The sequence below is a fragment of the Xanthomonas chitinilytica genome (genome assembly GCF_026107455.2).
In the GTDB taxonomy this organism is placed as follows: domain Bacteria; phylum Pseudomonadota; class Gammaproteobacteria; order Xanthomonadales; family Xanthomonadaceae; genus Stenotrophomonas; species Stenotrophomonas chitinilytica.
The window spans coordinates 1-54,333 of the sequence record NZ_JAPCHY010000002.1; the positions used below are offsets into that span (position 1 = coordinate 1).

56 protein-coding genes and 4 tRNA genes (1 of these 60 only partly in view) are annotated in these 54,333 nt (G+C 69.7%); 25 read left to right on the forward strand and 35 right to left on the reverse strand.

Annotated elements, in window-relative coordinates:
* The 13 genes from OK345_RS02095 to OK345_RS02155 all read right to left on the reverse strand — a co-directional run.
* Window positions 1–407, reverse strand: a 407-nt coding sequence (locus tag OK345_RS02095; protein WP_265126257.1) for a GTP-binding protein, incomplete at its 3' end; no start/stop codon positions are given.
* A 46-nt stretch (window positions 408–453) separates the two neighbouring features.
* Window positions 454–529: transfer RNA gene (locus tag OK345_RS02100), tRNA-Thr, on the reverse strand.
* Between the two features lie 33 nt (window positions 530–562).
* Window positions 563–636, reverse strand: a tRNA-Gly gene (locus OK345_RS02105).
* Window positions 637–665: 29 nt separating this feature from the next.
* A tRNA-Tyr gene (locus OK345_RS02110) sits at window positions 666–751 on the reverse strand.
* Between the two features lie 137 nt (window positions 752–888).
* Window positions 889–1,899: an isoaspartyl peptidase/L-asparaginase family protein gene (locus OK345_RS02115; protein WP_265126258.1), complete on the reverse strand. Its 1,011-nt coding sequence runs from the start codon at window positions 1,897–1,899 to the stop codon at window positions 889–891.
* Between the two features lie 301 nt (window positions 1,900–2,200).
* Window positions 2,201–3,292, reverse strand: coding sequence for a redox-regulated ATPase YchF (gene ychF / locus OK345_RS02120; protein ID WP_265126259.1), 1,092 nt, complete (start codon window positions 3,290–3,292; stop codon window positions 2,201–2,203).
* Window positions 3,293–3,359: 67 nt separating this feature from the next.
* Window positions 3,360–3,941, reverse strand: a complete 582-nt coding sequence (pth, locus tag OK345_RS02125) for an aminoacyl-tRNA hydrolase (protein ID WP_265126260.1) — start codon at window positions 3,939–3,941, stop codon at window positions 3,360–3,362.
* A 52-nt stretch (window positions 3,942–3,993) separates the two neighbouring features.
* Complete coding sequence (locus OK345_RS02130; RefSeq protein ID WP_265126261.1) at window positions 3,994–4,617, reverse strand: 50S ribosomal protein L25/general stress protein Ctc; 624 nt, start codon at window positions 4,615–4,617, stop codon at window positions 3,994–3,996.
* Window positions 4,618–4,720: 103 nt separating this feature from the next.
* The gene (locus OK345_RS02135) at window positions 4,721–5,680 is read right to left on the reverse strand and encodes a ribose-phosphate diphosphokinase (RefSeq protein WP_265126262.1); all 960 of its coding nucleotides are present in this window, start codon (window positions 5,678–5,680) and stop codon (window positions 4,721–4,723) included.
* A gap of 71 nt (window positions 5,681–5,751) precedes the next feature.
* Window positions 5,752–5,828 (reverse strand) — tRNA-Gln (locus OK345_RS02140).
* A 3-nt stretch (window positions 5,829–5,831) separates the two neighbouring features.
* Window positions 5,832–6,713, reverse strand: a complete 882-nt coding sequence (gene ispE / locus OK345_RS02145) for a 4-(cytidine 5'-diphospho)-2-C-methyl-D-erythritol kinase (protein WP_265126263.1) — start codon at window positions 6,711–6,713, stop codon at window positions 5,832–5,834.
* Window positions 6,710–7,369 (reverse strand): lipoprotein insertase outer membrane protein LolB, encoded by a 660-nt coding sequence (gene lolB / locus OK345_RS02150; protein WP_265126264.1) that lies wholly within the window; start codon window positions 7,367–7,369, stop codon window positions 6,710–6,712. Before lolB ends, ispE begins: the two co-directional genes overlap by 4 nt.
* Window positions 7,366–9,051 (reverse strand): tetratricopeptide repeat protein, encoded by a 1,686-nt coding sequence (locus tag OK345_RS02155; protein ID WP_265126265.1) that lies wholly within the window; start codon window positions 9,049–9,051, stop codon window positions 7,366–7,368. The genes lolB and OK345_RS02155 overlap by 4 nt, the downstream gene beginning before the upstream one ends.
* Before the next feature lie 67 nt (window positions 9,052–9,118).
* On the opposite strand from OK345_RS02155, the gene hemA reads away from it, so the two are divergent.
* Both hemA and prfA read left to right on the forward strand, forming a co-directional pair.
* Window positions 9,119–10,402: a glutamyl-tRNA reductase gene (gene hemA, locus OK345_RS02160; RefSeq protein ID WP_265126266.1), complete on the forward strand. Its 1,284-nt coding sequence runs from the start codon at window positions 9,119–9,121 to the stop codon at window positions 10,400–10,402.
* The gene (gene prfA, locus OK345_RS02165) at window positions 10,380–11,465 is read left to right on the forward strand and encodes a peptide chain release factor 1 (RefSeq protein WP_265126267.1); all 1,086 of its coding nucleotides are present in this window, start codon (window positions 10,380–10,382) and stop codon (window positions 11,463–11,465) included. Before hemA ends, prfA begins: the two co-directional genes overlap by 23 nt.
* Before the next feature lie 279 nt (window positions 11,466–11,744).
* Here prfA and OK345_RS02170 read toward each other — a convergent pair whose 3' ends face one another.
* Together OK345_RS02170 and OK345_RS02175 are read right to left on the reverse strand one after the other, a co-directional pair.
* Window positions 11,745–12,578 (reverse strand): pirin family protein, encoded by an 834-nt coding sequence (locus OK345_RS02170; protein WP_265126268.1) that lies wholly within the window; start codon window positions 12,576–12,578, stop codon window positions 11,745–11,747.
* A complete protein-coding gene (locus OK345_RS02175; protein ID WP_265126269.1) occupies window positions 12,575–13,168 on the reverse strand; it encodes an NADPH-dependent FMN reductase in 594 nt (197 codons plus the stop codon). The genes OK345_RS02170 and OK345_RS02175 overlap by 4 nt, the downstream gene beginning before the upstream one ends.
* A gap of 127 nt (window positions 13,169–13,295) precedes the next feature.
* Between OK345_RS02175 and OK345_RS02180 the strand changes: the two genes are divergently transcribed.
* The 3 genes from OK345_RS02180 (at window position 13,296) to OK345_RS02190 (ending at window position 16,622) form a co-directional block, all read left to right on the forward strand.
* Window positions 13,296–13,634 carry a winged helix-turn-helix transcriptional regulator gene (locus OK345_RS02180; protein WP_265126270.1) on the forward strand — a complete coding sequence of 113 codons (339 nt, stop codon included), beginning with the start codon at window positions 13,296–13,298 and terminating at the stop codon, window positions 13,632–13,634.
* A gap of 4 nt (window positions 13,635–13,638) precedes the next feature.
* Window positions 13,639–14,391, forward strand: coding sequence for an SDR family NAD(P)-dependent oxidoreductase (locus OK345_RS02185; protein ID WP_265126271.1), 753 nt, complete (start codon window positions 13,639–13,641; stop codon window positions 14,389–14,391).
* Between the two features lie 533 nt (window positions 14,392–14,924).
* Window positions 14,925–16,622, forward strand: a complete 1,698-nt coding sequence (locus tag OK345_RS02190; protein ID WP_265126272.1) for an O-linked N-acetylglucosamine transferase, SPINDLY family protein — start codon at window positions 14,925–14,927, stop codon at window positions 16,620–16,622.
* Window positions 16,623–16,697: 75 nt separating this feature from the next.
* Here OK345_RS02190 and OK345_RS02195 read toward each other — a convergent pair whose 3' ends face one another.
* Genes OK345_RS02195 through OK345_RS02205 form a run of 3 tightly spaced genes read right to left on the reverse strand, consistent with a single transcriptional unit; the run spans window position 16,698 to window position 19,435 of the window.
* Window positions 16,698–16,946: a hypothetical protein gene (locus tag OK345_RS02195; protein ID WP_265126273.1), complete on the reverse strand. Its 249-nt coding sequence runs from the start codon at window positions 16,944–16,946 to the stop codon at window positions 16,698–16,700.
* Window positions 16,943–18,262 carry a TFIIB-type zinc ribbon-containing protein gene (locus OK345_RS02200; protein WP_265126274.1) on the reverse strand — a complete coding sequence of 440 codons (1,320 nt, stop codon included), beginning with the start codon at window positions 18,260–18,262 and terminating at the stop codon, window positions 16,943–16,945. Before OK345_RS02200 ends, OK345_RS02195 begins: the two co-directional genes overlap by 4 nt.
* Window positions 18,263–18,283: 21 nt before the next feature.
* Window positions 18,284–19,435, reverse strand: a complete 1,152-nt coding sequence (locus OK345_RS02205; protein WP_265126275.1) for an SPFH domain-containing protein — start codon at window positions 19,433–19,435, stop codon at window positions 18,284–18,286.
* A 171-nt stretch (window positions 19,436–19,606) separates the two neighbouring features.
* On the opposite strand from OK345_RS02205, the gene ppk2 reads away from it, so the two are divergent.
* A complete protein-coding gene (ppk2, locus tag OK345_RS02210) occupies window positions 19,607–20,386 on the forward strand; it encodes a polyphosphate kinase 2 (RefSeq protein WP_265126276.1) in 780 nt (259 codons plus the stop codon).
* Between the two features lie 165 nt (window positions 20,387–20,551).
* On the opposite strand, the gene OK345_RS02215 is transcribed toward ppk2, so the two are convergent.
* From OK345_RS02215 to OK345_RS02230, 4 genes are all read right to left on the reverse strand, one after another.
* Window positions 20,552–22,699, reverse strand: a complete 2,148-nt coding sequence (locus OK345_RS02215) for a M48 family metallopeptidase (protein ID WP_265126277.1) — start codon at window positions 22,697–22,699, stop codon at window positions 20,552–20,554.
* A gap of 123 nt (window positions 22,700–22,822) precedes the next feature.
* The gene (locus OK345_RS02220; protein ID WP_265126278.1) at window positions 22,823–23,089 is read right to left on the reverse strand and encodes an acylphosphatase; all 267 of its coding nucleotides are present in this window, start codon (window positions 23,087–23,089) and stop codon (window positions 22,823–22,825) included.
* On the reverse strand, window positions 23,089–23,664 hold the full coding sequence (locus tag OK345_RS02225; protein WP_265126279.1) for a TlpA family protein disulfide reductase: 576 nt from the start codon (window positions 23,662–23,664) through the stop codon (window positions 23,089–23,091). Before OK345_RS02225 ends, OK345_RS02220 begins: the two co-directional genes overlap by 1 nt.
* Window positions 23,661–24,935, reverse strand: coding sequence for a YihY family inner membrane protein (locus OK345_RS02230; RefSeq protein WP_265126280.1), 1,275 nt, complete (start codon window positions 24,933–24,935; stop codon window positions 23,661–23,663). Before OK345_RS02230 ends, OK345_RS02225 begins: the two co-directional genes overlap by 4 nt.
* Before the next feature lie 79 nt (window positions 24,936–25,014).
* Between OK345_RS02230 and wrbA the strand changes: the two genes are divergently transcribed.
* The 4 genes from wrbA to OK345_RS02250 all read left to right on the forward strand — a co-directional run bounded on the left by wrbA (window position 25,015) and on the right by OK345_RS02250 (window position 26,888).
* The gene (gene wrbA, locus OK345_RS02235; RefSeq protein WP_265126281.1) at window positions 25,015–25,608 is read left to right on the forward strand and encodes an NAD(P)H:quinone oxidoreductase; all 594 of its coding nucleotides are present in this window, start codon (window positions 25,015–25,017) and stop codon (window positions 25,606–25,608) included.
* Window positions 25,605–25,949 carry a DUF2069 domain-containing protein gene (locus OK345_RS02240; RefSeq protein ID WP_265126282.1) on the forward strand — a complete coding sequence of 115 codons (345 nt, stop codon included), beginning with the start codon at window positions 25,605–25,607 and terminating at the stop codon, window positions 25,947–25,949. The genes wrbA and OK345_RS02240 overlap by 4 nt, the downstream gene beginning before the upstream one ends.
* Before the next feature lie 86 nt (window positions 25,950–26,035).
* Window positions 26,036–26,281 (forward strand): hypothetical protein, encoded by a 246-nt coding sequence (locus OK345_RS02245; protein WP_265126283.1) that lies wholly within the window; start codon window positions 26,036–26,038, stop codon window positions 26,279–26,281.
* A gap of 121 nt (window positions 26,282–26,402) precedes the next feature.
* Window positions 26,403–26,888, forward strand: coding sequence for an asparaginase domain-containing protein (locus OK345_RS02250; protein WP_265126284.1), 486 nt, complete (start codon window positions 26,403–26,405; stop codon window positions 26,886–26,888).
* 205 nt (window positions 26,889–27,093) lie between these two features.
* Here OK345_RS02250 and OK345_RS02255 read toward each other — a convergent pair whose 3' ends face one another.
* The 3 genes from OK345_RS02255 to sufT form a co-directional block, all read right to left on the reverse strand.
* The gene (locus OK345_RS02255; protein WP_265126285.1) at window positions 27,094–29,160 is read right to left on the reverse strand and encodes a S8 family peptidase; all 2,067 of its coding nucleotides are present in this window, start codon (window positions 29,158–29,160) and stop codon (window positions 27,094–27,096) included.
* Between the two features lie 332 nt (window positions 29,161–29,492).
* Entirely contained in the window at window positions 29,493–30,590 is a 1,098-nt protein-coding gene (locus OK345_RS02260; RefSeq protein WP_265126286.1) for a branched-chain amino acid aminotransferase, read from the reverse strand.
* 46 nt (window positions 30,591–30,636) lie between these two features.
* Complete coding sequence (sufT, locus tag OK345_RS02265) at window positions 30,637–31,188, reverse strand: putative Fe-S cluster assembly protein SufT (RefSeq protein WP_265126287.1); 552 nt, start codon at window positions 31,186–31,188, stop codon at window positions 30,637–30,639.
* Between the two features lie 108 nt (window positions 31,189–31,296).
* Between sufT and OK345_RS02270 the strand changes: the two genes are divergently transcribed.
* A complete protein-coding gene (locus OK345_RS02270; protein WP_265126288.1) occupies window positions 31,297–31,716 on the forward strand; it encodes a hypothetical protein in 420 nt (139 codons plus the stop codon).
* Window positions 31,717–31,761: 45 nt separating this feature from the next.
* Here the strand turns inward: OK345_RS02270 and OK345_RS02275 are convergent, their stop codons facing one another.
* A complete protein-coding gene (locus tag OK345_RS02275; protein ID WP_265126289.1) occupies window positions 31,762–33,216 on the reverse strand; it encodes an NAD(P)(+) transhydrogenase (Re/Si-specific) subunit beta in 1,455 nt (484 codons plus the stop codon).
* Window positions 33,213–33,521, reverse strand: a complete 309-nt coding sequence (locus tag OK345_RS02280; RefSeq protein ID WP_265126290.1) for an NAD(P) transhydrogenase subunit alpha part 2 — start codon at window positions 33,519–33,521, stop codon at window positions 33,213–33,215. Before OK345_RS02280 ends, OK345_RS02275 begins: the two co-directional genes overlap by 4 nt.
* 135 nt (window positions 33,522–33,656) lie before the next feature.
* On the opposite strand from OK345_RS02280, the gene OK345_RS02285 reads away from it, so the two are divergent.
* From OK345_RS02285 to OK345_RS02295, 3 genes are read left to right on the forward strand one after another with little or no spacing between them, the layout of a single operon-like run.
* Window positions 33,657–34,220, forward strand: a complete 564-nt coding sequence (locus OK345_RS02285) for an RNA polymerase sigma factor (RefSeq protein WP_265126291.1) — start codon at window positions 33,657–33,659, stop codon at window positions 34,218–34,220.
* The gene (locus tag OK345_RS02290; protein ID WP_265126292.1) at window positions 34,217–34,576 is read left to right on the forward strand and encodes a hypothetical protein; all 360 of its coding nucleotides are present in this window, start codon (window positions 34,217–34,219) and stop codon (window positions 34,574–34,576) included. The genes OK345_RS02285 and OK345_RS02290 overlap by 4 nt, the downstream gene beginning before the upstream one ends.
* Before the next feature lie 5 nt (window positions 34,577–34,581).
* Window positions 34,582–35,001, forward strand: coding sequence for a DUF3106 domain-containing protein (locus tag OK345_RS02295; RefSeq protein WP_265126293.1), 420 nt, complete (start codon window positions 34,582–34,584; stop codon window positions 34,999–35,001).
* A gap of 238 nt (window positions 35,002–35,239) precedes the next feature.
* Here the strand turns inward: OK345_RS02295 and OK345_RS02300 are convergent, their stop codons facing one another.
* Window positions 35,240–36,328: an NAD(P) transhydrogenase subunit alpha gene (locus tag OK345_RS02300; RefSeq protein WP_265126294.1), complete on the reverse strand. Its 1,089-nt coding sequence runs from the start codon at window positions 36,326–36,328 to the stop codon at window positions 35,240–35,242.
* A gap of 67 nt (window positions 36,329–36,395) precedes the next feature.
* Window positions 36,396–38,693 (reverse strand): PacR family protein, encoded by a 2,298-nt coding sequence (gene pacR, locus OK345_RS02305; RefSeq protein ID WP_265126295.1) that lies wholly within the window; start codon window positions 38,691–38,693, stop codon window positions 36,396–36,398.
* A 296-nt stretch (window positions 38,694–38,989) separates the two neighbouring features.
* Between pacR and OK345_RS02310 the strand changes: the two genes are divergently transcribed.
* From OK345_RS02310 to OK345_RS02325, 4 genes are all read left to right on the forward strand, one after another.
* Window positions 38,990–39,574, forward strand: coding sequence for a nitroreductase family protein (locus OK345_RS02310; protein ID WP_265126599.1), 585 nt, complete (start codon window positions 38,990–38,992; stop codon window positions 39,572–39,574).
* A 222-nt stretch (window positions 39,575–39,796) separates the two neighbouring features.
* Window positions 39,797–40,714 carry a 5'-3' exonuclease gene (locus tag OK345_RS02315; protein WP_265126296.1) on the forward strand — a complete coding sequence of 306 codons (918 nt, stop codon included), beginning with the start codon at window positions 39,797–39,799 and terminating at the stop codon, window positions 40,712–40,714.
* On the forward strand, window positions 40,711–41,262 hold the full coding sequence (locus OK345_RS02320; protein WP_265126297.1) for an NUDIX hydrolase: 552 nt from the start codon (window positions 40,711–40,713) through the stop codon (window positions 41,260–41,262). The genes OK345_RS02315 and OK345_RS02320 overlap by 4 nt, the downstream gene beginning before the upstream one ends.
* A complete protein-coding gene (locus OK345_RS02325; RefSeq protein WP_265126298.1) occupies window positions 41,255–42,052 on the forward strand; it encodes an N-formylglutamate amidohydrolase in 798 nt (265 codons plus the stop codon). The genes OK345_RS02320 and OK345_RS02325 overlap by 8 nt, the downstream gene beginning before the upstream one ends.
* Here OK345_RS02325 and OK345_RS02330 read toward each other — a convergent pair.
* The 3 genes from OK345_RS02330 to prmC all read right to left on the reverse strand — a co-directional run bounded on the left by OK345_RS02330 (window position 42,015) and on the right by prmC (window position 45,626).
* On the reverse strand, window positions 42,015–42,737 hold the full coding sequence (locus OK345_RS02330; RefSeq protein WP_265126299.1) for a DUF7716 domain-containing protein: 723 nt from the start codon (window positions 42,735–42,737) through the stop codon (window positions 42,015–42,017). The genes OK345_RS02325 and OK345_RS02330 overlap by 38 nt on opposite strands.
* Window positions 42,738–43,419: 682 nt before the next feature.
* On the reverse strand, window positions 43,420–44,364 hold the full coding sequence (gene pip / locus OK345_RS02335) for a prolyl aminopeptidase (protein ID WP_265126300.1): 945 nt from the start codon (window positions 44,362–44,364) through the stop codon (window positions 43,420–43,422).
* Between the two features lie 422 nt (window positions 44,365–44,786).
* A complete protein-coding gene (gene prmC, locus OK345_RS02340; RefSeq protein WP_265126301.1) occupies window positions 44,787–45,626 on the reverse strand; it encodes a peptide chain release factor N(5)-glutamine methyltransferase in 840 nt (279 codons plus the stop codon).
* Between the two features lie 438 nt (window positions 45,627–46,064).
* Between prmC and ahpC the strand changes: the two genes are divergently transcribed.
* The 6 genes from ahpC to OK345_RS02370 all read left to right on the forward strand — a co-directional run bounded on the left by ahpC (window position 46,065) and on the right by OK345_RS02370 (window position 52,109).
* Complete coding sequence (gene ahpC / locus OK345_RS02345; protein WP_265126302.1) at window positions 46,065–46,628, forward strand: alkyl hydroperoxide reductase subunit C; 564 nt, start codon at window positions 46,065–46,067, stop codon at window positions 46,626–46,628.
* Window positions 46,629–46,873: 245 nt separating this feature from the next.
* Window positions 46,874–48,469 carry an alkyl hydroperoxide reductase subunit F gene (ahpF, locus tag OK345_RS02350; RefSeq protein WP_265126303.1) on the forward strand — a complete coding sequence of 532 codons (1,596 nt, stop codon included), beginning with the start codon at window positions 46,874–46,876 and terminating at the stop codon, window positions 48,467–48,469.
* An 88-nt stretch (window positions 48,470–48,557) separates the two neighbouring features.
* Window positions 48,558–49,511, forward strand: a complete 954-nt coding sequence (locus tag OK345_RS02355; protein ID WP_265126304.1) for a LysR substrate-binding domain-containing protein — start codon at window positions 48,558–48,560, stop codon at window positions 49,509–49,511.
* 192 nt (window positions 49,512–49,703) lie between these two features.
* Entirely contained in the window at window positions 49,704–50,129 is a 426-nt protein-coding gene (rnk, locus tag OK345_RS02360) for a nucleoside diphosphate kinase regulator (RefSeq protein ID WP_265126305.1), read from the forward strand.
* Window positions 50,130–50,170: 41 nt separating this feature from the next.
* The gene (locus tag OK345_RS02365) at window positions 50,171–51,136 is read left to right on the forward strand and encodes a transaldolase (RefSeq protein WP_265126306.1); all 966 of its coding nucleotides are present in this window, start codon (window positions 50,171–50,173) and stop codon (window positions 51,134–51,136) included.
* A gap of 532 nt (window positions 51,137–51,668) precedes the next feature.
* Window positions 51,669–52,109 (forward strand): hypothetical protein, encoded by a 441-nt coding sequence (locus OK345_RS02370; protein ID WP_265126307.1) that lies wholly within the window; start codon window positions 51,669–51,671, stop codon window positions 52,107–52,109.
* Between the two features lie 16 nt (window positions 52,110–52,125).
* On the opposite strand, the gene msrA is transcribed toward OK345_RS02370, so the two are convergent.
* The 3 genes from msrA to OK345_RS02385 form a co-directional block, all read right to left on the reverse strand.
* On the reverse strand, window positions 52,126–52,791 hold the full coding sequence (gene msrA, locus OK345_RS02375) for a peptide-methionine (S)-S-oxide reductase MsrA (protein ID WP_265126308.1): 666 nt from the start codon (window positions 52,789–52,791) through the stop codon (window positions 52,126–52,128).
* A 137-nt stretch (window positions 52,792–52,928) separates the two neighbouring features.
* Window positions 52,929–53,195 (reverse strand): putative signal transducing protein, encoded by a 267-nt coding sequence (locus tag OK345_RS02380; RefSeq protein ID WP_265126309.1) that lies wholly within the window; start codon window positions 53,193–53,195, stop codon window positions 52,929–52,931.
* A gap of 36 nt (window positions 53,196–53,231) precedes the next feature.
* A complete protein-coding gene (locus OK345_RS02385) occupies window positions 53,232–53,900 on the reverse strand; it encodes a glutathione S-transferase (protein WP_265126310.1) in 669 nt (222 codons plus the stop codon).
* Window positions 53,901–54,002: 102 nt separating this feature from the next.
* On the opposite strand from OK345_RS02385, the gene OK345_RS02390 reads away from it, so the two are divergent.
* A protein-coding gene (locus OK345_RS02390) for a glutamine--tRNA ligase/YqeY domain fusion protein (RefSeq protein ID WP_265126311.1) crosses the window boundary here: on the forward strand, window positions 54,003–54,333 show its beginning. It continues 1,424 nt past the right edge of the window; 331 of the gene's 1,755 nt are visible here — the first part of the coding sequence; its start codon is at window positions 54,003–54,005; its stop codon lies off the right edge, out of view.

The window sequence follows — 54,333 nt, forward strand, 5'->3', positions numbered from 1 at the left end:
TTCAGGAACACGACGATGTACGGCACGCCGACCTGGCGCGACAGCAGGATGTGCTCGCGGGTCTGCGGCATCGGGCCGTCAGCGGCCGAGCACACCAGGATCGCGCCGTCCATCTGCGCGGCACCGGTAATCATGTTCTTGACGTAGTCGGCGTGACCCGGGCAGTCCACGTGGGCGTAGTGGCGGCTCTCGGATTCGTACTCGACGTGCGCGGTCGAGATCGTGATGCCACGGGCCTTTTCTTCCGGCGCGGCGTCGATCGAGGAGTAGTCCTTGAATTCGCCACCGAAACGCTCGGCGCCGATCTTGGTCAGCGCGGCGGTCAGCGTGGTCTTGCCATGGTCGACGTGGCCGATGGTGCCGACGTTGACGTGCGGCTTGGTACGCTCGAACTTACCCTTGGACATGGCTGCTTCTTCTCGGTAACAGGTTGGATGTAGTGCGTCTGAAAGATGGTGCTCACGAAAGGAATCGAACCTTCGACCTCCTCCTTACCAAGGAGGTGCTCTACCGACTGAGCTACGTGAGCGAGTTGTCTATTGTGACATGTATTGTCGTTCAATGGAGCGGGAGACGGGAATCGAACCCGCACCATCAGCTTGGAAGGCTGAGGTTCTACCGTTGAACTACTCCCGCACCGGGAACTTGTTGCCACAACGTGAAACTGGTGGAGGGAGGTGGATTCGAACCACCGAAGGCGTAAGCCAGCAGATTTACAGTCTGCCCCCGTTGGCCGCTTGGGTATCCCTCCTTTTTACCCTGCTCCGCGAGGCCGAAGCCAAATCGGTGCGGGGTGAAAGAGCCCGCAATTTTGGTGATGAATCCGGATCTTGTCAACAATCTTTTTCATCGAAAACACAAAAAGATCGCCATCCCCCGGAAACGGCCTCAGCCGCCGGGAAGCGGCAGGGTTTCGTCGGCGAAGATCGCCACGTGCGGGATGCCGTCGGCGCCGATCCAGCCGCGATACATGCCCTCGGTGTTGAACGGCAGCGCCGCCTGGCCGTCGGCGCCCAGCACGATCGCGCCACCGTCGCCGCCCAGCTGCGGAATGCGCCGGTTGATCACCTCCTCGCCGGCCTGCGCCGGGCTTTCGCCCAGGTAGGCCATGCGCGCGCAGATGTCGTGCGCGGCCCCGACGCGGATGTAGAACTCGCCCCAGCCGGTGCCGGACACCGCACAGCGGGCGTCGGCCCAGGTGCCGGCGCCGATCACCGGCGAATCCCCCACCCGGCCGTAGCGTTTATTGGTCATGCCGCCGGTGGAGGTGCCGGCCGCCAGCGCGCCCCGCGCATCCCGCGCCACGGCGCCGACGGTGCCGAAGTACCTGGCGGTTTCCAGATCCGCATGCGCCTGCCCGGCCCCCTCCTCCTTGAGCGCACGCTGCAACTGCTGCCAGCGCTTCTCGGTGCGGAACCAGGCCGGATCGACCAGCTCGATGCCCTGCTCGCGGGCGAAGGCCTCGGCGCCCTCGCCCACCATCATCACGTGCTTCGACTTCTCCATCACCGCCTGCGCCAGCAGGATCGGGTTGCGCACCCGGTGCACCCCGGCCACCGCGCCGGCGCCGAGGGTGGCGCCATCCATCAGCGAGGCGTCCAGTTCGTTGCGGCCGTCGTGGGTGAACACCGCGCCGCGGCCGGCGTTGAAGGCCGGATCGTCCTCGAGCACGGTGATCGCCGCGGTCACCGCCGCCAGCGCCGGCTTGCCCGCCGCCAGCTGCTGGTGGCCCTTGCGCAATGCGGCCTCCAGCGCCGCACGTGCGGCCGCCTCATCCTTGGCCGACAACCCCGAGCGCACGACACCCGCACCGCCGTGGATCACCAGCAACGGCTCCACGGCCATGGCGGCGGCCGGGAATACGGACAGGAACAGCAGCGCGACGGACTTCAGGTTCATGGGGTGGACTCCCGGCAAGGAGCCGCGATTCTATCCCCCGCCGCGCCGGCAACTGCCCGCTTCGGCCGCCCCGGAACGCGAAAACCCGCCTTGCGGCGGGTTTTCGTGCTGCCCGGGTCGCCGGGAGACCCCGACAGGACGGCGGCCCGGGGTTTCCGACAGAACCTGTCACCCCGCGAGACGCCCTGGCCGAAGCGCTTCATCAACGGCCGCAGGCGGGTGGGCCACCCCCTGCCCGGCGCGTTTGCCGGGAGAATCGCCGCCCCGCCCATGCGGGGTGCCGGCAAGGGCCCGGCCGGCGTCAGACGTTGAAGCGGAAGTGCAGGATGTCGCCTTCCTGGACCCGGTATTCCTTGCCCTCCAGGCGCAGGCGACCGGCTTCCTTGGCGCCGGCTTCGCCGCGGTACTTGATGAAGTCCTCGAACGAGATCGTCTCGGCGCGGATGAAGCCCTTCTCGAAATCGGTATGGATCACCGCCGCGGCCTGCGGCGCGGTGGCGCCGGCCTTGACCGTCCATGCGCGCACTTCCTTCACCCCGGCGGTGAAGTAAGTCTGCAGCCCCAGCAGGCTGTAGGCGGCGCGGATCACCCGGTTCAGGCCCGGCTCGTCCAGCCCCAGGTCGGCCAGGAACGCATCGCGGTCGGCGTCGTCCAGCTGCGACAGCTCTTCCTCGATCGCCGCCGACACCGGCACCACCTGGGCGCCTTCGGCCGCGGCGCGGGCGCGCACCGCATCCAGGTGCGGGTTGTTCTCGAAACCGTCCTCCAGCACGTTGGCGATGTACATCACCGGCTTGAGCGTGAGCAGGAACAGGTCGCGCACCAGCGCCTTCTCCTCCTCGTCCAGCCCGGCACTGCGGCCGGCCTTGCCGTCGGCCAGCGCGGCCTGCAGCTTGGCCAGCACCGGCTTGCGTGCCGCCGCGTCCTTGTCGCCGCCCTTGGCCGCGCGCTCGGCACGGTTGAGCGCCTTCTCGACGCTGTCCAGGTCGGCCAGCGCCAGCTCGGTGTCGATGGTGTCGATGTCCGACAGCGGGTCGACCTTGTTGTTGACGTGGATGACGTCGTCGTTCTCGAAGCAGCGCACCACGTGGGTGATCGCGTCGACCTCGCGGATGTGCGCCAGGAACTTGTTGCCCAGGCCTTCGCCGCTGGCGGCGCCGGCCACCAGCCCGGCGATGTCGACGAACTCGACCGCGGTCGGGACCACCTTCTGCGGGTTGATGATCTCGGCCAGCTGGTTCAGCCGCGGATCGGGCACCGGCACGATGCCGACGTTGGGCTCGATCGTGCAGAACGGGAAGTTGGCCGCGGCGATGCCCGCCTTGGTCAGCGCATTGAACAGGGTCGACTTGCCGACGTTGGGCAGGCCGACGATGCCGCATTTGATACCCATGGGAACTCCACGATTCGAGATTCGGGGCTGCGGTTTCGCGGCGGCGCCGGAAAACCGCAAGCCCGAATCAGGGCTTGGGGGTGTGCAGGCGCTTCATCGCCTCGTTGAAATCGCCGGCCACCGCCAAGGGCAGTACCGACACCGCATCGTCGACGGCGCGGCCGATCAGCGCATCGTCGTCCTTGCCGGGGCGCCCGAGCACCCACGACACCACGCGGTCCTTGTGACCCGGATGGCCGATGCCGATGCGCAGGCGATGGAAACGACCGTGCCCGAGCAGGCGGATGGTGTCGCGCAGGCCGTTCTGGCCGCCATGGCCGCCATCGAACTTGAGCCGCGCCACGCCCGGCGCCAGGTCGAGCTCGTCGTGCGCCAGCAGCGCCTCCTCCGGCTCGATCTTCCAGTAACGCAGGGCCGCGGTGACCGACTTGCCGCTGAGGTTCATGAACGTGGCCGGCTTGAGCAGCCATACCGGCTGCCCGGCGACGTCGATCTTGGCGATCTCGCCAAAGAGTTTGGAGTCCAGGCCCCAGCGCGCGCCGGCCTGTTCGACCAGGGCGTCAACGAAACGAAACCCGGCGTTGTGCCGGGTCTGGGCATGTTCGGGTCCGGGGTTGCCCAGACCGACGATCAGTCGCAAGCCAGTCATGCGTCAGCACGTCCGCTGCGCCCGCCCCGGAGGGCGGACGCAACGATGACGATTACTCGGCAGCCGCTGCTTCGTCGGCGGCGTCGGCATCGTCGCCCTTGCCGGCCTTGGCCGCGACGACGGCATCGTCGTGGTCCTTGCCCAGCTTCAGGCCCGGAATCTCGACGCCCTTCGGCAGCTTCAGGTTGGACAGGTAGATGATGTCGCCGGCCTTCAGCTCGGCCAGGTCGACTTCGATCGACTCCGGCAGGTCGCCCGGCAGGCAGGCGATGTTCACTTCCTTCAGCTCGTGGGTGACCACGACGTCGGCGGACTTGCCGGCCGGCGAGATCTCCTCGTTGATGAAGTGCAGCGGCACGGTGGCGTGCAGCACTTCGTTCGCGTTCACGCGCTGGAAGTCCAGGTGCATGATCAGCTGCTTGAACGGGTGGCGCTGGATATCGCGCAGCAGCACCTTGTAGACCTGGCCGTCCAGGTTCAGGTCCAGGATCGACGAGTAGAACCAGTCGTTCTGCTGGGCCAGCCACACTTCGTTGTGGTTCAGCTGGATGTTGGCCGGGGCACGGTCGCCGCCGTACACCACTGCCGGGACCTGGCCTTCGCGACGCAGGCGGCGGCTCGCACCCTGCCCTTGACCTTCGCGACGCTGGACCTTGATTTCATGACTCTTAGCCATTTTTCACTACCTAGGTTGATGACCGCCGAAGCGGCATTTTGATGGCCCACCCGCGACCAGGCGGGCCAGGATTCCGCCAGCCGTCGCCGGCCGGCGGGGAAACTCAATCGACGTACAGCGAGCTGACCGACTCGCCGAAGGCGATGCGGCGCATCGTCTCGGCCAGCATCTCGGCCACGCTGATCTGGCGGATCTTGCTGCACACCCGCGCCGCATCGGACAGCGGGATGGTGTCGGTCACCACCAGCTCGTCGAGCTGGGAATTGTTGAGGTTGTCCACCGCCGGGCCGGACAGCACGGCGTGGGTGCAGTACGCGGCCACCTTCAGCGCGCCGCGCGCCTTCAGCGCGGCGGCGGCGGCGCACAGGGTGCCGGCGGTGTCGACGATGTCGTCGACCATCACGCAGGTCTTGCCCTCGACGTCGCCGATGATGTTCATCACCGTGGAGACGTTGGCGCGCGGGCGGCGCTTGTCGATGATCGCCAGGTCGGCGTCGTCCAGGCGCTTGGCCACGGCGCGCGCGCGCACCACGCCGCCCACGTCCGGGCTGACCACGATCAGGTTGTCGGTGCCGTAGGCGCGCCAGATGTCGGCCAGCAGCAGCGGCGAGGCATAGACGTTGTCCACCGGCATGTCGAAGAAGCCCTGGATCTGGTCGGCATGCAGGTCCACGGTCAGCAGCTGGTCGGTGTTGACCGCGCTGAACATCTTGGCCGCCACCTTGGCGGTGATCGGCACGCGCGAGGAACGCATGCGGCGATCCTGGCGGGCGTAGCCGAAGTACGGCACCACCGCGGTGACGCTGGCCGCCGAGGCGCGCTTGAGCGCGTCGATGATGACCAGCAGCTCCATCAGGTTCTCGGCGCTGGGCGCGCAGGTCGGCTGGATCACGAACACGTCCTGCTTGCGCACGTTCTCCTGGATCTCCACCTGCACTTCGCCGTCGGAGAAGGTGGACACCAGCGCCTTGCCCGGGCGGATGCCCAGCTCCTTGCAGATGCTCTGCGCCAGGTGCTTGTTGGCATTGCCGGAGAACACCAGCAGATTGGGGGCGTTTTGCATGAAGGTTCTCTCGGGTGGGCGCGTAGCGGAGGAACGTGATCGGGTGCAGCGGGAACGCGGATGTTCCGGAGTGGCAGGGGCGGTAGGATTCGAACCTACGAATGCCAGGATCAAAACCTGGTGCCTTGGGCCTCTTGGCGACGCCCCTGCATCAAACTTGCTTCATCGCCGCCAGCGCATCGAGCAACGGCGAGCGCTCCGCGCCTGCCACCACCCATGCCCGCAACCGCTCCGGCAATCGCACCAGGGCCTGCTCTGCGGCAGCGCGCGTGGCGAACTCGACGAAGCAGCCGCTGCCCGACCCGGTCAAGCGTGCCCGGCCGATGCTGGACAACGCCTGGAACGCGCTTTCGATGGCGGGTTCACGGCGGCGCAGCACCGGCTCGAACGCATTGCCGAGCAGAGCCCCGGAAGCGAAGTCCGCTATTTTCGCGGGCGCGGCATCCCGCGTCAAATCCGGGGACTGGAACAGGGCGGCGGTGGGCACGTGCACCTGCGGATCGACCAGCACGTACCAGGCCGGCGCCAGCGCCAGCGGTACCAGCTCCTCGCCCACGCCTTCGGCCCAGGCGTTGCGGCCGCGCACGAACACCGGCACGTCGGCGCCCAGCGCCAGCCCCAGCGCGGCCAGCGCATCTTCATCCAGCCCGGCGCCCCACAGCGCGTTCAGCGCCACCAGCACGGTCGCCGCATCGGACGAGCCGCCACCGAAGCCGCCACCGGCAGGAATGCGCTTTTCGATGCGGATATCCACACCTTCGGCGATATTCGCCGAATTTTTCAGCAGGGTCGCCGCCCGTACCGCCAGGTCGTCGGCCTCGGCGACACCGGCCACCGAGGCGCCGTGGCGGCAGATCCGGCCGTCGCCACGCGGGCGCAGGGCGATGCTGTCGCCCCAATCCAGCAGCCGGAAAACCGTCTGCAGCCGGTGGTAGCCGTCGGCGCGACGGCCGGTGATCTGCAGGAACAGGTTCAGCTTGGCCGGGGCCGGCCAGTGCGACCAGCCATCGTCCGGCAGCGCGGGAACGCTCATGGAACCTCGAAACTCCACTGGTCGACGATCAAGCGCACCTTGGCATCGCCGCGGGTGGCCTCGATGCGGCGCGGCAGCGCCGGACGCCCATCCTCGGCCGGGTACCAGTCGAGGAAGCCGATGTCCCAGCCCAGCTGGTGCAGGGTCCGCGGCCGGCCTTCGGCATCGCTGCCCAGCCGCTCCGGCGCCGGCGCATCGGCCGCCACCAGTCCGCGTACCCAGTCCGGCAGCTGGTTGACCGGGATATCCCAGCCGGTGGCCTCCAGCAACAGCCACTGCGCGTCGTCGCCGGCGCGCGGGCCGCCGTCCAGCCCTTCCAGGCGCGCGCCCGGCTGGCGGCTGTCGCCGGAAAGCCGCCAGCTCTGCCGGGTCACCGGTGCCGCCAGCTGGATGTGGTATTGCCGGTCCTGCTGCTGCCAGTCGATGCGGCCGTTGCCGCCGTCGCGGCCCTTGCTGACCGCCACCCGGCCCTGGAACGTCCAGTCCGGCTGCGCGCGCAGCTGCGCCTGGCGCTCGGCCTCGGCCTGCCGCGCCTGTTCGGACACCTCGACCACTTCCTCCGGCGCCGGCGCCTTGCGCGACCCCAGCGAGCCGCAGGCGGCCAGCGACAGCACCGCCAGCGCCAGCAACGGCGCCCTGAAAATCGAATGCGTCATACGCCCAGTTTCTCGATGGCGCGTTGCAGCGCGCGGTTGTCCGGATCCAGCTTGCGGGCCTCGTCGAAGAAGCGCCGGGCCTCGTCCTGCTGCCCCAGCACCCACAGCACCTCGCCGACGTGGGCGGCGATCTCCGGGTCCTTGGCCAGCGACCAGGCCCGGCGCAGCTGCACCAGCGCTTCCTCGTTGCGGCCCAGGCGGTACAGCACCCAGCCGTAGCTGTCGACGATGGCGGCGTTGTCCGGCTCGGCGACGCGGGCGCGGTCGATCAGCTCCAGCGCCTCCTGGTAGCGGGTGGTGCGGTCGGCCAGGGTGTAGCCCAGTGCGTTGAGCGCGGCCACGCTCTCCGGCTCGGTGACCAGGATCTTGCGCAGGTCGGCTTCGGCCCGCTCGATGTCGTCGCCCCGCTCCCAGGCCAGCGCGCGGGCATACAGCAGCGCGTTCTCGTCCGGATAGGCGGCCAGGCCGCGGCCGAGCACCTCCAGCTCGCCGGCGGCATCGTCGCTGCGCTGGTACAGCTCGGCCTCGAGCAGGTAGGCGTCGCGGCGCGCTTCGTCCTCCACCGCGGCATCGGCCTGGATCGCGCGCGCGGCCTGCAGCGCCCCTGCCCTGTCGCCCAGCTCGTAACGGGCGTTGGCGGCGCGCAGCCGCGCCTCGCTGCGCTGCGGGCCGTCCGGCACGCGCTGGTACCAGTCCACGGCCTCCTGGTGGCGCTTGAGGAACTCGGCGATCTTGCCCAGCAGCAGTTGCTGGCCGGGATCGGGCGTATCGGTCCCGGCCGCCAGCTCTTCGTACAACGCAGCCAGTGCCGCCTCGTCCTGCTGCTTGGCCAGCAGCGAGGCGCGCATGCCCCAGGTCTGCAGGTCCTGCGGCCCGGTGCCCAGCACCCGCTCGGCCGCACGCGCCTCGCCCAGCGCGTCGTAGGCGAACGCCAGCGCATTGCGCAGTTCCGGGTCGGCAACCGTCTTCGGTTCCACCCCGGCGAGCACCTGCAAGGCGTCGTCCTTCCTGCCGGCCTGGTTGAGCTGGGTGGCGTGCAGCAGGGCCACCCGCGGCTCGTCCGGGAAGCGCCGGACCACTTCGCCGACCATGCGCTGGGCCAGTTCCGGACGGTCCATGCGCAGCGCCAGCCGGCCGAACTCCTGCCAGGCTTCCAACCGGTCGGGAATGGCGCCGGCGTCGACCAGCTCGCCCAGCACCTGGGCCGGAACGGCCGGATCGCGCCCGCCGCCGGCCAACGCCACCAGAGCGAAGCGCCAGCCGCGCGGATCGCGGTCGCGCAACAGACCCAGCAGTTCGCGCCGGGCCTTGCGCAGCTCGCCCTGGCGCAAGGCCAGCGAGGCGCGGGTGCTGCGCATTCCCAGCGAACCGGGATCGCGCTGCGCCCACAACGCCAGCGCCTGCGTGGCGCGGGCATCGTCGTCGGCCAGCATGGCGATGCGTGCGGCGCGCTCGGCCAGCCCGGCGTCGTCCTTGCCCGCCTGCGCCGCCTCCAGGTACCAGCGCGCGGCATCGGCCAGCTTGCCGGCCTGCAACGCGAATTCGCCGGCCAGCACCGGCGTCAGCGACGCCGCCTCCTCGGCCGTGGGTGCGGACGATGGCCCCGCCGGGCGCGCGGCCAGCAGGGGAAAAGCGGGCAGCGCCAGCAACAGAACGCTACAGATGCGAATCAATACGGGCATCGAGGACAACCGGACCGTAAAATGGCGGCCTTGAATGGCCAGCAGCTTATCGCAAGCAACTGAACAGATGACCCTGTGGGTGCTCGGACTGAATCACCAGACCGCGCCGGTGGACCTGCGCGAACGGGTCTCCTTCGGCGGCGACGCGCTGTCGCGGGCGATGGCCTCGCTGCGGCAGAGTCCGCAGCTGGCCGAGGCGGTGCTGCTGTCCACCTGCAACCGCACCGAGCTGTACGCGGTGGCCGAACGCGGCGAAGCGCTGGCGCACTGGCTGGAGTCGCAGGCCGGCGGACTGCAGGGCTACCTGTACCAGCACCATGACGCCGATGCGGTGCGCCACCTGTTCCGGGTCGCCACCGGGCTGGACTCGATGGTGCTGGGCGAACCGCAGATCCTGGGCCAGGTGAAGGACGCCTGGGCGCTGGCGCGCGACGCCGGCGTGCTCGGCCATCGCCTGGACCGGTTGTTCCAGCAGACCTTCTCGGTGGCCAAGCGCGCCCGCACCGACACCCGGGTCGGCGCCAACCCGGTGTCGGTGGCCTCCATCGCGGTGCGGCTGGCGCAGAACTCGTTCGCGCGGCTGGACGAATCCACGGTGCTGCTGGTCGGCGCCGGCGAGACCATCGAACTGGCCGCCAAACACCTGAGCGAAGGCAAGGTGCGGCGGCTGCTGATCGCCAACCGCACCCTCGCCCACGCCCAGGAACTGGCCAGCCGCTACGGCGGCGTGGCGCTGCCGCTGACCGAGCTGGAGCGCCACCTGGCCGAGGCCGACGTGGTGTTCTCGGCCACCGCCGCGCGCGAGCCGGTGATCGCCGCCGCCCAGGTCGCCACCGCGCTGCGTGCGCGCAAGCACAAGCCGATGCTGCTGTTCGACCTGGCGGTGCCGCGCGACATCGAGGCCAGCGTGGGCAAACTGGCCGACGCCTACCTGTATACCGTCGACGACCTGGAGCGCGCGGTCGAGGACAACCGCCGCAGCCGCCGCGAAGCCGCGGCCGAGGCCGAGGCGATCATCGACCTGCAGGTCGCCCGCTACCTGGAAACCCTGCACGCCAGCGCCCACCAGGCGCCGCTCAAGCAGCTGCGCGCCTACGGCGAGGCCACCCGCATCGAGATGCTGGACAAGGCGCGCCAGCAGCTGGCCCACGGCAAGTCGCCGGAGGAAGTGCTGGAACTGCTGGCGCACAGCCTCACCAACCGCCTGCTGCACCCGCCCACCGCCGCCCTGCGCGAAGCCGCGCTCAACGGCGACACCGACCTGACCCGCGCCGCCGAGCGCCTGTTCCCGGCCAGCCCGGGCTACCGACACCCCGTTGCGAGGAACGATGACGCCGACCCTGCGCCGTAAGCTGGAAGCGCTGGCCGAGCGCCGCGAAGAGCTGGAACGCCTGCTGTCCGACCCGGGAGTGCTCGCCGACAACGAGCGCTTCCGCAACTTCTCGCGCGAGTTCGCGCAGCTGGAGCCGGTGGCCGTGGCACTGGCCGACGAAGCCCGCGCCAAGGCCGACCTGGCCGCGGCCGAGGCGATGCGCGCCGACCCGGAAATGCGCGAGCTGGCCGACGAGGAGATCGCCATCGCCCAGGCCCGGCTGACCGAACTGGACGCGGCGCTGGCGCTGCTGCTGGTGCCGCGCGACCCGCGCGACGACGGCAACCTGTTCCTGGAAGTGCGCGCCGGCACCGGCGGCGACGAGGCGGCGATCTTCGCCGGCGACCTGTTCCGCATGTACGCCCGCTACGCCGAGCGCCAGGGCTGGAAGGTCGAGATCGAATCGGACAGCCCCGGCGAGCACGGCGGCTACAAGGAGATCGTGGCCCGCATCGTCGGCCGCGGAGCATATTCCAAGCTGAAGTTCGAATCCGGCACCCACCGCGTGCAGCGCGTGCCGGCCACCGAATCGCAGGGCCGCATCCACACCTCGGCCGCCACCGTGGCGATCATCCCCGAGGCCGACGACGTCGAGGACATCGCCATCAACCCGGCCGACCTGAAGATCGACACCTTCCGCTCCTCCGGCGCCGGCGGCCAGCACGTCAACAAGACCGAATCGGCGATCCGCATCACCCACGTGCCGAGCGGCGTGGTGGTCGAATGCCAGACCGAGCGCAGCCAGCACGCCAACCGCGACAAGGCGATGAAGCGCCTGAAAGCGCAGCTGCTGGACGCCGAGCGCAGCAAGCAGGCGGCCGCCGAAGCGCAGACCCGCAAGCTGCAGGTCGGCAGCGGCGACCGCAGCCAGCGCATCCGTACCTACAACTTCCCGCAGGGCCGCATCACCGACCACCGCATCGAAGGGCTGACCCTGTACGACCTGCCCAACATCATCGAGGGCGACCTCGACGCGCTGGTCGAGCGCCTGCAGCACGAGCACCAGGTGGACGAACTGGCGCGGCTGGCCGAGGGCAACTGAGCGGTCTAGCGTGACCGCTGCGTTCGTCCTCCCGCCATCTTCGGGCACGATCCCCGCCAGCCGGCTTCGGCTCCCGGACTGCGTTGTCCGGGCGAAGGGAAGCCACTGATATAACCCGCATCTTCGGGGCGTCATGCCGGACCATTGCCGGGCAGCCGCTGCCGGCCAAATGCAGCCCCAAAGTGTCCGGCACCGCGCAGCCCCAAGCTTGTTGACGAGTGATCAGCAGGCACCTGCCGCTGTCTGGCAATTCCAAACAGGCTTGGGCAAAGCGTTGCCTCAGATACGCCCGAGCTTGCGCAGTTCAGCGCCAAGCTTCCGGATGTACCGCTCCCCTTGCGCCAAGGCGCCCGGGCTGGTGTGAACCGAGTGGCGGCCAATCGCCAACTCGTGGTCATGCGGTTTCGAGGCACCCAGGACGAAGTGGGCATCGCTTTTTGCCTCGAAGACAACGCCGCCATCCGAGCGCTCAAAGACGATCAATTCGCCAGCAACAACATCATCCGGCACCGACAGCGCGCCCTCCGCGAGCGCAATCCAAAGCAGGTCTTGCCCCTCGGGCGGCGTGAAGCGCCAGGTCTCGCCGGCCGCGAGCCGCACGGTGAGCAACGTGACAGGCAGGTCGGATGCGACCTTGCCCGTTGCCGATCCACTGCACCCCAACAGGACCCGCGCAGGACCGTCCTCATCGATCTCGTTCGACCCGATGTAACGCGAAGCGAAATTTGCAAGCTCCAGCCCGGGCGGCAGTGCAAGCCACAGTTGAAACCCGGCCACGCGCCCTTCGACCGCGCCACCGCCGTGCCACATGCCCTTGCCGGCCATCATCCATTCGAAACCGCCTGGCAGGACCGTGCCCTGTGTGCCGCTCGGATCGGTATAGGCCACTGCGCCTTCGAATACGCCGGTAACGGTCGCGATGCCCGAGTGGGGATGCAATCCGAACATCATCTCGGGGCCATCCTTGTCGAACAGGTCGAAATAGACGAACGGCTTGAGCACATGCCCGAGTTCATCGGGGCTGATGAACCGCGCACCGCGGCCACGCGTGCGATGGGCGATCCTTCGCCCGGATCGCCCCGTGGGGTGCGTGGCCGTGTCCGAACGGGTCATGCTGCGAGCGCTTTCGCGGCCATCGTTGCCTTGGCCCACCACAGCAGTTCGTCCAGTGCGGTCTCGGCGGAGGGCAGCAGGCTGGCCTCGATATCCTCGATCGGCTTGTTGCCGAACATCGGATGCACGGCGAAGAAATCGCCGCCGCCGATGTGGACCGCGGCGTGCGTCGACACCATTTGCAGCTCCACGCCGATCAGCCGCAGGTGTTCGACGGCGCGCGCCGCCCCGATGCCGCCGTAGCCGATCGCCGTGAACGGCTTGCGGTTCCACTCCTTGTAGGCCTGATCGAGCGCGTTCTTGAGAACCCCGGTGATCGAATGGTTGTATTCGGCGACCACGAAGATGTAGCCATCGAAGCGGCCGATCGTTTCCTGCCAGCGGACAGCCTCGGGGTTCCGGCTTGGCATCCACATGTTGGAAGCCATCTCGTCGAAGAACGGCAGCGGGTGATCGCGCAGGTCGACCAACTCCACGTCCATGTCTCCACGCGCCCGGGCCTGCTTCAGGATCCATTGCGCGGGGACGTCGGCAAACCGGGTCGGGCGGGTCGAACCGATGATGACGGCAATTCTCGGCTTTGAGTTCACGGTAACCTTCCGTATGCTGGTTTCTGTTGGATACCACGCTAGGGCAAGTCATCGGACCCTACAAGGAGGCACTTTGAGGAAACCAACTCACCGCGGAGATAGCGCCCAGTGCGGGCATATCAGCGGCATGATCGCGAGGATCAGCGACAAGTGGACGATGCTCGTGGTGCACGTCCTCGGCAGCGGCCCCTGCCGCTTCAATGCACTGCGCCGTGAGGTCGGCGAGATCAGCCAGAAGGTGCTGGCCTCGACCTTGCGGGACCTGGAGGAAAACGGCTTCGTTTCCCGTACGGTGACCCCGGTGAAACCACCCCAGGTCGAGTATGCGTTGACCGAACTCGGGTTCGAGCTTCTTGTCCCGGTACGGGCGCTCGCCGAGTGGGTCATCGAGAATTCGCCGCGCATGGACGCGGCACGCGCGGCCTATGCCAAGCGCCGCAGCATCGAAGAACGAAAGAGGATCTAGCGCCATGAAAGCATTTGCCGACAAAGTCGTTCTCGTCACCGGCGGCACCTCTGGCATTGGCCGGGCCACCGCCCTTGCCTTTGCCCAGGAAGGGGCCAGCGTCGTCGTTGCCGGACGAAGGGAGGATGAGGGCGCCGAATCCGTCGCGCTCATCGGGCAGGCAGGCGGCAAAGGACTCTTCGTGCGGGCCGATGTTTCGGTCGAAGACGAGATTGCAGCGATGGTCGCGCGGGCCGTCGAGGTGTTCGGCGGCCTGCATTTCGCATTCAACAACGCGGGAGTCTTTCTCCCGCCCGCCCCCATTACCGAAATAACCACCGAGGCCATCGACCGCATCCTGGCCGTCAACGTGCGCGGCACCGCGCTGTGCATGAAGCACGAAATCCCGGCGATCATGAAAAGCGGCGGCGGCGGCATCGTCAATACCGCCTCGTTCCTGGGCATCCGAGCCTTTCCCGGCTCGGCGATTTACAACGCGAGCAAGTCTGCCGTCATCGGGCTGACCAAATCGGCGGCGGTGGAATTCGCTTCGCAAGGCGTCCGGGTCAATGTGGTATGCCCAGGCGTGATCGACACGCCCATGAACGAGGAGATGCGGGCGGAGGAAAGCGGTCGCGAATTCCTGAACGGACTGCAGCCGATGAAGCGTACTGGCCGCCCCGAGGAGATCGCCGGGGCGGTGCTTTACCTGTGCTCGCCGAGCGCGGGGTTCACCACGGGCGCGACTCTCGGCGTGGATGGAGGAATCACGGTCTAGAGGACTTCGATCAAGAACCGGGAAGGGTCGTTCGCTCTCGCCCCTCTCGCGGGATCCGTTTCGTCAGGCCCGGCGAGCACACCTGACCATCAGAACGGCTCGCACAGAAGCGGGAGGACCGGGCTCGTGCGACAGGCCCTCTGCAGGCGAACCATTCGCGGTGGCGCACTTCTTCTCCGGCCCTCGAGGTGCTCATCGGCCTGGCCCGCGGATCGCGCGTGGCAGGGTCATGGTTGCCGCGGCGAGCTGCCGACACCTCAGCGGCCGCTTGCAGTCGAACACCGCCTTCCAGCGGGCCACCGGCAAGTCCGATCACGCCGTCGGCAGGCCGACCATCCAGGATCGGCTTGCCGATGCATCTGCCTTCACATGCCGACCAGCATGGGCTGCATCGTGCGTGGATACAGGAACAGAACTATCCATCGGCAGGGTGGCGAAAACCCAGCCTCGCCATCGGGGACAGGCGCACATGGTGGGCACGACAGCGCCCGACACGGCAAAATCACCTCACTCTCTGCAACAGCTCCTCGCGCATGAACTCCCCCGCCGACGAACGCCAGCAGCTGCGACTGGCGGTGCAGCGCCAACCCGCCGACTTCATCGCCTGGGTGATGCTGGCCGACGCCGAACTGGGCGCGGGCGACCTGGCTGCCGGCGAAGCAGCCGCGCAACGTGCGTTGCGGTTGCGACCGGAGCATCCCGAAGCATTGGCGCGGCTGGGCCGCACGCGCTGGATGCAGGGCCGCCACGACGAGGCCGCCGGCCTGCTGCAACGCGCTTCCGACCAGGTACCTCAGCACCCGGGCATCGCGTTGTGGCTGGGCCATGCGCTGGAAGACGCCCGCCAACCCGAGGCCGCCGCCGAAGCCTATCGCCGCGCCCACGCGCTGATGCCCGGCGAGGCCTACATGGCCACGCAACGGTTGAACTGGCAGCGCCGGCTGTGCGACTGGCGCGAGCTGGATGCATTGTCGCGGCAGGTGCGCGCCGCCGTCGCGCAGGGCAACCCGGCGGTGGAGCCGTTCGCTTTCCTCAGCGAGGACGCCAGCGCCGCCGAGCAACTGGCCTGCGCCCGCCGGCGCGCGCAGGCGGTCGCCCGATCGGTGCGGCCACTGCCGCCAGCGCGGTTGCGCACACCAGGGCCGCTGCGCATCGGTTTCCTGTCCAATGGCTTCGGCGCGCATCCCACCGGGCTGCTGACGGTGGCGCTGTTCGAGCAGTTGCGCGCGTACCCGCAACTGCAGGTGCACCTGTTCGCGCTCAACCGCGACGACGGCAGCGCGATCCGCCAGCGCCTGCGCGGGGCCGCCCACACTCTGCACGACGTCGCCGGGCGGCCGCACGCAGCCATCGCCGCACGTATCCGCGAGGCCGGCATCGACGTGCTGTTCGACCTGCGCGGCTGGGGCGGCGGCGGCACGCCCGAGGTACTGGCGATGCGGCCGGCGCCGGTGCAGGTCAACTGGCTGGCCTATCCCGGGACGTCCGGCGCGCCGTGGATCGACTACGTACTGGCCGATGCTTTCGTGCTGCCGCCGGCGCTGGAGCCGGCCTTCAGCGAGCAGGTGCTGCGCTTGCCGCGCGCGTTCCAGCCTTCGGACAACACCCGCGTGGTCGAGCAACCGCCATCACGCCGGGACTGCGGCCTGCCCGAGCGCGGCGAAGATGGCAGCGGCGTGGTGTTCTGCTGCTTCAACAACAGCTACAAACTCAACCCGCGCAGCGTGGGCCGTCTGCTGCGGGTGCTGCGCGGCGTCCCCGGCAGCGTGCTGTGGCTGCTGTCCGGCCCCGGCCGCGCCGACGAGCGGCTGCGCGAGGTCGCCCGCCAGCAGGGCGTGGAGCCGGCGCGGCTGGTGTTCATGCCAAAACTGCCGCATCCGCAGTACCTGGCGCGTTACCGCCATGCCGACCTGTTCCTCGACACCCATCCCTACAACGCCCACACCACCGCCTCCGATGCGCTGTGGGCCGGCTGCCCGGTGCTGACCGCGCCCGGCGCCACCTTCGCCGCGCGCGTGGCCGGCAGCCTCAACCATCATCTCGGGCTGGATGAAATGAACGTGGCCGACGATGAGGCTTTCATCGCCAAGGCCATTGCGCTGGGCAACGACCCGGCGGCATTGCGCGAACTGCGCCAGCGGCTGGGCGATGCGCGCCGCGATGCCGGGTTGTTCGACATGGCCGGTTTTGCCGGCGACTTCGCCGCGTTGCTGCAAGGTCTGTACCCGTAGATGCGGGGCTTGCCCCGCACGTGGCATTCCCGGCAATGCCCTGTGCGGGGCAAGCCCCGCACCTACGAGGGCGGCTCAGCGCACCCGCTTCACGCGCTGGCGATACGCCCCCGCGTTTTCGCCCTGGATGCGCCGCCGCTGGGTGCCCTTCACTTCGCCGACTTTCACGTCCGTACCGGTCACCGGCTTGGCCTCGACCGCCGTTTCGCGCTCGAAGGCATGGGATTTGTCGGTATTGCGGTAATAGCGGTACAGCATCCAGTACAGCGCGGTCGCGCCGGCAGGGCCGGCGGCCAACAACCAGAGTCCACTGTCATCACTCATGTGGCAGCCACCAGGAATGCGATTGCGAGGGCTTCGATGAAGGTGCCGGCGGTGAGCGCGGCCAGCAGCAGCTTCCACTGCTGCACCGGCACGCTGCCCATGGTCTCGCCGGTGCGGCCGTTCACCGCGATGTAGTGCAGCAGGCCGCCGTTGCGGCCCGGCTGGTGGTACGAGTAGAGCCAGACCGGCAGGTACATCGACACCCAGCGGGTGCCGTGCACTTCCAGCCGCTCCTGCTCCCAGCGCACGCCACGGCCGTAGCGGCGCACCGAGCTTTCGACCTGGGCGCGCGCGATCGACAGCAGCTGGTCTTCCAGCCGCGGGTGCAGGTGCTCCACGTCGCGGTCGCGCTTCTCCGAGGTGAAGCCGACCAGGTAGGAGGCGTTCCACTTCACCGCGTTCTTGGTGTCGAACGGCAGGATCGCGTTGATGATGTTGTTGGTGTTGACGTTCGCGTCCAGGTTGCCGCGCTCGGCGGAGGACTCCAGCGGCAGGTCGTCGACGGTGAAGTCCACGTGCCGCTCGACCCGGTACACGTCGGCGTCGTAGTAGGTCTTCTTCTTGTCGCCGCTGCCCACCGTGTAGCTGCGCGTCTGGATCTCGCCCTGGCCGGCGATGTCGGCGCTGGCATTGCCGTCGACGACCATGTACGGCAGGTAGACGCCGACCACGTTCTCGGGCGTGAACTGCTCCTTGAACGCCTTCAGCGCGAACATGCGCCGCTTGTCCACGAACTGGCCGATGCGCGCGACCGCATCGTCCTTCCGGATGTGGAAGGGCAGCACCGCGTCGGGCACGGCGCCGTTGGCCACCTGTTCGTTGACGCCGAACACGTGGCGGCACCAGTGGCAACGCGCGGTCATCGCGTTCTCGGTGTTGACCGCCACCTCGGCGCCGCAGCCGCTGCACTTGAAGGTCATCAGGCTGGCGGCGTCGGCGGCGATGTCCTGCGCGCCGGAGGCGACGACCGTGCCCCTGAGCTGGTCGAGGCCTTCGCCGAGCCCGAATTCCTCCTCGACCCGCGCGCCGTGCCATTCGTGGCGGCAGTACAGGCAGATCAGCAGATCGCTGCCGGGCTTGTGGCGGATGTCGCTGGCACCGCACTTCGGACAGCGGTTGAGGCCGTCCTTCAGCTCGCTGGAAGCGGTGTCGATCGCCTCCGGGTCGGGCGCCAGCAGTTCGTCGCGGATCGGCCCGGGCAGCGTCGCCGGGTCGATGGGGAAATCCCCCGGCAGCGGCGGCACGTCCTGCGGCGAACCGGGGCCGACAGGCGGCGGCAACGGCGGCGGTGACGAGGGGGTCCTGGCGTTGGGCATGGTCGTTGCGCAACCGGTCGCTTACAGACCCAGCGCCTTGGCCTTGAGCGCGTCGTAGTCGGCCTGGGTGATCAGGCCGAGGTCGAGCATCTGCTTGGCCTTCTGCAGCCTGGCCACCGGGTCGTCGGCCGCCGGCGCGGCCGGTGCCACCGGCTGCTGCAGGCCGCCGATGCCGCCCATCATGCCGGACGCCATGCCGATGCCCATCATGCCCGCCGCGCCGCCGTTCTCGCCCGCCGACTGGATGCCCTGCGCGACGCTGGCCTGCAGGTTGGAATTGCCGCGCGCGCCGGACAGCGCATCGGCGCGCTGCACGTTCTTGAGCAGCTCGCGGGTGTTGGCGTCGTATTCGATGGAGACGATGGCGGTCTTGACGATGGCCAGGCCGCGCTCGGACTTCCATTGGTAGCCGCGCTCCACCGCATCGGACAGGCTCTGGGCAAAGCCCAGCGAATCCTGCTGGATGCGGCTGATGCGGTTGCCCTTGCCCGGATCGTTGGTGTACAGGCTGAACGCCGGCGCCAGCGAACCGACCACCTCATTGAAGAGTTGGCTGGCCGCCGCGTTGTCTAGGTCGGTGAAGTCGAACACCTTGCCGGGCTGGAGATACGCGGCAGGCACGAAGTTCTTCACGAACAGGATCGGATCGACGATCTTCAGCGTATAGGAGCCGCGCGTCACCGCGCCGACCTGGGTGTTGAGGAAGGCGTCGTCCCAGTAGATTTCCGACTGGGTGCCGAAGCGGTTGTCGGGCAGCTCCTTCAGCGAGACGAAGAACGCGGCCTGCTGCGAACCGGGCTGGCCGCCGAACTTGAAGCGCTGCCAACTCTGCTTGATCAGCGCATCGACCAGGCCGTCGCCGGCGAAGATCGAGGCCGAATTGGGATCGTCCGAGCGCCACTCGTAGGCGCCCGGCTCGGCGGCGAAACCGGTGATCGCGCCGTCCTGGAACAGCAGCAGCCCGTAGCCTTCGGGGACGACGATCTTCGAGCCGTTGCTGATGATGTTCGACGAGCCCTGCGTGTTGGAACCGCGCCCGGCATTGCTGCCGCGCGGCACCGCGGCGAACAGCGCCGCCGTCGCCGGCAGGCCGTCCGGCACCGTGAGAAAGTCCTTCCACTGGTCGGCAAGCGCACCGCTGATCGCACCCTTTGCTGCCTGAACAAGACCCATGACACCGCTCCCTGATCCGTTGCCGGGCACCACGCCCCGCGCGGCCGTCAAACTACATGAAAACGGAAGGCAGAGACATCATCCTCCTTGCCGGGCGCCGGCGCCCGCACCGCGCCATTGCCGCCACCGCCACGACGCGCGACAGTAGCCATACACCTCAAGGAGCACGACATGGGCGAGCTCAGGAAAAAGGACTACGCTAGGGCGCTGAAGGCACTGCAACTGGAACTGGTGACGCTGGCGCGCTGGTTGCAGCAGACCGGCAACCGCGTGGTGGTGCTGTTCGAGGGCCGCGACACCGCCGGCAAGGGCGGGGCGATCCAGGCCATCGCCGAGCACCTCAATCCGCGCCAGTGCAGGATCCTGGCGCTGCCCAAGCCGACCGACCGCGAAGCCACCCAATGGTATTTCCAGCGCTATGTGCCGCACCTTCCGGCCGCCGGCGAGATGCTGCTGATGGATCGCAGCTGGTACAACCGCGCCGGCGTGGAGAAGGTGATGGGCTACTGCACCGACGCGCAGTACCACAGCTTCCTGCAGCAGGCGCCGGTGTTCGAGAAGCTGCTGGTGGACGACGGCATCACGTTGTTCAAGTATTGGCTGTGCGTGGACCAGGCGCAGCAGGAAAAGCGCTTCGCCGAGCGCCGCGACAACCCGCTCAAAGGCTGGAAGCTGTCGCCGGTGGACCTGCAATCGCGCCAGCAATACGCGCTGTACACCGAGAGCCGCGAGGCGATGCTGCGTGCCACGCATACGCGGCACGCTCCCTGGACGCTGGTGGACTTCAACGACCAGCGCCGCGGCCGCCTGACCCTGATCCGCGACCTGCTCGACCGCCTGCCCGATACCCAGATCGACGAGGCGTTGCTGGAGCTGCCGCCGCTGCCGGGCAAGCTGCACAAGGAAAAGTACGGGCGGCTGAAACCGATCGGCGACTATCCGCTGCCCTGAACCGGTCGGGGTCCGGTCTGCGTTCCGGTTTCCTTTTCGATCCGGGGGAAGCGGATGCCCCGGGTATCCTGCCGCTGCCCGGAAAGCTCGCGACTGACGTCGCTCCTGCAAGATTCCCCGGCTGTTGCAGGAGCGACGTCGGTCGCGATTCGCACAGATGCCGGGTCAGGCCGGCTCGGCCGCCGGCTGCCACAGGCGGATCGGCCGGATGCCGGCTCCGCGCTCGACCGCGTCGGCCTGCACGAACAGTTCGGCCAGCTGCGTCCGGTACAGGTGCAGCAGCGCGTCCTCCAGCGGCGACAGCGCCAGTGCGTAGGCGATGTCGTCGTCCCCGGCCTGCGACAGCCGCGGGCAGCGCTCCAGCAACAGCTGCGCCAATGTCCCGTCGGTTTCCGGCAGCGGCACCCGTGCGGCCTGCTCCAGCCAGCGCGCCATCGCCTCGCGGTGGCGCCGCGCCCGTTCGAGCGCCGCGTCCAGGATCGCGCCCTCGCCGTCGGCATTGCGCGCCAGCGAGGCGACGACCTCGCGCTGGTCGGCCAGTTCGCACTGCCGCGCGCCCAGTCCGTGCAGCGCCTGCAGCAACTGCAGCCGTTGCTGCGCCACCGGGCGCACATCATCCGGCAACGCTTCGACGGCATGTGCCAGGCGCCGCGCGAACAGGCCCAGCGCCTTGCCGACGGTACGCAGGTCGGGGCTGTCTTCGGCGCTGGCCTGCCCGTACTCGGTACGCAGGGCGATGCCGTCGGGCTGCGCGCCCGAGGGCAGGCGGAAGCCGATGTCGTGGTCGAGCAGCGCCACCCACAGCGCCAGTTCGCGACGGCGCGCGGCGCGCTGCTGCAGCCGCGGCCAGGCCAGCGCCACGTCCGGCGAACACTGCCGCAGCTGGTCCACGCATTCCTGCCAGCCCAGCGCCTGCCACGGCGCGCGCCCGGCATCGGCCGGATCCAGCATCGGCAGCTCGCCGACCAGGCCGTTGCCGTAGCGTTTCCATGCCGCCTCGGCCGCCGGCGAGAGCCGATGCAGGTCCAGCACGTGGTCGGCGGCGACCAGCTGCTGCGGCGAGTAGTCCAGGCCCATGTCGCGGTAGTAGCGTTCGGTCACCTGCCGCGACAGCGCCGCGAAATCGGCGAACAGCGCCGCCGCCGGCCGTTCGTCCAGGAACAGTCCCCCGGCGCCCAGCGATTCGGCGTTGGCGATGCGCGCATGGTCGGCCGGATGCGAATCCCAGTAGCGGGTCTCGGCGTCGTATTCCAGTTCGTCGGCCAGCGCGCGCCAGGTGCCCTGGTCCAGCGCCTGCAGGCGCGCATGCACCGCCGCCGGCAGGTCCGCGGCCAGCTTGCCCTCGCGCCAGGCCAGCGCGTTGCGGTCGTCGGCCTCGCGGAACGCGCGGGCCAGCGCGCGCAGCTGCAGTGCGGTGGTGCGGAAGCAGTCGCTGCCGGCCACCAGCGCCTCGTAGCGGTCGGCGTCGAACTCCATTTCCTGCGACAGCCGGCGGCTGGCGCGGAAGCTGAGCTGGAACAACCCGCGCATCAGCAGCCGGATCAGCCACAGGCACAGGCTGGCCAGCCCGGTGATGAGCAGGGTGTAGAGATCGCCGGACTCGGCGCGCCAGCGCTGCAGCCGCTCGTCCCATTCGTCGGGGTGGTAGGCGCGCGATTCCAGCCAGCGGTTGACGCTGTTGATCAGCCAGGCGCAGCGCATGCCGGTGCCCTGCGCGAAGTGGCCGAACTCGTGCGCCAGCACGCCCACCAGTTGCCGCGCGCTCATCCCGGCCACCAGCGGCAGGCCGATGCTCAGCCGCCGTTGCCCGCCCAGCCAGCCGCGCCAGCCGTCCTCGAACTGCACCCAGGCGTTGACGTCGCTGCCCACCAGGATGGCGCTCGGCGGGCGCACGCCGATGGCCGCGCACAGCGCATGCACGCCGGCGACGAACTCGCGCTCCTTGCGCGGGTCCAGTTCCACCGGCGGCGGCACCTTGGGCCGCGGCGCGAACAGCGGCTTGAGCATGAACGCGATCACCACGCCGCCGATGAAGCCGGGCACGCCCCAGGCCAGCAGCAGGGCGATGCCGCGCCGGGTCTGCAACTGCGTCACCACCTCGGTGTAGTAGTGGAACAGCGACCAGCCGACGGCGCCGATGAGCGCGAAGTACAGCAACGGCACCAGCACGCAGAACAGCGTGACCAGCGCCAGGCTGAGCTGGTACAGCGGCTTGACCGGCGGTCGCGGCACCGAAGCGGCCGCGAGTCCGGCGAGCAGCGAGGCGGGCGAAACGGTAGCGGCGCGCTCCGGCGCCGACGCGGATGCGGACATCGGTGGTTCCCCTGTGGCAGTCCCTGGCAATGCGGCCGGCCCCGATCCCCTTCGGACGATCCCGGCTCCGCCGCCGCAGCCTACCGTGCCGCCGAGGTTCCGGGAACCATCCCGGCGCGCCGCTCAACCGACGACGAATCCCCCGGCTACCGGCTGCGGCCAGTCGGCCTGCTCCAGCGCATCCACCCGCGCCGCCGGCGGGCCGTGCCGCAGCCATTGCGCCAGTGCCGCGATCGCCGCCGGATCGCCGCTGGCGATCACTTCGACCCGGCCGTCGGCCAGGTTGACCGCGCTGCCGGACAACCCCAGCGCCTGCGCCCGTTCGCGGGTGGCGGCGCGGAAGTACACGCCCTGCACCCGCCCCGCCACCCGGAAACGCACCGCGGCCATCAACCGGCCCGGGGGCCGCCGGCCACGGCGATGGCGTCCTCGATATCACGCGCGGTCACCGGCCCGAGGAACTGCTTGGCCACCTTGCCGTCCGGGGCGATCAGGTAGGTCATCGGCAGGCCGCGCGGGGTGGCGAAATCCTTGGGCGGATCGTAGGTGTCGACGATGGCGATGGGGTAGGCGACCGGGTGCTTTTCCAGGAACGCGCGCATGTCGTCCGGCTCGATGTCCTCGTAGGCCAGCCCCACCACCTCGATGTTGCCGCGCATGGCATGCAGTGCCGACAGCTCCGGCATCTCCTTCAGGCACGGCGCGCACCAGGTGGCCCAGAAGTTCACCACCACCCACTGCCCGCGATGGGCCGCCAGGTCGTAGTGGCCGCCGTCGACGGTGGCCAACCGCAGGGTCGGGACCTCGGCGGTCTGCTGCACCACGGTGGCCGGCTCGGCCGGCGTCGCCGGGGCCTGCGTGCCGGGCTCGGATGCCGGTGCCGGGTCCTGCGGCGCGGGAGCGGACGGCTGGCAGGCGGCCAGCAGCAGTGCGGTGGCGGCAGCCAGCAGGATTCTGCAGGTCATGGTGGGTCTCCGGAAGTCTCGTAGATGTCGCTCACGCGCCGCTTCAGCAACTCGCGCAGCGGCATGCGCAGTTCGTCCAATGCCTGGCAGGCGGCGCGGCCCAGGCTGTCGTCGCGCACCGGCAGGTAGGTCTCGGCCACCGGGATGCGCAACTGCGAATTCTCGTACAGCTCCTGCAGCGTCACCTTGTCCAGGTCGCGCGCCAGCAACCATTGCCCGCCCTCGTCGCGGCGGACCAGGTTGATGCGCTCCAGCGCGCACAACAGCTCCTGCAGCAGCGAATCGGTCAGCAGCGGCTCCAGTTCCAGGATCTCCTCCTCGCCCAGCCCCCTGCCCTGCGCGCGCGCCTCGCGGAAGCGTCCCAGCAGCCGCAGCAGGCCATAGAACTCGCCCCCCTGCGGCAGCCGCATCGCGGCGGGCTGGTAGCGGAACGCGGCAATGGAGGAGGACAGCGAGGCGCCGAGCAGCACCGACACCCAGCCCAGGTAGATCCACAGCAGCAGGATCGGCACGAACGCCACCGTGCCGTACAGCTTCTGGTAGGACTGGAAGCTGCCCAGGTACAGGCCCATGCCCCACTTCACCAGTTCCAGCATCAGCGCCGCCAGCAGCGCGCCGGGCACGGCATGGCGCCACTTCACCGTGTGGTGCGGCACCACCCGGTAGGCCAGCATGATGCACAGGAACTCGATGGTGATCGGCGCCAGCCGCAGTCCCAGGTCGGCCAGCCAGCGCCCTTCGGTGGTGCCGAACAGCGGCAGCGCCAGCACCTTGGCCGACACCGCCAGCGATGCGGCGGCCAGCATCGCGCCCAGCGTCAGCACCGTCCAGTAGACCAGGAAGCGGGTGAACTGCGGCCGCGCCGAGGCCACCCGCCAGATGCGGTTGAAGGTCTGCTCGACGCTGTGGAGGGTGATCAGCAGCGACACCACCAGGGCGATGAAGCCGGCGGCGGTGAGCTGGCCGACGCTGGCCGAGAACTGGCGCAGGTAGCCTTCGGCCGCGCGCGCGGCGCTGGGCACGAAGTTGGCGAAGACGTAGTTGCTGAGCGCCTCGCTCCAGCGCTCGAACACCGGGAACGCCGACAGCACGCCGAACACCACGATCGCCAGCGGCACCAGCGCGAACACGGTGGTGTAGGCCAGCGAGCCGGCCGCCTGGAACAGCCGGTCGTCGAGGAAGCGGCGCCACAGGAAGCGGCCGAAACTGGCCGCGCGCGCCCGGTCTCGCGCGCGCTCCATCCATAGATTGAGCGTATCCAGCGGTTGCATCGGTCAAGATTACCCGATGCGCGGCGACCCGGGCATCGCCGATACTGGTGGCCTTCCTGCAAGGCGAGTTGAAGAGACGATGGCGGAAATCCTGGTGCTGTACTACAGCCGCGGCGGCTCGGTGGCGCGGCTGGCGCGGCAGATCGCCCGCGGCATCGGCGAGGTGCCCGGCATGGGCGCGCGCCTGCGCACGGTGCCGCCGGTGGCCGCGGTCACCCAGACCAGCGCGCCGCCGGTGCCGGAGGACGGCGCCCCGTACGTGGAGATTTCCGACCTGGCCGAATGCGACGGCCTGATCCTGGGCAGCCCCACCCGCTTCGGCAACATGGCCGCGCCGGTCAAGCACTTCCTCGACGGCCTCGGCGCCGAGTGGGTCAACGGCACCCTCGCCGGCAAGCCCGCGGCGGTGTTCACCTCCACCGCCTCGATGCACGGCGGCCAGGAATCCACCCTGCTGTCGATGCAGCTGCCGCTGCTGCACCACGGCTGCCTGATCGTCGGCATCCCCTTCACCGAACCGGCGCTGAGCCACACCACCGGCGGCGGCACGCCGTACGGCGCCAGCCATGTCGCCGGCGCGCAGGACGATCCCCAGCCCAGCGACGACGAGGCGCTGCTGGCGCGTGCGCTGGGCCGGCGCGTGGCCGACATCGCGCAAAGGCTGGCACGATGAACCGGCCGCCGACGCGGCATACGACCCTGCTGCTGGCGCTGATCGCGCTGGCGGCGCTGTATGGCTACTGGTTCCTGCACGACAAGCACTGGCTGGCGACGCAACTGGTGTTCACCGCACCGCCGCTGCTGCTGGCCATCGCCCTGCGCCTGGGCTGGCGGCAGGCGCCGTTCTGGTCCGGCGTGCTGGCGCTGTTCTGGTTCAGCCATGGCGTGATGAGCGCCTGGGCCCATCGCGAAACCGCATTGCTGGCCTGGGCGGAAATCGTGCTGTCGCTGCTGGTCGTGGCCCTGGCCAGCGGGCCGGGAATCCGCGCGCGCTTCGGGCGGCGCCGCGCCTGACTTCGCTGCGGGAAGCGGCATGGGACATGCGCCGGCATGACGGCCATCGGGCAGCTCCTGCGGGACATCGACGACGCCCCACCCTGATGGACAAGTCCATGGAGCAGGCGTTCTGCCGGCGTCCGGCCTGCCTGGACCATCGCCAGGCCTTCGACGAATGGCCGCAGGCCCGCGGCATCGTCGCCCGGCTGTCGGACTCCCGCGTCCAGGCGGTTTTCGAGGTCGATTCGGAAGAAGACTTCCGGTTCTTCCGCGACGGGGCCGAGCGCTTCTCCAGCCGCTGCCCGGGCACGCCGCAGGCCATCGGGCCGACTACGCCGTTCTCCCTGTAGACCGCCCCCTATCCCAGCGCTACCTGCGGCGCGCCTGTAGCCGGATGGACGCACGGCTTATCATGTCGCCCCGCCTTGCGCGCCCGGCGCGCGACGGCCCACGACTTCCAGGTAAAGACAGATGGACGAGCTTCTGATCGTCACCACCGGCGGCACGATCGACAAGATCTACTTCGACGACAAGTCGGACTACCAGATCGGCGATCCGCAGATCGGCATGATCCTGCGCGAACTGGGCGTGACCTTCCGCTTCAACGTGATCCCGATCCTGCGCAAGGATTCGCTGCACATCACCGACGAGGACCGCGAGCTGATCCGCGCCACCATCGCCGCGCAGCCCACCCGGCACGTGCTGGTCACCCACGGCACCGACTCGATGGTGCAGACCGGTCAGGTGCTCAGCGCCATTCCCGGCAAGACCATCGTGATGACCGGCGCGCTCAGCCCGGCGCGTTTCCGCGGCTCGGACGCCGAGTTCAACATCGGCTGCGCCATCGGTGCGGTGCAGTCGCTGCCCGAAGGCGTCTACATCGCCATGAACGGCCGCATCTGGGACCCGGCCAAGGTCCGCAAGAACGTGGCCGCCAACCGCTTCGAGGCGGCCTGAGTCCGGGCCGTCTCGTCGCTGCTCCTGTCGCGACTGACGTCGCTCCTACACACCCCCTGCCGTTGGCAGGAGCGACGTCAGTCGCGGCAGAGGGCACCGACGCCCCCTCCGGATACGGAAAGGGACCCCGGCGCGAGGCCGGGGTCCCTGCTTCATGCAATCGACCGTTGGCGCAGCGCCTCGGCGCCGCGCACGGCCCGACACGTCAGCGACTGGCGCGCAGGCTCACCCCGGAGAAGGCGGTGTAGCCCTTGACCCGGATGTGCCAGGTACCCGAGGCCGGCGCGTTGATCGTGCAGGTCTCGTTGTTGCCGTTCAGGTACGGCCGGCAGTTGTAGGCGGTATCGGTCGGCGCGCTGCCATGGCGCACGTACAGGTCGGCATCGCCGCTGCCGCCGGACATCTGCACCACCAGCTGGCTGGTGCCGGCCGGCACCGGGAACGTGTAGTTCAGCGACGCGCCGGCGGCTCCCGACAGGCCGGTGACCGGCACGTTGTTCTGCAGCTCGTTGCCGCCGCCGCTGCCCCCGGTCTGGTTCGCCACCAGGCTCACGCCGGAGAACGCGCTGTAGGCCTTGACCCGGATGTGCCAGGTGCCCGAGGCCGGCGCGTTGATCGTGCAGGTCTCGTTGTTGCCCGACTGGTACGGCCGGCAGTTGTAGACCGTGTCGGTCGGCGCGCTGCCGTGGCGCACGTACAGGTCGGCATCGCCGCTGCCGCCGGAGATCTGCACCACCAGCTGGCTGGCACCGGCCGGCACCTGGAAGGTGTAGTTCAGCGACGCACCGGTAGCGGCCGACAGGCCGGTGACCGGCACGTTGTTCTGCAGCTCGCCGGTACCCGGGCCCGGATCGCCGCCACCGCCGCCCTGGGCCGCGACCACCGCGGCGTCGGCGTCGACGATGCCCGCCCCGCATCCGCCCGAGCAGGCCCCCGGCAACGGCCGGGCAGTGCTCTTGATGATGCTCTCCACCGTCGCCGGCGACAGCGGCGTGCTGGCGGCCGACTGCATCAGCGCGACCACGCCGGCCACGTGCGGCGCCGCCATCGAGGTGCCGTTGTAGGACGCGTAGCTGGGGCTGGCCGGAACCGTGGTGCCGGTGTTGAGGGTGGACAGGATGGCCTGGCCCGGCGCCGAGATGTCGATGCCGGCACCGTAGTTGGAGAAGCTGGCGCGGGCGCCGGCCGAGGTCGTGGCCGCCACCGCGATCACGTTGGCGCAGTTGGCCGGCACCGCGGTGGACACGTTGGCGTTGCTGTTGCCGGCCGCCACCACCACGGTGGTGCCGCGCGAGACCGCGCCGTTGATCGCGTTCTGGTAGGTGGACGAACAGCTGCCGCTGCCGCCCAGCGACATGTTGATGACCTCGGCCGGGTTGGCGTTGGCCGGCACGCCGCTGACCGTGCCGCCGGAGGCCCAGACGATGGCGTCGGCGATGTCGGAGGTGTAGCCGCCGCACTTGCCGAGCACGCGCACCGGCACGATCTTGGCGTTGAACGCGGTGCCGGCCACGCCGGTGGCGTTGTTGGTCACCGCCGCCACCGTGCCGGCGACGTGGGTGCCATGCCAGCTGGAGCCGGAAGCCGGGTAGCCGACGCCGCACTCGTTGGCGCCGTACCAGTCGCCTTCGTCGGCGGGGTTGTTGTCGCGGCCGTTGCCGTCGCGGGCCATCGCCGCATCGCTGATGAAGTCGTAGCCGGGCAGGATGTTGGCGTTGAGGTCAGGATGGTTGGTGATGCCGGTGTCGATCACCGCGACCACCACGCCGGTGCCGGTGGCCTTGTCCCAGGCCGGCCGCACGTTGATGCCGGCATTGGTGGTGCCGAAGCCCCACTGCTCGGACAGGCGCGGGTCGTTGGGGTTCAGCGTCGGGCGCATGATCTGGTCGACCTCGACGTATTCCACGTTCGGGTCGGCGGCCAGTTGCCGCATCAGCTGCGCGGCCTCGGCCTGGTCGAGCGCGCGGTCGGTCTGGATCACCGACGGGCCGAGCGCCAGCTCGCGCAGCTTCTGTACGCCCAGCGCGCGGCCGGAACGGGCGGGCAGCGCGGCGGCAGCCGCTTTCAGCGAACTGGCCTGGGCCGTGGCGGTGACCGCCTGGCTGCCGTCGCGATACTTGACGATGAAGCGCTGGTGCGTCGGGGCGGAGGCCAGGCCGTCCAGATGCGCTTCGCCGGCGAAGGCCGGAACGGCCAGCAGCAGCGAGAGGGTAGAGACTCCGAGAACGGCCAATGCACGCGGACGCAAGCGACGTTGCGATTCAAGAGACATCGGATTTCCTTTTCTGCGATGAGAATGCCGCAACTGCGGCGATGACTCCGCCCCGATCAGCAGATTGCGCACAGCGGGTGGTCTGAATCGGGTGGAGGCCCGGACCGGTCCCCTGTTACCGTCCGTTCAGCGACGCTAGTGGCTTTGTCGCGTCGGGACAATCCACAGGACAGACATTTGTCCCGGCAAGTTCCCGATCTGTGACCGACGATGTCAACGACGGGTGAAGAAGACCCCATTCCCGACCTGCCCGCGGTGACGCCTGTAACGCAAGCGGCCCGCCGGGAAGACCTGGCGGGCCGCTGGGAAACGCACGGCGATGGCGGCGCGGATCAGCCGTCCAGGCGCACCAGCCAGCCGTGGCGGTCGGGCAGGCGGCCATACTGGATGTCGGTCAGTTCCTTGCGCAGCGACAGGGTCACCTCGCCGGCCGGGGCGTCGAGGTCGCCCACCGAGAAGCCTTCGCCCTTGAGCTGGCCGATCGGGGTGATGACCGCAGCGGTGCCGCAGGCGAACACCTCGGCGATCTCGCCCGAGGCCACGCCGTCCTTCCATTCGTCGATGGACACCTTGCGCTCGACCACCTTCATGCCGCGGTCGCGCGCCAGCTGCAGGATGCTCTCGCGGGTGATGCCTTCCAGGATGCTGCCGGACAGTTCCGGCGTCACCAGGGTGCCGTCCTTGTAGACCAGGAACACGTTCATGCCGCCCAGCTCTTCCAGGTACTTGCCTTCGACCGGGTCGAGGAACAGCACCTGCGAGCAGCCCTGCGCCTGCGCCTTCTGCTGCGGCAGCAGCGAGGCGGCGTAGTTGCCGCCGCACTTGGCCGCACCGGTGCCGCCCTTGGCCGCACGCGCGTAATCGGTGGACAGCCAGATCGCCACCGGTGCCACGCCCTTGGCGAAGTACGGGCCGGCCGGGCTGGCGATCACGTAGTAGCCGGCCTTGTGCGCGCCGCGCACGCCGAGGAAGGCCTCGTCGCCGATCATGAACGGGCGGAAGTACAGGCTGGACTCCTCGGCCGAGGGCACCCAGTCGGCATCGACGGCGATCAGCTGGCGCAGCGACTCGACGAACACGTCCACCGGCAGTTCCGGCAGCGCCAGGCGCTGCGCCGAGCGCTGCAGGCGGCGGCCGTTGGCATCGGGGCGGAAGGTCCAGATCGAGCCGTCGGCGTGGCGGTAGGCCTTGATGCCCTCGAAGATCTCCTGGCCGTAGTGCAGCACCGCGGCGGCCGGGTCCAGCTGCAGCGGGCCGTACGGCCGCACTTCGGCGTCGTGCCAGCCGCTGTCCTTGTCCCAGCGCACGGCCACCATGTGGTCGCTGAAGTGCAGGCCGAAGCCCGGCTTCTCCAGGATCTTGGCACGCTCGGCAGCGCTGCGCGGGTGGTCCGAACGGGTGACGGCAAAGCTCAGGGAAGACTGGGACACCGGATATTTCCTTCCAGATTGCGGGATTGGGACGCCCTGGCGGGCGTTACAGCATGCCAGTTTCGAGCCGGGCCGCTTCGGACATCATGTGACGCCCCCACGGCGGGTCGAACACCAGCTCGACGTCGGCCTGGGCCACCGTCGGAATCATTTCCAGCTTGCTGCGCACGTCGTCGACCAGGATCTCGCCCATGCCGCAGCCGGGGGCGGTCAGCGTCATCCGTACGTCCACCTCGCGGCGGGCGTCGTCCAGGTGCTTGATGTCGACCTCGTAGATCAACCCCAGATCGACGATGTTGAACGGAATCTCCGGATCGAAGCAGGTGCGCAGCTGCTGCCACACCAGCTTCTCCACGTCCTCGTCGCCGGCTCCTTCCGGCAGTTCCAGGCCCGGCGGCGGTTCCTTGCCGATGGCGTCGCCATCCTTGCCGGCGATGCGGAACAGGTTGCCCTCGACGAACACGGTATAGCTGCCGCCCAGCGCCTGGGTGACGTAGCCGTAGCTGCCGGCAGGCAACGTGACGGAATCGCCCTGCGGCACCATGACGGCGTCGCAATCGCGTTCGAAGTGGACGGGTTCGCTGCTGCGGGAGTACATGACGGTGGATATGGGGACGCGGTCTATTCCCGCAAGGCGCCCATTTTATCCGACTGGGCCGCTCCCCCGCCGAACGGCTATCCTGTCGTCCTCTTTCAGGAACTCCCGATGCCCCCCAATTCCGCTTCGGCCAGCACTGCGCACTGGCTCTGGCCCCTGCTGTTGCTGCTGGGGAGCGTGACGATCACCATCGCCTGGTTGCTGGTAGCGCTGGGCACCCGCGGCCAGGCCGGCTGGATGGCGATCGCCGCCGGGCTGGAAACGGCGTGGATGCTGCGCCTGGGCACGCTGCCGGCCGGCCGCGCCCGCGTCGCGCTGGCACTGGTCGCCACCGTGCTGATCGCGCTGGTCGCCAACTGGTTCATCATCGCCGCCCATATCGGCGGGATGGTGGGGCTGGACCCGTGGCAATCGGCGTTGCGGCTGGGCCCGAACCTGGCCTGGACCCTGACCGGCCTGGCCAACGGTGCCGGCGAACTGCTGTGGCTGGCGCTGGGCCTGCTGGTGGCCTGGCGCTGCGCGCGCTGAAACGCGCTGCCCGGTCCCTTCGGGTGCGGTGCCGCGCCGCCGCGCTCAGTGGCCGCCGTCCAGCGCCTTCAGCTCGCTGACCAGCGCGCCCGCCGCCTCGGCGCCATCGCCATAGAGCATCCGCGTGTTGTCGGCGTAGAACAGCGCGTTCTCGATACCGGCGAAACCGGTGCCCTTGCCGCGCTTGATGACGATGGTGTTCTTCGAGTTCACCACGTCCAGGATCGGCATGCCGTAGATCGGGCTGGCCGGATCGGTCTTCGCCACCGGGTTGACCACGTCGTTGGCGCCGATCACCAGCGACACGTCGGTGCTGGCGAACTCGGGGTTGATGTCGTCCATGTCGGCGATCAGGTCGTAGGGCACGCCGGCCTCGGCCAGCAGCACGTTCATGTGCCCGGGCATGCGTCCGGCCACCGGGTGGATCGCGAACTTCACCTTGACCCCGCGCTCGATCAACCGCTGCGCCAGCTCCCATATCTTGTGCTGGGCCTGGGCCACCGCCATGCCGTAGCCGGGCACGATCACCACGCGCTCGGCGAAGGCCATCATCGCCGCCACGTCGCCGGCCTCGATCGGCTTCTGCGACCCGCTGATCTCCTGCGCCTGGCCGCCCCCGCCGAAGTTGGAGAACAGCACGCCGCTGATCGGCCGGTTCATCGCCTTGGCCATCAACCGGGTCAGCAGGATGCCGGCCGCACCGACCATCATGCCGGCGATGATCAGCGCCTCGTTGCCCAGCACGTAGCCCTCGAAGGCCACCGCCAGCCCGGTGAAGGCGTTGTACAGCGAGATCACCACCGGCATGTCGGCACCGCCGATCGGCAGCGTCATCAGCACGCCCAGCGCCAGCGCCACCACGAAGAACGCGATGATCGCCACCGGGTCCAGCGTCACCCCCGCCCAGATACCGAGTGCCGCCATCGCCACCGCCACCAGCAGGTTGAACGCCTGCTGCCCGGGGAAGCTGACGCGCTTGTCGAGCCGGCCGTCGAGCTTGGCCCAGGCGACGATCGAACCGGACAGCGCCACCGCACCGATCGCCGAGCCGATCACCGCCAGCACCAGCACCGTGGCCGAGGGCTGGCGCGCGGCCAGGTCGGCGATGGCCTGCCCGCTCCAGTGGGAAGTGTCGCGGTTGGCCAGGAACGAGAAGCGCAGCAGTTCCACCGCACCGATGGCCGCGGCCGAACCGCCGCCCATGCCGTTGTACAGCGCCACCATCTGCGGCATGTCGGTGATGGCGACCTTCCTGGCCGACAGCCAGGCCGCCGCGACGCCGATCACCAGCGCCACCAGGATCAGCGCGATGTTGTGCAGCCCCGGCAGGAAGAACGTAGCCGCGGTGGCGATCAGCATGCCCAGCCCGGCCCAGCGGATGCCGCTGCGCGCGGTCAGCGGCGAGGCCATGCGCTGCAGGCCGAGCAGGAACAGGGTGGCGGCAACCAGGTAGCTGGTGCCGACCAGCCAGGACAGCAATGCGGTGGTGGACACGTTCAAGCCTTGTCCTCCGCCTTGCCCGGCTTCTTGCTGGACTTGAACATCTCCAGCATCCGCTCGGTGACCACGTAGCCGCCGGCGGCATTGCCCGCTCCCAGCAGCACCGCGACGAAGCCGATGGCCTTCTCCAGCGTGGTGTCGGCGTGGCCCAGCACCACCATCGCGCCGATCAGCACGATGCCGTGGATGAAGTTGGAACCGGACATCAGCGGCGTGTGCAGGATCACCGGCACCCGCGAGATGATCACGTGGCCGGCGATCGCCGCCAGCATGAAGATGTACAACGCCACGAAACCGTCGTTCATTGCCGTCACTCCCCAAGGCCGGGACCGCCTGCCCCGCATCATAACCGCCGGCTGAATCCGCGCGACGCCCCCGGCTGTCAACCGATCGCGCCACCGTGCGTTTACTGTGGTTGTCACGGATCAGGCCGCTAAGCTGTGCTGGTGAGTTCCCCCTTGCAAACCGACAGTCCTCCCGCCACGCCCGCGGCGCCGGCGTCGCTGGACGCGTTCCTGGCCGGCATCGGGCCGCGCGCGTTCCGCTTCGCCGAAGCCGGGCTGCGCCAGCGCGAGGACGCGCTGGACGCGGTGCAGGACACGATGGAACGCATGCTCGGCTACCGCGGGCAGCCGCCGGAGGAATGGACGCCGCTGTTCTGGAGCATCCTGCGCCGGCGCATCATCGACCTGCAGCGGCGCCGCGGCTTCCGCCTGAAATTCTGGGCACCGCAGGAACAACAGGACCAGGACAGCGCCATCGACTGGGCCGACTCGAACGCCGGCCCCGCGCAGCAGCACGAGCAGCGCGAGGACTACCAGCGGCTGGTGCAGGCGCTGCGCCAGCTCCCGGCCCGGCAGCGCGAAGCCTTCACCCTGCGGGTGCTGCAGGAACTGGACGTGGCCACCACCGCCAAGGCGATGGGCTGTTCGGAAGGCTCGGTCAAGACCCACCTGTCGCGCGCGCGCGACGCACTGCAGAAACAACTGGAGGCTCCCCGGTGAACCACCGTCCCCCGTCCCCCGATGCGCTCGACCATTCCCTGCGGCAGCTGCACGCCGACGCGGTGGCCTCGATCTCGCCGGCCACCCTGGCGCGCCTGCGCGCCGCCCGGCAACGGGCCGGCCGTACGGCAACGCCCTCGCGCCGGCACCGCCGCGGCTGGCTGCTGGCTACCGCCTGTTCGGCGGTGCTGGCGGTGGCGCTGGGCCTGAACTTCGCCACGCTCCGCCCCGAGTTGCCGCTTCCCGGCGACGAGGCGGTGCTGGCTTCGCTGCTGGACGACGATGCCATGCTGCTGGACGAAACCCCGGAGCTGTACCTGTGGCTGGGTTCGGACAACGCCCTGGCGATGGAATGACGACCATGAAACCGCAATTGGCCCTGATCCTGCTGCTGGCCTGCGCCAGCACCCCGCTCGCCGCCCAGCAGTCGCCCCTGCCGGAATGGGAAAAACTCAGCGCGCAGCAGCGCGACGCACTGCTTGCGCCCACCCGCGAGCGCTGGAACGCCGCGCCGCCGGAACAACGCCAGCGCATGTACGAACGCGCCACGCGCTGGCAGGCGCTGACGCCGGAACAACGCCAGCAGGCGCGTACCGGCATGCACCGGTTCGAGAACATGTCGCCGCAGCAGCGCGAGCAGACCCGCGTGCTGTTCCAGCAGATGCGGCAGATGACGCCGGCGCAGCGCGAGCAGCTGCGGCAGCAATGGCGGCAGATGACGCCACAGCAGCGCAAGGACTGGGTGGAACGGCATCGCGGCCAGGCCGCGCCGGCGCGCTGAAGCCGGGTTCCCGGCAGGGAACGGCCTGGGCGCCTTCGGCAATCACTGAGCGAGCCTTCGGCAACTTGCGGCATCCGTTACGTTGCCCTGCTTCGGCCACCGGCGAGCGCAGCCCCGCCCCCGCCTCCGGCAGGACCTCCCATGGAAGCCAGCGGCGATTGGCCGCTGCCCCGGAGCCTCCGTCGCGATGACGCTCACCGGGATCCCGACAGGCGGGATTGCAGGGAATGTCCGGCGCTCAGCCGGCCTCGGCCGACCAGCGGGTGCGTGCCAGCAGTTCGTCGTCCCAGTCGAACTCCAGCGTTCCGTCCTTCAGGAACAGCGCGACGAAGTTGAGCACGTTGCGTGCGTACATCTCGCTGGCGTGCACCGCGCCCATGCTGGCCAGGTCCAGCGGCCCGGCCACGGTCACGCCGCCCACGTCCACGGTTTCGCCGGGACGGGTGGCCTCGCAGTTGCCGCCGGTCTCGGCCGCCAGGTCGACGATCACGCTGCCGGGCTTCATCCCGGCCACCATCGCCGCGGTGACGATCTTCGGCGCCGGCCGTCCCGGCACCGCGGCGGTGGTGACGATCACGTCCACCGACTTCAGGTGCTCGCCCAGCCGGCGCTGCTGCTCGGCCAGTTCCTCGGCGGTGAGCTGGCGCGCGTAACCGCCTTCGCCGGCGGCGCTGACCCCCAGGTCGAGGAACTTGCCGCCCAGCGATTCGATCTGCTCGCGGGTTTCCGGACGCACGTCGAAGCCTTCCACCTGCGCCCCCAGCCGCCGCGCGGTGGCGATGGCCTGCAGGCCGGCGACACCGGCGCCGATCACCAGCACCTTCGACGGGCGGATGGTGCCGGCGGCGGTGGTCAGCATCGGGAAGAAGCGCGGCGCCAGCTGCGCGGCGATCAGCGTGGCCTTGTAGCCGGCCATGCCCGCCTGCGAGCTGAGCACATCCATCGACTGCGCGCGCGTGGTGCGCGGCAACCGTTCCAGCGGAAAGGCGACGATGCCCTGCGCGCGCAGCGCCTCGGCGCGCGCGGCGTCGGCCTGCGGATGCAGCATGCCGACCAGCGTGGCGCCGGGCTTGAGGCCACCGATGGACGCCGCCGCGGGCGGCTGCACGCACAGCACCAGGTCGGCCTGCGTCGGCGTGGTGGCGGTGGCCGGATGCGCACCGGCTTCCAGATAGGCGGGGTCGGTGAAACCGGCAGCACTGCCGGCGCCCAGCTCGAACCACACATGGGCCCCGAGTGCGGTCAGCTTCCTGGCCGTTTCCGGCGTGGCTGCCACGCGCCGCTCTCCCGCGGCCGCTTCCTTCACCACCAGCACTTCCACGGCCATGCATGTCCCCGACGATCAGCGGTCCTGTCGTCCGGATCGTAGCAAAGCCGCTCTGCGCCCGTGCGCCTCAGTGCACGGTGGTCGGCGCCTGCGGATCCAGGCGGTCGATCACGCCCTGCATGGCGCTGTCGAATGCGCCGTCGTCGACGTGGTTGCGCAGCCGTCCCAGCCGCACCATCACCGCCAGTTCCTCCGGCGAGGCGACGCAGAAGCGCACGCCGCGGCGATTGACGAACAGCAGCCGTGCGGAAATCGGGCTGACCCACGACAGCTTGCCGGCCTGGACCTTGCCGTCCTTGTCGACGAAATCCAGCCAGGTGCCCACTTCCATGCCGCGGAAGCGGTCGGCGTCGGCATTGTCGAAATCGCTGGCATCGGCGGCGCCAGCCAGTTCCACCGCCGGCACCTCGGCCGGCGGCGCCGGCAACACCACCTGCGGCAGCTCCGGCAACGCGCGCTCCAGCTCCGGCCGCGCCTCGGCGATCGACTGCAGCGTGTCGTGCAATGCGTCGATGGCCACGGTGCTGGCGTCGCCATGCAGGCCGACGCTGGCGAACACCCGCCTCAGTGCCGGCTGCCAGGCCTGCAACCACGGCTTGCCGACGATGTGGCGGCGTGCCTCGGCCACTTCATCGAGCATGCCATCGGCCAAGGCCAGCGCTTCCTGGATGCCTGCGCCGTCATCGCCCTCGCGCAGCAGGGTCAGGGTCAGGTGGTGGATCCACGGTTGCCGCAGGAAATCCTCGATCGCCTTCGGCAACGCGATATCGCCCACGCGCGCTTCCAGTTCGCCGGCGGCGCGGGTGCGCGCCAGTTCCAGCTTCTCCTGGCCACGCTGGGTCTCGGCGGCGCGGCGCTCGGCGATCTCGATCCGGCGCCGGTGCTGGGCCAGGAAATCGCGGAATTCCTCTTCCAGGGTCAGGAAGATCGCCAGGTTCTCGTTGAACTCGGCCACCAGCCGCTCGATGATCTCCTCGACCTTGCCCATCAGCACGCGCTCGGCCGGGCTGTCGCCGGTATTGCCCTCGCAGGCCTCGGCCAGCGAATTGAGCAGCTTGCGCGCCGGGTGGGTCTTCTGCACGAACATGCGCCGGTCCAGCAGCGCGACCTTGACGAACGGCACCACCAGCCGCCCGATCAGTTCGCGCGAGCGTCCTTCCAGGTCGCGCTCGTCCAGCATCACGTCGAACAGCATGCCGACCAGGTCGATCGCGTCCTCGTCCTGCGGATCGAGGCGAGCGCTGGAAGGTTCCACCCCGAGTTGGGTGGCGCCGGACAGCACCTCGCTCTTGAGCCGCTGCGCCAGCGACTCGCCGTCCTCGCCGATCGCCGCGCGCAGGGTCGCGCTGGGCGTGGCCTGCAGCAGCGACAGCACCGACATCATCTCGCGCTGGCTCAGCGGCCGCTGCTGGCCTACCGCCGCCGAGGCGGCGGAGGTGGCGTCCTCGCGCACGTTGCGGGTCTGCGCCAGCAATTCGTGCAGCGCTTCCAGCAGCATGCCCTGGCTGCCACCGGCGGCGTCCTGGGCGAGGTCCCCAGCCGCCCCGGACTGCATCCGTCCCCGGCTTTCGGCCCAGCGGTCGACGAAGCGCTGCGCCCATGCCGGCGCATGGCGTTCGTCGTACTGGTCGCCCGCCTCGTCGGCGAACGCGGAATCGTCCCCGGCCGACGAACGCGCCGGCTTGGGGCGCGGCGGCGTCCGCGGCGGGCGGGCGATCTCCGGCATCACCCCGGCCTGCGCCAGACGCTCGTCCAGGTCCTCGTACAGCTTGCCGATGCCGGCAGCCAGGTCGCGCTCGCACAGCTTGATCAGCACCAGGCGCACTTCCGGCGCCAGGTCGCTGGTGGCGAAGGCCTCGTGGATGGCCACGCCGACGTGTTCGGGACCGATGGGATTGCTGTCGGCATCCAGTTCCAGGCCGCCGGCGATCCAGCCCAGGCGGCGGTCGATCCGCGCCAGCACCGATTTCCAGTCGCGCAGCAGCACGGTGGCCAGGTTGCGCACCGCCAACCGCGATTCGAGCACGTGCTCCGGCACCAGGCTCAGGCCACCGCCCACCTGGCCGGACAGCGCGGCCTCGGCCGACAGCGGCGTGCCCGCTTCCAGCGCGGCCCATGCCAGTTCCAGGTGCGAGCGGAAGCGGGTGGCGATCTCGTCGCGGCGGCGGCGCAGTTCGCGCATGCCGTCGAGGAACAACAGCTGCGAAGCACCGGCGCTTTCGGCACGGTCGAACAGGACGTCGTCGAAGCGGGCCAGCACCGTCGCGAACGACTGCCCCAGCACCGGCAACGCGGCATCGCGCGCGAGTGTCAGCAAACGCTGGTCGCGGCTGGCGTGACCGGCCGGATTGGGGTTGGACATCATGCGCGAAAGATCCCCGCCTTCGCAGGCGCTGTGTAGGCAAACAATGGAGAAAACGCAGACGCGGCCCCTGTTTCCGCCCGTGCATGGTAGGCGTTGAAGCTGAACAGGGACAGTGATGCAGTCCGCACTTTGAACCTCGTTACCGGTAGCCCGGCAGGCCTTGTATCGTAAGCGTAGCGGGCCTGCGAAGCGAGCGACCGCGGCATTTCGCCGCAGCGCACCGCCGGCCCATGCCACGGCACGGCCACCGGGGGGCGACGTCTATAATCCGGACGCCCCGATTCCCATTCGTGACCATGCCCACACCTTATTCGTTGCAGGCGCTGGATCAACGCCGTTCGGTACCGGCCCTGCAACTGGGCGAACCAGCCCCCGACGACGCCACCCTGCTGCGGATGCTGGGTTCGGCGGTGCGCGTACCCGACCACGGCAAGCTGGTCCCGTTCCGGTTCCTGCGCCTGCGCGGCGATGCCCGCCATGCGCTGGGCGAGTTCCTGGCCCGTCGCAGCCGCGAGCGCGACCCGCAGGCGGCCGAGGCTGCGGTCGAGAAGGACCGCCAGCGCTTCTCGCACGCGCCGCTGATCATCGCCGTGGTCGCGCGCCTGCAGCCCGGGCACAAGGTGCCCGAGCAGGAACAGCTGCTCACCGCCGGCTGCGTCTGCTTCGCCCTGCTGCAGGCCGCGCAGGCACACGGCTTCGGCGCGCAATGGCTGACCGCATGGATGGCCTACGACCCCGAGGTCGCACGTCACCTCGGCCTGGGCGAACACGAACGCGTGGCCGGCTTCATCCATATCGGCACGCCCCTGGCCGAAGCGCCCGAGCGGCCGCGCCCGGACCCGGCGGCGCTGCTGCAGGACTGGGTGGGCGAGCGTGCCTAGGGCGTCACGCAGAACCCGTCATCCCCGGGCGGGCGGAAGAGGCTTCATGGCCGCGCGAAGTCCCGGGCATCCGGTGCCCTGGCTTGCCCCGGGCGAAAGTCGCCGCCCCCCCGCCTGCGCGGGGGCGACGGCAACGGTCTCGTCAGTCGCTCCCGGCCACCGGCACTCTGCCGGCCGCGGCCACGAACGCCTGGCGCTGGCCGAAGACGGAAGGCGCCGATCATGACCCCGCTCTACCTGGTCGACGCCAGCCTGTACGTGTTCCGCGCCTGGCATTCGATGCCCGACCAGTTCCACGACGCCCAGGGCTGGCCGACCAACGCCGTGCACGGCTTCGCCCGCTTCCTGCTGGACCTGCTCGAACGCGAGCGCCCGCGGCACATCGCCATCGCCTTCGACGAAGCGCTGGACAGCTGCTTCCGCCATCGCCTGTACGCCGCCTACAAGGCCAACCGCGACCCCGCGCCGGAAGAGCTGCGCCGCCAGTTCGCGCATTGCAAGGCGCTGTGCGCGGCGCTCGGGCTGGGCGTGCTGGCCCACCACGAATACGAGGCCGACGACCTGATCGGCAGCGCCCTGCACGCACACCGCGACGCCGGTTTCCGCGGCGTGATCGTCTCTGCCGACAAGGACCTGTCGCAGCTGCTGTACGAACACGACGAGCAGTGGGACTACGCCCGCAACCAGCGCTGGGGCATGGCCGGGGTCAAGGCGCGGCACGGCGTGCACGCACACCAGATCGCCGACTACCTGGCGCTGTGCGGCGACGCGGTGGACAACATCCCCGGCGTAACCGGCATCGGCGCCAAGTCGGCGGCGGTGCTGCTGGCGCACTTCGGCAGCCTCGACGCGATGCTCGAGCGGATCGACGAGATCCCGTTCCTGCGCCTGCGCGGCGCCGCGCAGATGGCCACGCGCCTGCGCGAGCAGCGCGAGCACGCGTTGCTGTGGCGGCAGCTGACCACGATCGCGCTCGACGCGCCGCTGCAGGCGGCGTCGCCGCAGTTCGCGCGCGCGCCGGCCGACGCCGACATGCTCGGTGGCCTGTGCGAGGCGCTGCGCTTCGGCCCGCTGACCCGGCGCCGGCTGCTGGCCGCGGCCGGCATCGAATCCCCTTCCCCTCCCGCGACATTCCCATGACCCACAACACCGCTCCACCGAAGGTCGTCTACGAAGGCAAGTACCAGCGCATGGTCGTGCGCGGCACCTGGGAGTACAGCGAACGCACCCACGCCGGCGGCCTGGCCGCGATCATCGTCGCGGTGACCCCGGACGACGAGGTGCTGTTCGTCGAGCAGTTCCGGGTGCCGCTGCAGGCGCCCACCATCGAGATGCCGGCCGGGCTGGTCGGCGACATCGAGGCCGGCGAGTCGATCGAGGCGTCGGCCATCCGCGAACTGGAAGAGGAAACCGGCTGGAGCGCCGAGCACGCCGAAGTGCTGATGATCGGCCCCACCTCGTCCGGCGCCAGCAGCGAGAAGGTCGCCTTCGTCCGCGCCACCGGCCTGCGCAAGGTCGGTGCCGGCGGCGGCGATGCCAGCGAGGACATCACCGTGCATGCCATCGCGCGCGCGCGCGCGGCGGCCTGGCTGGTGGAGAAGATGGGCGAAGGCTACGAGCTGGACGCCAAGCTGTGGGCCGGGCTGTGGATGATCGAACACCACCTGGACGGCACCCCGCGTGGCTGACGCCGACCTGCACGTCCTGCCGCCGCTGCTTGGCGAGGACGACCCGGCGGTCTACGGCATCCACCGGCAGCAGGGTGCATCGCCGTTCGTGCTGCTGGCCGATCATGCCGGCCAGCAGGTTCCCCGCGCGCTGGCCGGCCTGGGCCTGCCGCAGGCCGAGCTGGACCGCCACATCGGCTGGGACATCGGCATTGCCGGCACCACCCATGCCCTGTCGCGGGAGCTGGACGCATGGGCGATCGAGCAGACGTATTCGCGGCTGCTGATCGACTGCAACCGTCCGCTGGCCTCGCCGACGTTGATTCCGGAGGTGAGCGACCACACCGTGGTGCCGGGCAATGCCGGCCTGTCGGCCAGGCAGCGCCAACAGCGCATCGATACGATCCATGCGCCGTACCATGCGCGCATCGGGGCCGAACTGGATGCACGGCGCGATGCCGGGCGGCCAACGCTGCTGGTGATGATGCACAGCTTCACCCCGGCGATGAACGGCGTGCAGCGGCCCTGGCATGCCGGCGTGCTGTATCACCGCGATACGCGCTTCGCGCATGCGCTGCTGCAGGCACTGCGCGATGAAGGCGACCTGGTGGTGGGCGACAACGAGCCGTATTCGGTGAGCAGCAGCAGCGACTACGCCGTGCCGGTGCATGGCGAAGGCCGCGGCCTGGTGCACGTGGAACTGGAGATCCGCCAGGACCTGATCGCCGATGCCGCCGGGCAGCAGGCCTGGGCCGGGCGCCTGGCCCGGATTTTCACGGCGCTGCAGCCGGCGTTGCTGGCGCTGGAATGATGCCCGCGCTGCGTGCCGGCAGCGCCGGGGTTTGCGACCATGGGAACGGCTTGTAGCCGCGCACCAGCAGCGGCACGCCGAGGGCGGCGAAATCGGCATCGATCGCCTCGGCACGCCTGCGGTCCAGGCGCTCGCCGAGCACCAGCGGCAACGCGCGGCAACGGGCCAGGGCCTCGCCCACGGGAATCTCCAGCAACCGGGCCGCGCGCTGCGCCACGAGCTTGACCTGCCCATCCGGACACGCGGCCAGCACCAGGTCGAACGAAGCGAAGATGCCCGGCCCCACGCCCGCGGCGCGCGCGGCATCCTGCTCGGCCACGGGCGCCGCATCCAGTGCCTCGTCGATGCCCTCCACCTGCAGGAAGGCATCGTACTCGGCGTAATGCTCCAGCGCGCGGGCATAGTCCTCCAGTACGGACAGCGGGCGCTGGCGCTTCTGCACGTCGAGCACATCGGCGAAGGTCGCCGGCTCCAGGTACGTCGACAGGCCCAGCGCGCGCGCCGCGGCCGGCACCTCGCCGTCATCGTCGAACGCGGTTTCCTCGTCCGGCGGCAGCCAGAAGCGCGCCTCCAGCAGGTTCCCGCCGCTGGCATGCACCCAGCCGAAGGATCCCCACACCTCGTCGTCGTCATTGCAGGCGGCGAAGGCGTCCAGCGTCTGGCGAAGGTCCAGCAGTCGGATCATGCGTCGTCGGCCAGGCTGTCCGGGGACGGGAATTCTACCTGCCGCTGGCGCAGGCCCGGCGCGGTGACCCCGCCGGGCAGCGCGAACAGCGCCGCGCCGTACGCAGCGCGTGGACCATGCCCTGCAGCGCTTCCGGATCGGTGGCGGCCTGCGCGCCGCCTACGGCAGAGGTCGCCATCGCCATCGCCGCCGGCTCCGGCGCACCGTGGTCTGCCGTGCCGTGGCGACCATGCCCGAGGCCACGCCCTGCCGCGGTGCCGGCACGCCCTGCCATGCCACGGTCCACACACCGCCATCCAGCGCATACCCTGGCCCATATTCGGCACCACGAGGCCAGGCAGCAGCGCCCCTCTGCCCACACCATGCGGCAATGCCACGGCCACCGCCGCGATGTCCGCCGCAACGGCAGCGAAGCCCCCGGCCGGCACCTGCCGCGGCGAGCGCCGGTGCGGCATGCGTTCGGCGATGCGGGTACCCAAGGTGATGTGGGCCATGGTCGGCAACAGGAAGGCCAGGCCGGCCTGCAGCGATCTCCAGTCCGCAGCCTTCCCGGAAGTACTGCGTCAGGAAGCGGCGCCGCGCGCGGCGAGCCGGGCATGGCCCGGCTCCATGAACGCCCTGCCGACCGGCAGCTCGGCGGGGCGGCGCCACCAGCGAGCAGCCCGCATCACCGGTGAGCGAATCAACCGGCGAAGCGGTCGGTGGCGCGCACCAGCGCGTCGACGTTCTCGGCCTCGAACGCGGAGTGGCCCGAGGCCGGGGTGATTTCCAGCGTCGCCTTCGGCCAGGCCTTGTGCAGGTCCCAGGCGTTGGCCAGCGGGCACACCACGTCGTAGCGGCCGTGCACGATCACGCCGGGGATGTCGGCGATGCGGTGCGCGTCGCGCAGCAGCTGGTCTTCCACCTCGAAGAAGCCGCCGTTGACGAAGTAGTGGTTCTCGATGCGCGCGAACGCCAGCGCGAACTGCGGGTCCTCGTGGCTGTTCACGAAGTCGGTGTCCACGTGCAGGAAGCTGGTGGCGCCTTCCCACACGCTCCAGGCCTTGGCCGCAGCCAGCCGGGTGGCCTCGTCGTCGCTGGTCAGGCGGCGGTGGAAGGCCGAGATCAGGTCGTGGCGCTCCACCGCCGGGATCGCGTTGACGTAGTGCTCCCAGGCGTCGGGGAACAGCCGGTTGGCGCCCTCCTGGTAGAACCACTCCAGTTCCCAGCGGCGCAGCATGAAGATGCCGCGCAGCACCAGTTCGGTCACCCGCTGCGGATGGGCCTGCGCATAGGCCAGCGCCAGGGTCGAACCCCAGCTGCCGCCGAATACCTGCCACCTGTCGATCGCCAGCTTCCCGCGCAGCTTCTCGATGTCGGCCACCAGGTCCCAGGTGGTGTTGTCCACCAGATCGGCGTGCGGAGTCGAGCGCCCGGAGCCGCGCTGGTCGAACAGGATGATCCGGTACTTGGCCGGGTCGTGGAAACGCCGCATCTTGTCGCTGCAGCCGCCGCCCGGGCCGCCGTGCAGCATCACCACCGGCTTGCCGTCGGGGTTGCCGCACTGCTCGAAATACAGGGTATGGCGGTCGTCGACCTGCAGCGAGCCGACGTCGAAGGGGGCGATTTCGGGATAGAGCGTGCGCATGCGACAGTCCTGGTGCGAAAACCGCATTGTATGCGCGAGCGATTTCGTGGAGCCGAGCTTGCTCGGCTGGGGGATTGCCGGGAAAGCAGCCGAGCAAGCTCGGCTCTACATTGCCGGCCAGCGGCCGAGGGTCACCCGGTCGCGGTCCTCTCCGGGAGAGCGCGTGTGGGGGGAGAAAACCGCATTGCACGCGCGAGCGATTTCGTAGAGCCGAGCTTGCTCGGCTGGGGGATTGCCGGGAAAGCAGCCGAGCAAGCTCGGCTCTACGTCGCCGGCCAGTGGCCGAGGGTCACCCGGTCGCGTCCCTCTCCGGGAGAGCGCGTGTGGGGGCGAAAACTGCATTGCACGCGCGAGCCATTTCGTAGAGCCGAGCTTGCTCGGCTGGGGGGATTGCCCGGGAAAGCAGCCGAGCAAGCTCGGCTCTACGTCGCCGGCCAGCGGCCGAGGGTCACCCGGTCGCGGTCCTCCAGATCGCGCTGCGTGGCGACCTCGGCAAAGCCCGCTTGCCGCAACAATGCACGGATCGCCTCGCCCTGGTCCCAGCCGTGCTCCAGCAGCAGCCAGCCGCCCGGCACCAGGTGCGCCGGCGCGCCGGCCACGATCTCGCGGATGGCATCGAGCCCGTCGCGGCCCGATGCCAGCGCGGCGGCCGGCTCGAAGCGCAGGTCGCCCTGCTGCAGGTGCGGATCGTCGGCGGCGATGTAGGGCGGGTTGCTGACGATCATGTCGAAACGGTCGCGACCCAGCGCGGCGTACCAGCTGCCGCGCCGGAACCAGACGTTGTCCACCGCATGGGCCTGCGCGTTGCGCACCGCCATCGCCAGCGTCGGCCCCAGCAGGTCGGTGGCGACCACGCTGGCCAGCGGGCGTTCGCTGGCGATGGACAGCGCGATCGCGCCGCTGCCGGTGCCCAGATCGGCCACCCGCAGCGGCGCGTCGGCGGGCAGCCGCGCCAACGCCTGCTCCACCAGCAGTTCGGTTTCCGGACGCGGGATCAGCGTATCGCCGCTCACCTGCAGGTCCAGCGTCCAGAACCCGCGCCGGCCGGTCAGGTAGGCCAGCGGCCGGCCGGCCGTGCGCGCGGACAGCAGCTCCCCGTAGCGCGCGGCCGCCTCAGCCGTCACCGGATCGGTGGCGTGCGCGAACAGCCATGCGCGCTCGCAGCCCAGCGCATGCAGCAGCAGCAGTTCGGCCTCATGGCGGGCGTCGTCCCCGGACAGGCGCTGCGCGCCCTGCTTCAGCAACTCGGCAACGGTGGTCACGGACAACGGGATTCCTTCGTGCGGCACGGGGCCGGGCAAGGTGGACGGGGGCGGAAGCTCTTCGCGGTGGGCCGGCCTGGCGGATGCGCAGGACGGTCTGGCCGGGAAGCCGGGCCAACGGTGGAAGAACGGGGCGCTCCGGCAGCCGGACAGGATAGGCGCTGGCCGCCCGCCAGCCCACCGCGGGGTAGCGGAAGCATCCATATGTGCGGCGGCGCACAAATCCATCGAATCTATCGTTCTATTCAGCTTTGTTCAGGTTGATGGCTTGGATGGCCCGCATCCGCCCTCAAATCTGGCGTCGGAATGGCCTGAACAGGCTCATCGATAGTTAAAAACTATCAATTCAATCTATTCAATCCATTTGTTTAATTAGGCAATGCCTATTAATCTGCCCGCCATCTTCTCCACCCACTCCTTCAACCCAGAGGAAATCCGATGTCCCTGATCAACACCCAGGTCCAGCCGTTCAAGACCACCGCCTTCCAGAACGGCGAGTTCATCGAGGTCACCGACGCCAGCCTGAAGGGCAAGTGGTCGGTCCTGATCTTCATGCCGGCCGCCTTCACCTTCAACTGCCCGACCGAGGTCGAGGACGCCGCCGACAACTACGCCGAGTTCCAGAAGGCCGGTGCCGAGGTCTACATCGTCACCACCGACACCCACTTCTCGCACAAGGTGTGGCACGAGACCTCCCCGGCGGTGGGCAAGGCCCAGTTCCCGCTGGTCGGCGACCCGACCCACCAGCTGACCCGCGCCTTCGGCGTGCACATCGAGGAAGAAGGCCTGGCCCTGCGCGGCACCTTCATCATCAACCCGGAAGGCGTGATCAAGACCCTCGAGATCCACGACAACGCCATCGCCCGTGACGTCTCCGAGACCCTGCGCAAGCTGAAGGCCGCCCAGTTCGTCGCCGCCAACCCGAACCAGGTGTGCCCGGCGAAGTGGAAGGAAGGCGCCCAGACCATCGCGCCGTCGCTGGACCTGGTCGGCAAGATCTAAAGCCGTACCGCATCCCCATTCCCGCTGCGGCGGGAGTGGGGGTGAACCGCAGCTGCGCCAAGCCAGCCACGAGGCGTCGCGGCGACGAACCTGTCGCCAGGCGTGCCGACTCTCCGCCATCGCGGCGAGGCCAGGCCCAGCAAGCCAACCCGGCGCGGCTGCGGTTCACCCCTATTCCGATCCGGCGACCTGCGCCCGCGCAGCGACGCCACGCTCTTGCCTTGCCCATTTTCAGGAGTTCCCCCATGTTGGACGCCGCTCTGCAAACCCAGCTCAAGGCCTATCTGGAACGGGTCACCCGCCCCATCCAGATCACCGCCTACGCCGATGACGGCGACAAGTCGCAGGAGATGCTGGGCCTGCTCAACACGCTGACCACGCTGTCGAGCCGGATCAGCCTGGAAGTCCGTCGCGACGGCGGCGAGCGCACGCCCTCGTTCGCGCTCGGCACCCCGGGCCAGGAGATCAGCCTGAGCTTCGCCGGCATCCCGATGGGCCACGAGTTCACCTCGCTGGTGCTGGCGCTGCTGCAGGTGGGCGGACACCCGTCCAAGGCCGCGGCCGAGCTGATCGAGCAGGTGCGCAACCTCGACGGCGACTACCTGTTCGAGACCTATTACTCGCTGTCCTGCCAGAACTGCCCGGACGTGGTGCAGGCGCTGAACCTGGCCGCGGTGCTGAACCCGCGGATCCGCCACGTCGCCATCGACGGCGCGCTGTTCCAGCCCGAGGTCGAAGCCCGCCAGATCATGTCGGTGCCCACCATCTACCTCAACGGCGAGGTGTTCGGTGCCGGCCGCATGGGCCTGGAGGAAATCGTCGCCAAGCTCGACACCGGCGCGGCCAGGCGCGATGCCGAGAAGATCGCCGCCAAGGCGCCGTTCGAGGTGCTGGTGGTCGGCGGCGGCCCGGCCGGCGCGGCCGCGGCGATCTACGCCGCACGCAAGGGCATCCGCACCGGCGTGGCGGCCGAACGCTTCGGCGGCCAGGTGCTGGACACCATGGCGATCGAGAACTTCATCTCGGTCAAGGAGACCGAGGGCCCGAAGCTGGCCGCGGCGCTGGAACAGCACGTGCGCGAGTACGACGTGGACATCATGAACCTGCAGCGCGCGACCCGGCTGCTGCCGGCCGGCGCCGACGGCCTGGTCGAAGTGCAGCTGGAGAATGGCGCCTCGCTGAAGTCCAGGTCGGTGGTGCTGTCCACCGGCGCGCGCTGGCGGCAGATGAACGTGCCCGGCGAGGAGCAGTACCGCAACAAGGGCGTGGCCTACTGCCCGCACTGCGACGGCCCGCTGTTCAAGGGCAAGCGGGTGGCGGTGATCGGCGGCGGCAACTCCGGGATCGAGGCGGCCATCGACCTGGCCGGCATCGTCTCGCACGTCACCGTGTTCGAGTTCGACGACAAGCTGCGCGCCGACCAGGTACTGCAGAACAAGCTGCGCAGCCTGGGCAACGTCACCGTCGTCACCAGCGCGCAGACCACCGAGGTGCTGGGCGACGGCCAGAAGGTCACCGGCCTGATCTACAAGGACCGCGTCGGCGGCGATTCGCACCGGGTCGAGCTGGAAGGCATCTTCGTGCAGATCGGCCTGCTGCCCAACACCGAGTGGCTCAAGGGCACGCTGGAGCTGTCCGCGCGCGGCGAGATCGTGATCGACGACCGCGGCCAGACCTCGCTGCCGGGCGTGTTCGCCGCCGGCGACTGCACCACCGTGCCGTACAAGCAGATCATCATCGCCATGGGCGCCGGCTCGGCCGCCGCGCTGAGCGCCTTCGACCACCTGATCCGCAGTTCGGCCCCGGCCCCGCAGCCCCAGGCGGTGGCCGAGGCTTCCTGAGCCACAGCCAGGCCGACGCCCCGGAAACGGGGCGTTTGCGCCATCATCGCCGGCACGCGGTCCCGCCCTTCCTCTACCGAGAGCTGCCATGAACCTGCGCGACCTGAAATACCTGGTGGCCCTGGCCGAGCACAAGCACTTCGGCCGGGCGGCAGCGGCCTGCTTCGTCAGCCAGCCGACGCTGTCCACCCAGATCCGCAAGCTGGAGGAGGAACTGGGCGTGCCGCTGGTCGAGCGCGCGCCGCGCAAGGTGATGCTGACCCCGGCCGGGCGCGAGGCCGCCGCGCGCGCGCGCGGCATCGTCGCCGAGGTGGAACAGCTGAAGGAGGCCGCGCGCCGCAGCCGCGACCCGGAAGCCGGCACCGTGCGCCTGGGCATCTTCCCCACCCTCGGCCCCTACCTGCTGCCGCACGTGATCCCGCGCATCCGCGAGCGCTTCCCGCAGCTGGAACTGCTGCTGGTGGAGGAAAAGAGCGACGTGCTGCTGGAGCAGCTGCGCAACGGCCGCCTGGACGCCACGCTGCTGGCGCTGCCGCTGCACGACGACCAGCTGCATGCCGAGTTCCTGTTCGAGGAGCCGTTCGTGCTGGCGGTGCCCGACCGCCACCCGCTGGCGCGACGGCAGTCGCTGGACCTGTCCGAGCTGTCCGAGCAACGGCTGCTGCTGCTGCAGGACGGCCATTGCCTGCGCGACCAGGCGCTGGACGTGTGCCATCTGGCCGGGGCGCTGGAGAAATCCGAGTTCCAGGCCACCAGCCTGGAAACCCTGCGGCAGATGGTCGCGGCCAACGTCGGCGTGACCCTGCTGCCGCTGCTGGCGGTGAAGCCGCCGGTGGCGCGCTCGCAGAACATCCACCTGGTCGGCTTCGGCGGCGACACCCGCCCCAGCCGCCGCATCGGCATGGTCTGGCGCCGCAGTTCGGCCATGAACGATTTCCTGGAGCAGCTGGCACAGCTGTTCCAGTCGCTGCCGCACGAGCTGTTCACCCTGCCGCCGCAGCCGCCGGCGGGCAGCGACGCCGCCACCACCGGCACCCACTGACGCCCCGCCGCGGGCACCACGGCTTTCCTTCGCGTTCAGTTCCCGGATGCGCACGCATTGCGCCCGGGGCACCGGCGGCGCGATGATCGGGATGGGTCGCATCCGGCCCGCATTCTCAGCACAATAGGAACGGGCGGTGCCGATGGGGCGCCGCCTTTTGCTTGTCTTTTCAACCACCGCAGGAGTTCCACCATGCCGACCAACAGCGGCCTTCCCCCTTCGATCATCGTCTCCAGCCGCGACCTGGCCCGCCTCGAGGCCATGCTCGAATCCCCCGCGCTGAGCCGGCATCCCGCCGCGATCGCGCTGAGCCAGGAACTCAACCGCGCGCAGATCCTGCCGCCGGACGAGGTTCCCGAAGGCATCGTCACCATGCATTCGCGGGTCGAATGCGAGGACGAACTGCAGAACGAGAAACACGCACTGACCCTGGTCTACCCGCACGAGGCGGATTTCGACAAGGGTCGGGTATCGGTGCTGGCACCGGTCGGAAGCGCCCTGCTGGGCCTGTCCGTCGGCCAGACCATCGACTGGACCGCACCCGGCGGCCGCAAGCTGCGCCTGCGGGTGACCGCGATCCACTACCAGCCCGAAGCCTCGGGCGATCTCCACCGCTGAGCGCGCCCCGCGCGCCAGCGTCGCCCTACAGGAAGCCTGCCATGAGCCATGTCCAGCCGTCCAAACTTGCCCAGTTGCGCGAACTCTCCGTGGTGGTGGCCGATACCGGCGACTACGAGGCCATCAAGCGCCTGAAGCCGGTCGACTGCACCACCAACCCGACCTTGGTGAAGAAGGCGCTGGACCTGCCGGTCTATGCCGCACTGATCGAGCGCGAACTGGCCTGGGGCCGCTCGCAGCCGGGCGACCGCCAGGCGGTGGTGCATGCCGTGGCCGACCGCCTGACCGTGGGCGTCGGCACGATGCTGGCCGAACTGGTGCCCGGCCGCGTCTCCACCGAGGTCGATGCCGACCTGGCCCACGACACCGCCGCCACCGTGGCCAAGGCGCGCCTGTTCATCGCCATGTACGAGCAGGCCGGGGTGCCGCGCGACAAGGTGCTGATCAAGATCGCCGCCACCTGGGCCGGCGTCGAAGCCGCGCGCACGCTGCAGGCCGAAGGCATCGACTGCAACCTGACGCTGATCTTCAACCCGACCCAGGCACTGGCCTGCGCCGAGGCCGGCGCATTCCTGATCTCGCCGTTCGTCGGCCGCATCCTCGACTGGTACGTGGCCAACGGCCAGGCGCCGGCGACCATCGACGACGACCCGGGCGTGCAGTTCGTGCGCGGCGTCTACGACACCTTCAAGCGCCGCGGCCTGGCGACCGTGGTGATGGGCGCCTCGTTCCGCTCCACCGCGCAGATCGAGGCGCTGGCCGGCTGCGACCGCCTGACCATCTCGCCGGAACTGCTGGAGAAGCTGGACGCCGACCACGGTCCGCTGCCGCGCCGGCTGTCGCCGGTCGCCGCCGAGGCATCGAGCGCCGCGCCGGTCGACGCGACCCGCTTTGCCGCCGACCTGGCGGCCGACCCGATGGCCACCGAAAAGCTGGCCGGCGGCATCGACGCCTTCGCCAAGGACCTGGACGCATTGCGCGCGCGCATCGCCGACGAGCTGGCATGAGCCTAGACCGGCTGCGGCCGGTCCTCCTGCTGCCCGTGCCCTGCGGCGCGCTGTCCGCGCCCGCCCGCTGCCCCGACCCGGCGCAGTGGGCGCGCGACTTCCGGCAGCCGCATGCCGGCCTCCACGGGAACCGCGACCGCCACGACCCGGTCCGGTTCACCCCGGCTTCGGCGCGCTGCTGCAGCGCGGATGGCCCTGCGCCGGCGGCGAACCCGGCCACCTCGACCATGACCGCTGGCCCGGCGCCCAGGACGGCGAAATGGCCGATGCGCCCGTGTTCGAGGTGGCCCCGGAAACCCCGGACGGCGCGACCGTCGCCATGACCTGCCGGTTCGCCGACGCCCCCGGCAAACCCCTGGCCGTCCAGCTGCGGTTGCAGCGGGAAGCGGCGCGATGCTGGCTGGCGCCTGGGCGACCTCGTCACCCGCGCGGCGAGTCGCTGACGCGCCTGTATTCCCGGCCCGCCGACCAGCCCGGCTCTGCCGCCCCCCGGTCGGCATAGACTGCGGGCTTCCGCCGCCGAAGGTCCACCGTGTTCCCCTCGAAACTGCTCCTGATCGCCGCCTGCCTGCTGGCGACCGTCTGCACGCCGCTCCAGGCGACGCAACCGCCACCGCCCCTGGCCGACGCCGAGGTCATCTCCATCGCCAGCGCGCACTGGCCGAACGGCGAATCGGGCCGGGCGCGGGTGGTCGTGCTGGCCCGCGGCTACGAGCACGTTTCCAGCGAGGTGGTGGCGCAGTGGCTGGAGCCGGGCGAGGAAGCGGCCGACGGCTGGCGCGTCGCCGCGGCCCGGGAACTGGTCGCGCCCGGCTTCAATACCCTCGCATCGCTGCAACTCGTTCCCACCGGCAACGCGGTGCGGGTCGAGCTGGCCGGCCATCACACCTACCAGCCCGAGGTCGCGATCGCCTGCGTGTTCGAACTGTCCGCCAACGGCGAGGTGCGTGTCCTCGATCCCTGCGGCGAATGACTGCCGCCGCGGCCGTTCAGCCGTCGAGCGCGCAGCTCACGCCGGTGCCGCCGATGCCGCAGTAGCCGTTGGGATTCTTGGCCAGGTACTGCTGGTGATGATCCTCGGCGTAGTAGAACGGTGGCGCCGGGAATGCGATCTCGGTGGTGATTTCGCCATGGCCGGCGTCGCGCAGCCGCTGCTGGTAGGCGTCGCGGCTGGCCAGCGCGGCGTCGTACTGGGCCTGGCTGTGGCAGTAGAGCGCCGAGCGGTACTGGGTGCCGGCGTCGTTGCCCTGGCGCATGCCCTGGGTCGGGTCGTGGCTCTCCCAGAACGTGCGCAGCACCTGCTCGCGCGACACCCGCGCCGGGTCGAACACCACCCGCACCACCTCGGCATGTCCGGTCAGCCCGGAACAGACTTCCTCGTAGGTCGGGTTGGGCGTCAACCCGCCCTGGTAGCCGACGGCGGTGACGACCACGCCCGGCAACTGCCAGAACCTGCGCTCGGCGCCCCAGAAGCAGCCCATGCCCACGTCCAGCACTTCCAGCCCGGCGAAATCGCCGCGCAGCGGCTGGCCGTTGACGTGGTGGACGTTGTGCAGCGGCAGTGGCGTGTCCCGCCCCGGCAGCGCGTCTTCCGGCCGCGGCAGGCGCTGCTTGAACGCGCCGATGCCCAGCAGCCCCGATCCGATTCCCAACATGATCCATCTCCTCAGAACCTGCCCGTGATCCGCCGCGCGCGATGGCAGGCGGCCCGTGGCGGAGCGCATGAAGCGCAATGTCTGCACCGGCAAGCGAGCGTCCGCGCAGCGCGCGCTCCCACCCCGTCCGGCCATGCTCAGGCCGGCACCATCCCCGGCATGCCCTCGTCGCCGGAGATGGGGTCGGCGCCCGGCGGCGCCAAGTCCAGCGCGGCGACGATGGCGTCGGCCTCGGCCCGTGCCGCATCCGGCACGCATACCCGCAGCACCCCGAACAGCGGCAGCTCGCCCATCCCGCCCAGCAGCGACTCGCCGAACACGAAGGCGGGGATGCCGGCGCCTTCCAGCGCGTGCTTCACCAGGTGGGCGTCGAACAGGTTGTCGGCCTGGTAGACCAGATGCATGGCGTTCTCCATGGAGGGGCGGTAGGTGCCGTCGCTTCAGGCCGGGCGGCTCAGGGCGTCGGTGGCGGCCACGCGCTCGCTTTCCTGCGCGGCGGCCTGCCGCCACTCGCGCAGCGCCGGCAACGCGGACAGGGCCTGCATGTAGGCGGCCGGCACCTCGTCCACCGACACGCCGTAGCCTTCGAAACGGATCGCCACCGGCGCGAACATCGCATCGACGATGCCGAACCCGCCGAACAGGAAGTCGCCGCCGGCGCCATGCTCGCGGCGCAGCTCGCGCCACAGCGCCAGCACCCGGTCGATGTCGCGCTGCGCCGCGGCGTCCCAGCGGTAGCCGTCCGGCTGGCGCCGGCTGCTCATCGGCAGCTGGGTCCGCAGCGCGACGAAGCCGGAATGCATCTCCGCCGCCGCCGCGCGCGCCAGCGCCCGCTGCCGCAGGTCCGCCGGCCAGCCGCGTCCCTCCAGCCAGCGCTCGTTGGCGTACTCGCAGATCGCCAGCGAATCCCACAGCGTCAGGTCGCCGTCGCGCAAGGCCGGCACCTTGCCGGTAGGCGAATGGCGCTGCACCTCGGCGGCGAAACCCGGCGTGTCCAGCGCCAGCCGGACCTCGTCGAAGGCCACGCCGAAATGCCGCAGCAGCAACCATGGCCGCAGCGACCAGGAGGAATAGTTCTTGTTGCCGATCACCAGGACGGGGCGACTCATGGGCGGACGACCGATGCGCGGGCCTTCCAGCATAGGCGCATCGACGGCAGCGCGCAGCCGCCTCGGCTAAACTTGCGGTTTGCCCGACCACCCGCCTTGACCATGTCCGAGAACACCTCCCCCGCCGCCGACGCCCCAACGGAGAACGTACCTGCCGAGAAGCGGGACTTCGTCCGCCAGATCGTCCGCGAGGACCTGGCCAGCGGCAAGCACCAGGCGATCAAGACCCGCTTCCCGCCCGAGCCCAACGGCTACCTGCACATCGGCCACGCCAAGTCGATCTGCCTGAACTTCGGCATCGCCGGCGAGTTCGGCGGCGTCTGCAACCTGCGCTTCGACGACACCAACCCGGCCAGGGAAGACCCCGAATACGTGGCCGCGATCCAGGACGACGTGCGCTGGCTGGGCTTCGAGTGGAACGAGCTGCGCCACG

What these genes read in the sequence shown, in the direction of transcription:
- ahpF (WP_265126303.1), top strand. Translation starts at nt 46,874, where the DNA reads ATGTTGGACGCCGCTCTGCAAACCCAGCTCAAGGCCTATCTGGAACGG.
- ychF (WP_265126259.1), bottom strand. Translation starts at nt 3,292, where the DNA reads ATGGGTATCAAATGCGGCATCGTCGGCCTGCCCAACGTCGGCAAGTCG.
- rnk (WP_265126305.1), top strand. Translation starts at nt 49,704, where the DNA reads ATGCCGACCAACAGCGGCCTTCCCCCTTCGATCATCGTCTCCAGCCGC.
- OK345_RS02225 (WP_265126279.1), bottom strand. Translation starts at nt 23,664, where the DNA reads ATGACCTGCAGAATCCTGCTGGCTGCCGCCACCGCACTGCTGCTGGCC.
- OK345_RS02330 (WP_265126299.1), bottom strand. Translation starts at nt 42,737, where the DNA reads ATGATCCGACTGCTGGACCTTCGCCAGACGCTGGACGCCTTCGCCGCC.
- OK345_RS02195 (WP_265126273.1), bottom strand. Translation starts at nt 16,946, where the DNA reads ATGAGTGATGACAGTGGACTCTGGTTGTTGGCCGCCGGCCCTGCCGGC.
- OK345_RS02230 (WP_265126280.1), bottom strand. Translation starts at nt 24,935, where the DNA reads ATGCAACCGCTGGATACGCTCAATCTATGGATGGAGCGCGCGCGAGAC.
- OK345_RS02220 (WP_265126278.1), bottom strand. Translation starts at nt 23,089, where the DNA reads ATGGCCGCGGTGCGTTTCCGGGTGGCGGGGCGGGTGCAGGGCGTGTAC.
- OK345_RS02355 (WP_265126304.1), top strand. Translation starts at nt 48,558, where the DNA reads ATGAACCTGCGCGACCTGAAATACCTGGTGGCCCTGGCCGAGCACAAG.
- OK345_RS02240 (WP_265126282.1), top strand. Translation starts at nt 25,605, where the DNA reads ATGAACCGGCCGCCGACGCGGCATACGACCCTGCTGCTGGCGCTGATC.
- pip (WP_265126300.1), bottom strand. Translation starts at nt 44,364, where the DNA reads ATGCGCACGCTCTATCCCGAAATCGCCCCCTTCGACGTCGGCTCGCTG.
- OK345_RS02310 (WP_265126599.1), top strand. Translation starts at nt 38,990, where the DNA reads ATGCCCACACCTTATTCGTTGCAGGCGCTGGATCAACGCCGTTCGGTA.
- OK345_RS02365 (WP_265126306.1), top strand. Translation starts at nt 50,171, where the DNA reads ATGAGCCATGTCCAGCCGTCCAAACTTGCCCAGTTGCGCGAACTCTCC.
- OK345_RS02320 (WP_265126297.1), top strand. Translation starts at nt 40,711, where the DNA reads ATGACCCACAACACCGCTCCACCGAAGGTCGTCTACGAAGGCAAGTAC.
- OK345_RS02300 (WP_265126294.1), bottom strand. Translation starts at nt 36,328, where the DNA reads ATGGCCGTGGAAGTGCTGGTGGTGAAGGAAGCGGCCGCGGGAGAGCGG.
- OK345_RS02270 (WP_265126288.1), top strand. Translation starts at nt 31,297, where the DNA reads ATGCCCCCCAATTCCGCTTCGGCCAGCACTGCGCACTGGCTCTGGCCC.
- OK345_RS02250 (WP_265126284.1), top strand. Translation starts at nt 26,403, where the DNA reads ATGGACGAGCTTCTGATCGTCACCACCGGCGGCACGATCGACAAGATC.
- lolB (WP_265126264.1), bottom strand. Translation starts at nt 7,369, where the DNA reads ATGACGCATTCGATTTTCAGGGCGCCGTTGCTGGCGCTGGCGGTGCTG.
- OK345_RS02380 (WP_265126309.1), bottom strand. Translation starts at nt 53,195, where the DNA reads ATGCATCTGGTCTACCAGGCCGACAACCTGTTCGACGCCCACCTGGTG.
- OK345_RS02185 (WP_265126271.1), top strand. Translation starts at nt 13,639, where the DNA reads ATGAAAGCATTTGCCGACAAAGTCGTTCTCGTCACCGGCGGCACCTCT.
- OK345_RS02205 (WP_265126275.1), bottom strand. Translation starts at nt 19,435, where the DNA reads ATGGGTCTTGTTCAGGCAGCAAAGGGTGCGATCAGCGGTGCGCTTGCC.
- OK345_RS02280 (WP_265126290.1), bottom strand. Translation starts at nt 33,521, where the DNA reads ATGAACGACGGTTTCGTGGCGTTGTACATCTTCATGCTGGCGGCGATC.
- wrbA (WP_265126281.1), top strand. Translation starts at nt 25,015, where the DNA reads ATGGCGGAAATCCTGGTGCTGTACTACAGCCGCGGCGGCTCGGTGGCG.
- prfA (WP_265126267.1), top strand. Translation starts at nt 10,380, where the DNA reads ATGACGCCGACCCTGCGCCGTAAGCTGGAAGCGCTGGCCGAGCGCCGC.
- OK345_RS02315 (WP_265126296.1), top strand. Translation starts at nt 39,797, where the DNA reads ATGACCCCGCTCTACCTGGTCGACGCCAGCCTGTACGTGTTCCGCGCC.
- OK345_RS02115 (WP_265126258.1), bottom strand. Translation starts at nt 1,899, where the DNA reads ATGAACCTGAAGTCCGTCGCGCTGCTGTTCCTGTCCGTATTCCCGGCC.
- pth (WP_265126260.1), bottom strand. Translation starts at nt 3,941, where the DNA reads ATGACTGGCTTGCGACTGATCGTCGGTCTGGGCAACCCCGGACCCGAA.
- OK345_RS02190 (WP_265126272.1), top strand. Translation starts at nt 14,925, where the DNA reads ATGAACTCCCCCGCCGACGAACGCCAGCAGCTGCGACTGGCGGTGCAG.
- OK345_RS02155 (WP_265126265.1), bottom strand. Translation starts at nt 9,051, where the DNA reads ATGCCCGTATTGATTCGCATCTGTAGCGTTCTGTTGCTGGCGCTGCCC.
- OK345_RS02255 (WP_265126285.1), bottom strand. Translation starts at nt 29,160, where the DNA reads ATGTCTCTTGAATCGCAACGTCGCTTGCGTCCGCGTGCATTGGCCGTT.
- OK345_RS02200 (WP_265126274.1), bottom strand. Translation starts at nt 18,262, where the DNA reads ATGCCCAACGCCAGGACCCCCTCGTCACCGCCGCCGTTGCCGCCGCCT.
- OK345_RS02170 (WP_265126268.1), bottom strand. Translation starts at nt 12,578, where the DNA reads ATGACCCGTTCGGACACGGCCACGCACCCCACGGGGCGATCCGGGCGA.
- OK345_RS02245 (WP_265126283.1), top strand. Translation starts at nt 26,036, where the DNA reads ATGGACAAGTCCATGGAGCAGGCGTTCTGCCGGCGTCCGGCCTGCCTG.
- OK345_RS02135 (WP_265126262.1), bottom strand. Translation starts at nt 5,680, where the DNA reads ATGCAAAACGCCCCCAATCTGCTGGTGTTCTCCGGCAATGCCAACAAG.
- hemA (WP_265126266.1), top strand. Translation starts at nt 9,119, where the DNA reads ATGACCCTGTGGGTGCTCGGACTGAATCACCAGACCGCGCCGGTGGAC.
- msrA (WP_265126308.1), bottom strand. Translation starts at nt 52,791, where the DNA reads ATGTTGGGAATCGGATCGGGGCTGCTGGGCATCGGCGCGTTCAAGCAG.
- OK345_RS02215 (WP_265126277.1), bottom strand. Translation starts at nt 22,699, where the DNA reads ATGTCCGCATCCGCGTCGGCGCCGGAGCGCGCCGCTACCGTTTCGCCC.
- OK345_RS02180 (WP_265126270.1), top strand. Translation starts at nt 13,296, where the DNA reads ATGATCGCGAGGATCAGCGACAAGTGGACGATGCTCGTGGTGCACGTC.
- pacR (WP_265126295.1), bottom strand. Translation starts at nt 38,693, where the DNA reads ATGATGTCCAACCCCAATCCGGCCGGTCACGCCAGCCGCGACCAGCGT.
- sufT (WP_265126287.1), bottom strand. Translation starts at nt 31,188, where the DNA reads ATGTACTCCCGCAGCAGCGAACCCGTCCACTTCGAACGCGATTGCGAC.
- ahpC (WP_265126302.1), top strand. Translation starts at nt 46,065, where the DNA reads ATGTCCCTGATCAACACCCAGGTCCAGCCGTTCAAGACCACCGCCTTC.
- ppk2 (WP_265126276.1), top strand. Translation starts at nt 19,607, where the DNA reads ATGGGCGAGCTCAGGAAAAAGGACTACGCTAGGGCGCTGAAGGCACTG.
- OK345_RS02385 (WP_265126310.1), bottom strand. Translation starts at nt 53,900, where the DNA reads ATGAGTCGCCCCGTCCTGGTGATCGGCAACAAGAACTATTCCTCCTGG.
- OK345_RS02130 (WP_265126261.1), bottom strand. Translation starts at nt 4,617, where the DNA reads ATGGCTAAGAGTCATGAAATCAAGGTCCAGCGTCGCGAAGGTCAAGGG.
- OK345_RS02295 (WP_265126293.1), top strand. Translation starts at nt 34,582, where the DNA reads ATGAAACCGCAATTGGCCCTGATCCTGCTGCTGGCCTGCGCCAGCACC.
- ispE (WP_265126263.1), bottom strand. Translation starts at nt 6,713, where the DNA reads ATGAGCGTTCCCGCGCTGCCGGACGATGGCTGGTCGCACTGGCCGGCC.